General features: G+C 65.5%; 39 protein-coding genes (1 of these 39 running past the window's edge). 18 read left to right on the forward strand and 21 right to left on the reverse strand.

What is annotated here, in order from left to right; translation table 11 throughout:
• Positions 1 to 16: 16 nt before the first annotated feature.
• The 4 genes from rfbG to ABDW57_RS23600 form a co-directional block, all read right to left on the reverse strand.
• The gene (gene rfbG / locus ABDW57_RS23585; protein WP_343732665.1) at positions 17 to 1,093 is read right to left on the reverse strand and encodes a CDP-glucose 4,6-dehydratase; all 1,077 of its coding nucleotides are present in this window, start codon (positions 1,091 to 1,093) and stop codon (positions 17 to 19) included.
• On the reverse strand, positions 1,090 to 1,863 hold the full coding sequence (rfbF, locus tag ABDW57_RS23590) for a glucose-1-phosphate cytidylyltransferase (RefSeq protein ID WP_343732587.1): 774 nt from the start codon (positions 1,861 to 1,863) through the stop codon (positions 1,090 to 1,092). Before rfbF ends, rfbG begins: the two co-directional genes overlap by 4 nt.
• 104 nt (positions 1,864 to 1,967) lie before the next feature.
• Entirely contained in the window at positions 1,968 to 2,942 is a 975-nt protein-coding gene (locus ABDW57_RS23595; RefSeq protein WP_343732588.1) for a hypothetical protein, read from the reverse strand.
• A 45-nt stretch (positions 2,943 to 2,987) separates the two neighbouring features.
• Positions 2,988 to 5,819, reverse strand: a complete 2,832-nt coding sequence (locus ABDW57_RS23600; RefSeq protein ID WP_343732589.1) for a glycosyltransferase — start codon at positions 5,817 to 5,819, stop codon at positions 2,988 to 2,990.
• A 63-nt stretch (positions 5,820 to 5,882) separates the two neighbouring features.
• Here ABDW57_RS23600 and ABDW57_RS23605 point away from each other — a divergent pair, with 63 nt between their 5' ends.
• Positions 5,883 to 6,353 (forward strand): VOC family protein, encoded by a 471-nt coding sequence (locus ABDW57_RS23605; RefSeq protein ID WP_343732590.1) that lies wholly within the window; start codon positions 5,883 to 5,885, stop codon positions 6,351 to 6,353.
• Between the two features lie 76 nt (positions 6,354 to 6,429).
• Here ABDW57_RS23605 and ABDW57_RS23610 read toward each other — a convergent pair whose 3' ends face one another.
• From ABDW57_RS23610 to scpA, 6 genes are all read right to left on the reverse strand, one after another.
• Complete coding sequence (locus ABDW57_RS23610; protein WP_343732591.1) at positions 6,430 to 8,040, reverse strand: DUF3300 domain-containing protein; 1,611 nt, start codon at positions 8,038 to 8,040, stop codon at positions 6,430 to 6,432.
• Positions 8,041 to 8,209: 169 nt separating this feature from the next.
• A complete protein-coding gene (locus tag ABDW57_RS23615) occupies positions 8,210 to 8,863 on the reverse strand; it encodes a hydrolase (protein WP_343732592.1) in 654 nt (217 codons plus the stop codon).
• 145 nt (positions 8,864 to 9,008) lie between these two features.
• Entirely contained in the window at positions 9,009 to 10,103 is a 1,095-nt protein-coding gene (locus tag ABDW57_RS23620; RefSeq protein WP_343732593.1) for an SGNH/GDSL hydrolase family protein, read from the reverse strand.
• A 5-nt stretch (positions 10,104 to 10,108) separates the two neighbouring features.
• A complete protein-coding gene (locus ABDW57_RS23625) occupies positions 10,109 to 13,240 on the reverse strand; it encodes a methyltransferase domain-containing protein (RefSeq protein WP_343732594.1) in 3,132 nt (1,043 codons plus the stop codon).
• Between the two features lie 53 nt (positions 13,241 to 13,293).
• A complete protein-coding gene (meaB, locus tag ABDW57_RS23630) occupies positions 13,294 to 14,274 on the reverse strand; it encodes a methylmalonyl Co-A mutase-associated GTPase MeaB (protein WP_343732595.1) in 981 nt (326 codons plus the stop codon).
• A gap of 4 nt (positions 14,275 to 14,278) precedes the next feature.
• Positions 14,279 to 16,543, reverse strand: a complete 2,265-nt coding sequence (gene scpA / locus ABDW57_RS23635; protein WP_343732596.1) for a methylmalonyl-CoA mutase — start codon at positions 16,541 to 16,543, stop codon at positions 14,279 to 14,281.
• 175 nt (positions 16,544 to 16,718) lie between these two features.
• Here scpA and ABDW57_RS23640 point away from each other — a divergent pair, with 175 nt between their 5' ends.
• The 10 genes from ABDW57_RS23640 to ABDW57_RS23685 are packed head-to-tail and all read left to right on the forward strand — an operon-like array spanning position 16,719 to position 25,632.
• On the forward strand, positions 16,719 to 17,648 hold the full coding sequence (locus tag ABDW57_RS23640) for a class I SAM-dependent methyltransferase (protein ID WP_343732597.1): 930 nt from the start codon (positions 16,719 to 16,721) through the stop codon (positions 17,646 to 17,648).
• Positions 17,649 to 17,656: 8 nt separating this feature from the next.
• Positions 17,657 to 18,259, forward strand: a complete 603-nt coding sequence (locus ABDW57_RS23645; protein WP_343732598.1) for a GNAT family N-acetyltransferase — start codon at positions 17,657 to 17,659, stop codon at positions 18,257 to 18,259.
• A gap of 20 nt (positions 18,260 to 18,279) precedes the next feature.
• Complete coding sequence (locus ABDW57_RS23650; protein WP_343732599.1) at positions 18,280 to 18,582, forward strand: hypothetical protein; 303 nt, start codon at positions 18,280 to 18,282, stop codon at positions 18,580 to 18,582.
• Positions 18,579 to 19,301: an SDR family oxidoreductase gene (locus ABDW57_RS23655; protein ID WP_343732600.1), complete on the forward strand. Its 723-nt coding sequence runs from the start codon at positions 18,579 to 18,581 to the stop codon at positions 19,299 to 19,301. The genes ABDW57_RS23650 and ABDW57_RS23655 overlap by 4 nt, the downstream gene beginning before the upstream one ends.
• A 1-nt stretch (position 19,302) precedes the next feature.
• Entirely contained in the window at positions 19,303 to 19,977 is a 675-nt protein-coding gene (locus tag ABDW57_RS23660; RefSeq protein WP_343732601.1) for an MBL fold metallo-hydrolase, read from the forward strand.
• Entirely contained in the window at positions 19,974 to 21,002 is a 1,029-nt protein-coding gene (locus tag ABDW57_RS23665) for a beta-ketoacyl-ACP synthase 3 (RefSeq protein ID WP_343732602.1), read from the forward strand. Before ABDW57_RS23660 ends, ABDW57_RS23665 begins: the two co-directional genes overlap by 4 nt.
• Positions 20,999 to 22,246 carry an SDR family oxidoreductase gene (locus ABDW57_RS23670; RefSeq protein WP_343732603.1) on the forward strand — a complete coding sequence of 416 codons (1,248 nt, stop codon included), beginning with the start codon at positions 20,999 to 21,001 and terminating at the stop codon, positions 22,244 to 22,246. Before ABDW57_RS23665 ends, ABDW57_RS23670 begins: the two co-directional genes overlap by 4 nt.
• Positions 22,243 to 24,066, forward strand: a complete 1,824-nt coding sequence (locus tag ABDW57_RS23675) for an HAD-IIIC family phosphatase (protein WP_343732604.1) — start codon at positions 22,243 to 22,245, stop codon at positions 24,064 to 24,066. The genes ABDW57_RS23670 and ABDW57_RS23675 overlap by 4 nt, the downstream gene beginning before the upstream one ends.
• Positions 24,056 to 24,289 carry a phosphopantetheine-binding protein gene (locus ABDW57_RS23680; protein WP_176648930.1) on the forward strand — a complete coding sequence of 78 codons (234 nt, stop codon included), beginning with the start codon at positions 24,056 to 24,058 and terminating at the stop codon, positions 24,287 to 24,289. The genes ABDW57_RS23675 and ABDW57_RS23680 overlap by 11 nt, the downstream gene beginning before the upstream one ends.
• Positions 24,290 to 24,291: 2 nt before the next feature.
• Positions 24,292 to 25,632: a long-chain fatty acid--CoA ligase gene (locus ABDW57_RS23685; protein ID WP_343732605.1), complete on the forward strand. Its 1,341-nt coding sequence runs from the start codon at positions 24,292 to 24,294 to the stop codon at positions 25,630 to 25,632.
• Here ABDW57_RS23685 and ABDW57_RS23690 read toward each other — a convergent pair whose 3' ends face one another.
• From ABDW57_RS23690 to ABDW57_RS23720, 7 genes are all read right to left on the reverse strand, one after another.
• The gene (locus ABDW57_RS23690) at positions 25,633 to 26,178 is read right to left on the reverse strand and encodes a GNAT family N-acetyltransferase (protein WP_343732606.1); all 546 of its coding nucleotides are present in this window, start codon (positions 26,176 to 26,178) and stop codon (positions 25,633 to 25,635) included.
• 1 nt (position 26,179) lies between these two features.
• Complete coding sequence (locus ABDW57_RS23695; protein WP_343732607.1) at positions 26,180 to 27,292, reverse strand: DegT/DnrJ/EryC1/StrS family aminotransferase; 1,113 nt, start codon at positions 27,290 to 27,292, stop codon at positions 26,180 to 26,182.
• 17 nt (positions 27,293 to 27,309) lie between these two features.
• Positions 27,310 to 28,617, reverse strand: coding sequence for an MBL fold metallo-hydrolase (locus ABDW57_RS23700; RefSeq protein ID WP_343732608.1), 1,308 nt, complete (start codon positions 28,615 to 28,617; stop codon positions 27,310 to 27,312).
• 8 nt (positions 28,618 to 28,625) lie between these two features.
• Positions 28,626 to 29,048 (reverse strand): FdtA/QdtA family cupin domain-containing protein, encoded by a 423-nt coding sequence (locus tag ABDW57_RS23705; protein WP_343732609.1) that lies wholly within the window; start codon positions 29,046 to 29,048, stop codon positions 28,626 to 28,628.
• Between the two features lie 9 nt (positions 29,049 to 29,057).
• Complete coding sequence (locus ABDW57_RS23710) at positions 29,058 to 29,942, reverse strand: glycosyltransferase family A protein (RefSeq protein WP_343732610.1); 885 nt, start codon at positions 29,940 to 29,942, stop codon at positions 29,058 to 29,060.
• A gap of 30 nt (positions 29,943 to 29,972) precedes the next feature.
• Positions 29,973 to 33,179 (reverse strand): methyltransferase domain-containing protein, encoded by a 3,207-nt coding sequence (locus ABDW57_RS23715; protein ID WP_343732611.1) that lies wholly within the window; start codon positions 33,177 to 33,179, stop codon positions 29,973 to 29,975.
• A gap of 214 nt (positions 33,180 to 33,393) precedes the next feature.
• Entirely contained in the window at positions 33,394 to 47,220 is a 13,827-nt protein-coding gene (locus ABDW57_RS23720) for a hypothetical protein (protein WP_343732612.1), read from the reverse strand.
• Between the two features lie 209 nt (positions 47,221 to 47,429).
• On the opposite strand from ABDW57_RS23720, the gene nudC reads away from it, so the two are divergent.
• Genes nudC through ABDW57_RS23735 form a run of 3 tightly spaced genes read left to right on the forward strand, consistent with a single transcriptional unit; the run spans position 47,430 to position 50,176 of the window.
• Positions 47,430 to 48,248, forward strand: coding sequence for an NAD(+) diphosphatase (gene nudC, locus ABDW57_RS23725; protein WP_343732613.1), 819 nt, complete (start codon positions 47,430 to 47,432; stop codon positions 48,246 to 48,248).
• Between the two features lie 51 nt (positions 48,249 to 48,299).
• A complete protein-coding gene (folE, locus tag ABDW57_RS23730) occupies positions 48,300 to 48,860 on the forward strand; it encodes a GTP cyclohydrolase I FolE (protein ID WP_343732614.1) in 561 nt (186 codons plus the stop codon).
• 5 nt (positions 48,861 to 48,865) lie between these two features.
• Positions 48,866 to 50,176: a thioredoxin family protein gene (locus ABDW57_RS23735; RefSeq protein WP_343732615.1), complete on the forward strand. Its 1,311-nt coding sequence runs from the start codon at positions 48,866 to 48,868 to the stop codon at positions 50,174 to 50,176.
• A gap of 94 nt (positions 50,177 to 50,270) precedes the next feature.
• Here the strand turns inward: ABDW57_RS23735 and ABDW57_RS23740 are convergent, their stop codons facing one another.
• Positions 50,271 to 51,860, reverse strand: a complete 1,590-nt coding sequence (locus tag ABDW57_RS23740; RefSeq protein WP_343732616.1) for a M20/M25/M40 family metallo-hydrolase — start codon at positions 51,858 to 51,860, stop codon at positions 50,271 to 50,273.
• Between the two features lie 179 nt (positions 51,861 to 52,039).
• Here ABDW57_RS23740 and ABDW57_RS23745 point away from each other — a divergent pair, with 179 nt between their 5' ends.
• Entirely contained in the window at positions 52,040 to 52,324 is a 285-nt protein-coding gene (locus tag ABDW57_RS23745; RefSeq protein ID WP_343732617.1) for a DUF4148 domain-containing protein, read from the forward strand.
• A 95-nt stretch (positions 52,325 to 52,419) separates the two neighbouring features.
• The gene (locus tag ABDW57_RS23750) at positions 52,420 to 54,039 is read left to right on the forward strand and encodes a methyl-accepting chemotaxis protein (protein WP_343732618.1); all 1,620 of its coding nucleotides are present in this window, start codon (positions 52,420 to 52,422) and stop codon (positions 54,037 to 54,039) included.
• A gap of 2 nt (positions 54,040 to 54,041) precedes the next feature.
• Here ABDW57_RS23750 and ABDW57_RS23755 read toward each other — a convergent pair whose 3' ends face one another.
• The 3 genes from ABDW57_RS23755 to ABDW57_RS23765 all read right to left on the reverse strand — a co-directional run bounded on the left by ABDW57_RS23755 (position 54,042) and on the right by ABDW57_RS23765 (position 56,770).
• Positions 54,042 to 54,467, reverse strand: coding sequence for a hypothetical protein (locus ABDW57_RS23755; RefSeq protein WP_343732619.1), 426 nt, complete (start codon positions 54,465 to 54,467; stop codon positions 54,042 to 54,044).
• Positions 54,468 to 54,484: 17 nt separating this feature from the next.
• Entirely contained in the window at positions 54,485 to 56,065 is a 1,581-nt protein-coding gene (locus tag ABDW57_RS23760) for a methyl-accepting chemotaxis protein (RefSeq protein ID WP_343732620.1), read from the reverse strand.
• A gap of 96 nt (positions 56,066 to 56,161) precedes the next feature.
• Positions 56,162 to 56,770: an OmpW family outer membrane protein gene (locus tag ABDW57_RS23765; protein ID WP_343732621.1), complete on the reverse strand. Its 609-nt coding sequence runs from the start codon at positions 56,768 to 56,770 to the stop codon at positions 56,162 to 56,164.
• A gap of 152 nt (positions 56,771 to 56,922) precedes the next feature.
• Between ABDW57_RS23765 and ABDW57_RS23770 the strand changes: the two genes are divergently transcribed.
• On the forward strand, positions 56,923 to 57,426 hold the full coding sequence (locus tag ABDW57_RS23770; RefSeq protein ID WP_343732622.1) for a (2Fe-2S)-binding protein: 504 nt from the start codon (positions 56,923 to 56,925) through the stop codon (positions 57,424 to 57,426).
• Positions 57,423 to 57,671: the 5' end (the start) of a molybdopterin cofactor-binding domain-containing protein gene (locus tag ABDW57_RS23775; RefSeq protein ID WP_343732623.1), read on the forward strand. 1,905 nt of this gene lie beyond the right edge of the window; the window shows 249 of its 2,154 coding nt (coding positions 1-249); the start codon lies at positions 57,423 to 57,425; its stop codon lies beyond the right edge, outside the window. Before ABDW57_RS23770 ends, ABDW57_RS23775 begins: the two co-directional genes overlap by 4 nt.

The following is a 57,671-nucleotide window of genomic DNA, read 5'->3' on the forward strand; positions in this document are numbered from 1 at the left end:
GCTCATGATTGCTGCCTTAAAGTGGTGCGGTATTTTGATAGGTGTCGATTTGTGCCAGCGTCAGCGCGCGCATGTCGGCGCCGGCCATCTGCGCCTTGTGCCATGCAACGATCATGTCGATGGTGTGCCCCAGGTGCCAGCGCGGCTGCCATTGCAGGCGGCTGCGGGCCTTGGAGCAGTCCAGCTTGAGATAGTGTGCCTCATGTGGCTGCGGCGCGGAGTCCAGTTCCCACGCGGCGCCGTCGCCCCAGCGCTGGCACAGGCGCTCGATGATCCATTCGACCGGGCGGGCGTCGATGTCGTGTGGGCCGAAGTTGAAGCCTTCGGCAAACGCCGGGCCCTGCTCGTACAGGTGCTCGGCCAGGGTCAGGTAGCCTGACAGCGGCTCCAGCACGTGCTGCCACGGGCGGATCGCGTGCGGGCTGCGGATGCGCACTGGCTTGCGTGCTGCAATCGCGCGCACCATGTCGGGAATCAGCCGGTCTTCGGCCCAGTCGCCGCCGCCGATCACATTGCCGGCGCGGCCCGAGGCCAGCGCCACCCCATGTTCGGCGTATTTTTCCGGGTTGAAGAAGGAGGAGCGGTAGCCGGCCGTGACCAGCTCGGCGCAGGCCTTGCTGTTGCTGTACGGGTCGTAGCCGCCGAAGGCTTCGTTTTCGCGATAGCCCCAGGCCCATTCCTTGTTTTCGTAGCACTTGTCGCTGGTGACATTGACCACCGACTTGATGCCGGGCGTGTTGCGCACCGCTTCAAAGAAGTGGACCAGGCCCATGACGTTGGTGGCGTAGGTCTCCACCGGATGGGCGTAGGAATGGCGCACCAGCGCCTGCGCCGCCATGTGGATGACGATCTCGGGCTGCGCCGCCTGCATGGCCTGCTGCAGGGCGGCGGCGTCGCGGATGTCGCCGATGACGGACGTCATGCCGCTGCCGACGCCCGCCACCTCAAACAGGCTGGGCTGGCTGGGCGCGGCCAGCGCGTAGCCGGTGACGTGCGCGCCCAGTTGCTGCAGCCACAGGCTGAGCCAGCTGCCCTTGAAGCCCGTGTGGCCGGTCAGGAAGACGCGCTTGCCTTGCCAGAACGAGGGCTTCATGGCCATTTCTTCCACGGCGCCTTGCCGCTTTCCCACAGGTCTTCCAGGTGGATCTTGTCGCGCAACGTGTCCATCGGCTGCCAGTAGCCGCTGTGGAAATAGGCATCCATCTGGTTGTCGCGGGCCAGGCCTTCCATCGGTTCCTTTTCCCAGATGGTGGCGTCGCTGTCGATGTAGTCGATCACCTTGGGCGACAGCACGAAGTAGCCGCCGTTGATCCAGGCGCCGTCGCCCTGCGGTTTTTCCTTGAAGCTGACGATGCGCTGGCCTTCGTAGTCGATGGCGCCAAAGCGGCCCGGCGGCTGCACGGCGGACATGGTGGCCAGCTTGCCGTGCGCCTTGTGGAAGGCGATCGAGGCGCTGATGTCGATGTCGGCCACGCCGTCGCCGTAGGTGAAGCAGAACGCTTCCTCGTTTTTCAGGTGCTCGCGCACGCGCTTCAGGCGGCCGCCGGTCATGCTGTCGGCGCCGGTGTCGATCAGGGTCACGCGCCACGGTTCGGCGTGGCGCTCGTGCACCTCCATGCTGTTGGCTTGCAGGTCGAAGGTGACGTCCGAGGTATGCAGGAAGTAGTTGGCGAAGAATTCCTTGATGATGTAGCCGCGATAGCCGCAGCAGATGACGAAGTCATTGATGCCGTGGGCCGAATAGCTCTTCATGATGTGCCACAGGATGGGCTTACCGCCGATCTCGACCATCGGCTTCGGCTTGACGGTGGTTTCCTCGCTGAGCCGTGTGCCCAGGCCGCCTGCCAAAATCACTGCTTTCATGCTGTCTCCAAGTGGGTGGTGAATGCTGTACAGACTGCATTGTCAGCCATTGCTTAAACATTCTAAACGAAAAGAACCGGGGTTTTGGCCGTTCAGCCCGTTGTTTATCGCGCAAACAGTTCGCTGTCCGACAGGGGCAGCGTGCGTGCTCCGCTGAACAATGACTCGCCGCGCCGGGCCGGCACCGACTCGCCGCCGCTGGCTTCCTGTGCGTACTGGACCATCAACGTGCGCGTGCGCCCGGGGTCATGTTCGCTCGACAGCACGGTCTCCATCAGGCGCAGCATGATCCACGGATCGACGTCCTGGCGGCGGCCGGCCGCGTCCTGCGGTTCCACCGTTTTGACGCGAAAATGGAAGTGTCCCTGCTGCAGCAAGTGACGGGCGATGGCGCTCAACTCGGCCGCATCCGCCATCGGCGCGCGCGGGCGCACGAAGTTGAAGGTCGGCAGCGGCGTGCGCATGAAATGGGGCAGCATCAGCGCCGCCCAGATATCGTTGGGATACTGCGTCCATGGATGTTGCGGCTCGTAATGCGCGCGCAGGTGCTGCAGGGCGTCGTGCGACAGGATGGTGCTGGCGCCGCTGGTAAAGGTAAGGCCAGCCATCTCGGGCGGGCCGTTCAGGCGCGCGATGGGGCCGGCGTAGCAGCCGGACTTGGGCAACTGGTCCAGCACGGTGGACAGGGCGCGGAAGTCCACCACCGAGGTCAGCGTGGTGTGATAGAAGTAGAACGGCGCGCTGCGGGTGCGCAGCAAATAGTCCTGCACCAGCATCTGGCGGTAAATCCATTTGGCGTTTTCGCTGCCGGACCAGACGCCGCTGCTGGCGTAGCCGGCGGCGCCCTGCATGCGGTCGCCGATGCCGACCAGCAGGTCGTAGCCGTTGTGGTGCACTTCGCCCGGCCGCAGCTGGTCGCTCCAGCGCACGAACACCAGGTCGATGCCGGGGAAGTGGGCAGCGTAAAACTGCCACAGTGCGCGCGCGTGGCGGAACACGGGCAGTTCGTCGCCGTAGCCGATGACGACCACCAGATCGGGACGTTCAGTGGCGGCAATGCGCGAAAGCAGACTGGACATTGTGGGGCGGCAGGATGGTGGCAGGAGCGGCCATTGTAGCGGGCCTTAAGCGCCCGGTGGGGTCAGCAGCAGGGCATAGCCTTCGCGCAGGGCTTGCTGGACGGCCTCGTTGTGCAGGCGGTCGCCCTCGGCCAGGGCGCCGTAGCGGGCGCCGACCAGCGCCGCCAAGGCCCCCAGCCGTTGCGCCAGCAGAGCCTTGAACTGGGCGCTGTCAGCCAGGAAGTGCAGGCGGGTGTGGGGTTCATACAACAGCTGCAGGCGTTCCAGCGCCAGATCGAGCGCATCGCTGGTGTGCAGCGGGGGCGCTGGCGGGGCGCCGCTGCACAGCGCGGCCGGCAGGTAGGCGCACTCCTGCCCGGCCAGCACCGCCAGCGCGGTGGCCACGCCCGCCAGGTCGCGGTAGCGCTTGCCCTGATAATGACCGAAGGCCGCGCCCAGATGTTCGCGCCGCAGCAGCAGGCAGGCGGGCTGGCACAGCACGTCGCCGGCGCCGCGCTCGCTGGTCAGCAGCACCCCGGCCAGCGAGGCGCCGCTGACAGCGGTTTCCACCGGCAGCAGCGGCGCGCCCGCCAGCGGCTGCCCGTCGGCGTCGACCGGCTGGCGCCAGCAGGCTACCAGGCCGATGCTCGGGTAGGTCTGGTAGAAGTGCATCATGCGGCTGATCTTTTCCGGATGCAGCCAGTCGCCGGCCGGCGCCACGGCAATGTAGGCGCCGACCGCCAGCGTCAGGCAATGGTCGAGGTTGTCCGCGGCGTCCAGCGCGGGCGCGCGGTTGTAGCGCAGTTGCGGATGGGCCAGCAGCAGCCGGGCCAGCTTGCGGCGGCGGACATCGCTGCTGCCGCTGTCGCTGACGATGATCTCGCAGCGGCCGTAGTGCTGGGCCAGCGCGCTGCGCACGGTGCGGTCGAGCTGTTCGGCGGTGTCGAAGTCGCTGGTGGGAATCAGGATGCTGACCAGCGGCAGGCTGATGTCGGGGGCGTGGGTGGCCGCGTGATCGCCGTCCTGCTGCAGGCTGCCGCGCGCAACCTGCAGGTACAGCTGTTCAAGGTGGCGCACCAGCGCCGGCGTGTCGAACAGCGGCGTCTTGTCGCGGTTCCGGGCCAGCCGGCGGCGCAGGCGCGCCAGTTCCTGCGGCTTGCCGGCCAGGCGCACCGCCTTGTCTTCGTAGGTGCGGGCGCTGCGCGTCACCAGTTCCGGCAGGCCGATGGCGTGCAGCAGGCTGCCGCCGAGGCGGGCCGCGTAGCTGCGGCCGGCCAGGGTCAGCAGCGGCACGCCGGCCCACAGCGCATCGGCCGCCGCGGCGCCGCCACTGAACGGCAGGGTGTCGAGGCAGAGGTCGGCCAGTTGCAGACGGGCCAGGTAACCGGCTTGCGGCAGGTGCGGCGCGAACACCAGCCGCTCGCTGGCCACGCCATGGCGCAGGGCGGCAATGCGCAGGTTGTCGCGCACCGGTTCGCTGTCGGCGGCCAGCCACAGCACGCTGCCGGGCACGCGCTTGAGGATGCGCATCCACACGGCAAACTGGGCCGGCGCCAGCTTGCGGCTGCTGTTGAAGCTGCAGAACACGAAGGCTGCGTCCGGCAGGCCGCAGCTGGCGCGGCTGGGGGCCGGGCCGACAGCGCGGCGACGGTCGTGGATCTGCACGCAGTCCGGCAAATAAAGCGGCTGCTCGGTAAAAGAGGCGTGCAGTTGCGGCGGCAGCACGAAGGCATCGGCCAGGATGTAATCGAGGGCCGGCACGGCGCTGCTGCCGGGATGGCCCAGCCAGCCGATCTGCACCGGCGCGGCGCGGTGCGCCAGAATGCCGGGGCGGCCGTCGGCGCCCAGGCCGTGCAGGTCGACCAGGATGTCGATCTCGTGGGCGCGGATGGTTTGCGCCGCCTGCAGGTCGCTCATCACGGTCAGGCGGATGTGGTGGTCCATCTGCGGTGCAACGCGGGCGCGCAGGCCGCTGCGGTCTTCCTCATGCCAGCTGAAGCCGTAGATCTCGAACTGATCGCGCTGGTGCAGGCCGTACAGCTCAGCGGTGAGGCGAGCGGCGGCGTGGCTGCTGAAATCGGAGCACAGGTAGCCGATGCGCAACTTGCGGTGCAGATAGCCTTGCGGGTCGGCCAGCGGCGCCGGCGCGGCCGCGCGGTTGACTGGGTGGCGCCGGGCGGCAGCCAGCTGTTCGGCCGGATCGTCGCTGATGCACAGGGTGGAGGCGGCCGAGGCGCTGTGGCTGAGGTCGGCCTCAGCCAGGCCCGGCAGAGGCGCGCATACCGGCCAGGCGCATTGCAGCTGGCGCAGATTGATCCACTGGGCGGCGATCTCGGGCTGCTTGGGATCGAGCAGCAGGCTGCGCGCGCAGGCGTCTTCGGCTTCCGGATAGTGCTTGCGCAGGGCCGCCACCCGCGCCACGCTGTTCAGCGCCTGGATCTGTTGCGGCCGGCTGGCGGGATGGTCGGGATCGATCTGGGCCAGGGCGGCGCGCCAGGTGGCCAGCGCGGCGTCGTACTGGCGCAGACGTTCCTGCAGCGTGCCCAGCGTCATGCGGGCATCGATGAAATCGGGCTTGATGGCCAGCGCGGCGCGCAACGACTGTTCGGCTTCCTGCTGTTCATCGGCCTGCAACTGCAGCACGCCGAGGTTGTACCAGGCGGCAAACAGCAGCGGCGATTCAGTGCAGCGCAGCCACAGATGGTAAAGCTCGGCAGCGCGTTCGGCCTGGCCGGCGTGGCCCATCAGGCCTGCCAGGCCGATCAGCTGCATGATGGGCAGCACGCCGCGCCTGGCCAGCACAAATGCGAGCTTGGCCGCATGCGTCAGTTCGTTGGCGGCGAGAGCCCGGTTCAGTTCCTGCAGTTGCGATTCATCGCTGGGGAGGCTGGCAGTCATGCTGGTATTGTCGGCTGAATCCGTCTAGGATTCAATCTTCGCATACAAAGTGAGACAGTAGTCATGAGCCGACCGTTTGAAATCCTTGGCCTGCAGCAGATCGCGGTGGGCGCCGCTTCCAAGGAGCCGCTGCGCAAGCTGTGGGTGGACATGCTGGGCCTGGCGCCGTCCGGCCACTTTGTGAGCGCAAAGGAAAACGTCGATGAAGACATCGTGCTGTTGGGCAGCGGGCCGTTCCAGGTGGAAGTTGATCTGATGCAGCCGCTGGACCCGGCGCGCAGCCCGCGGGTGGACCAGCCGGCGCTGAACCACGTCGGCCTGTGGGTGGACAACCTGGCGCTGGCGGTGGAATGGCTGACGGCGCAAGGCGTGCGGTTTGCGCCGGGCGGCATCCGCAAGGGCGCGGCCGGGCACGACATCGCCTTCCTGCACCCGAAAGCCAACGAGGAATTTCCGATCGCCGGCGCCGGCGTGCTGGTCGAACTGGTGCAGGCGCCGCCGGCAGTGATCGCGGCATACCGCAAGGGAGCGTGACATGCTGGCGAAGGACATCATCAGCGCAGCGCGGTGCCCGGCGGCCGCCTGAGCTGACGGCCGGCGGGGGCCGGAGCTAACTGTGGTGCTCGTGGTCGTCGCGCTTGTCGCGGTGCTGGGCGTGTTCCTCGTGTTTCTCGATGTGCGGCTTGGGCGGCGCCGGCTGGGCGGCGTGAGGCCGCTCGTTGTGCATGGCCAGCATTTCCTGATGGGCAGCGTGCGGCTGCGGGCGATCCGCGACATGCGTTTCGTGGACGGGTGCCGGTTTCGGCACCGGCATCGGCGCCGACAGATGCGTCGGGCTGGCCTCCGCGTGCTGCACGGGCGGCATGTGCATCATGGCGGTGTTGTGTTCCTGCGGCGCGCGGTCATGCTCTGCAGTGACATGTTCACGCACGGCAGCGGCAGGTGCGCTGTCCATCCTGGCCTGCACCGGCGGCCGCTCGATCCGGGCGTCCTGGTGCACCGGCTGGGGCCGGGACGCCATCGCGCTGGCGTGCATCGCCGGCGCAGCAGGGTGGGGCAAGGGCGGCGTCACGCTGACATGCATTGCTGGCACAGCGGGTTGTGGCCGGGCGCCCGGCACGGCGTCATGTGCGGTGAAGTGCGGCATGCTCATCGGCGCGGCAGGCCGGGGCGGCTGCGGCTGCGCGGCCAGTGCTGCCGCGCGCGGCGCGAAATTCGGCGCAGGCTGTGGCGCGTTGTTGATCGTCAAGTTCTGGTTGCGGTTGATGACGTTGTTGGTGGTACGGTAGTTATTGTTCGTGACATTGATGTTGTTGATGCGGTTCACCACCGTGACGGATTTCGACACATAGGTGGAGTTGTTGTAGGTCACCGCTGGACGGTGCCAGCCGCCGTCATAGGCATGCACCGGCGCCCCCCAGTTGACGCCCCACGCATTCCATCCCCAGTCATGATGGCTCACGGCCGCACCGACCAGCACACCCACGCCGAAGGAGAGCAGACCGGTGGTCACCACGGTCTCGCTGGTGTAGGTTGGCTGGTGGTAGGTCCAGCCTGGGTACACCGGCACCGGCGCGCCGTACACGACTGCAGGGTTGTAATGTGGAACGTAGACCACGTCCGGCTCAGCCGGCTCGATGATGATGGTCTGCGGCGGTGGCGGTACCACCGCCGGTCCCGCGTAGACCACCGTGTCGGACGGCGGCGGTGCCACCTCGGTTGCCGGCGCCGCGGTACGCACGGTGGTCGATACGCGCAGGTGCGGCGCGTTTTTCAGCGTGCCGGCTTGTTGGGCGCGCAGGCGCATGGCCTGGATGGCGTTCATCACATCGTTCGGATCGTTCACGTAGGCATCGCCCAGCGCCCGGGTCCACTGGACATTGCTGGCCATCTGGTTCAGCACGCTTGGGAAAGTGGTCAGTGATTTCACGCTGACATCCCAGGGCTGGGCGGCTTCGGCATTCTGCAGCGCGTCGCCCTTCAGCGTGGGATTCTGGGTCAGCCACTGGTTGGCGGCAACAATCTGTTCCGGATAGGTGGCGCCGGCCAGTACCTGGCCGACCAGCTTGTCGGGGAACAGCGCGATCGGCGCCACCATTTGCGCCAACTGTTCCGCAGTTGGCGGCGTATAGGGGGCAGGCTGAGGAGTAGCGGGCGCGGCGGCTTGTTGCTGCAGCTCGGCGGGCTTGTTGCAGCCGGCCAAGGCAAGCAGACTGAACATCAGTGTTGAGGAGATCGCGGTCCTGACATTTTTTGCTTGAACGCCCATGATTGGCTTCCTTCTTGCTGAAAAGATGAAAGCAGGTTAACAATCACAGGCCGATAAAGCTGTTACCTGATGTAACGTACGTAACCAGATGGCCGCCCGTGGCTGCGGGCGGCCGTCCGGCTTAGTGGCCTTCTGCGGCGTTGAACATGGTTTTCGCGTAGATCAGGCCCAGACCGTAGCCGCCGCCGTTGGCGATGGCGGTGGCCACGGTTTCGTCGTAGGTTTCGCCGCGGGCCCAGTCGCGCTGCAGTTCCAGCAGGTATTGCAGCGAGGTCATTGGGCGGGCGCCGGCCTGCACCATGCGCTCGATGGCGCGTTCGTGGGCTTCGTCCGAGATGTCGCCGCTGGCGTCGGTGATGACGTAGACTTCAAAGCCCTGATCCAGGGCCGACAGGGCCGGACCAACGATGCACACCGAAGTCCACAGGCCGGCCAGCACGATTTTCTCCTTGCCGATGGCGTTGACGCGTTCCGCGATGCGCGGGTCTTCCCAGGTATTCATGGTGGTGCGGTCGATCGCCACTTCGTTCGGGAACACTTCCTTGATTTCGTTAAAGATCGGGCCGGAGAACGATTTTTCCGCCACGGTGGTCAGGATGGTCGGCACCTTGAATTCCTTGGCTGCTTTCGATACCAGCGCCACGTTGTTGCGCAGCTGGACCGGGTCGATCGACTTGGTGGCAAATGCCATCTGCGATTGGTGATCGATCAGGATCAGGGCGTGGTTGTTAGGGCTCAGCAGGGTTTGACCTGGTTTGGCGATGGCGGTTGGCATGTTCATTCTCCTTAAGATATTCAATAATTTCGATTTGGTGTTTGATGCGTTTGCTGCATCGATGGAGTGAAGTATGAACGGTCAAAACCAAAACAAAAAGCGGAAAAATTTCCGCTTTATTATCGAAATTTTCGAATATGAGAATTTACTGCTGCACCAGCATCAGCAGGCCGACAAAGTCGAGGTGGCGCTCGGGGGCGTTGGGCAGGCCGGGGGCGTAGCAGTCGAAGCCGGTCTGGCCGCCGCCGGCATCCAGCGGCACGGACACCCCCAGTTTGCTGGCGCCGTAATGCATCACCAGCGAATGGCTCCATAGCAGCGGCAGCGGGATGCTGGAGTAGATGAACGGCAGCGTCTCGGTGTCCGCATGGCGCGTAACGACGCGGGTGTTGATGGCAAAGCCCTCCGGTGTGCTCAGCTCCAGCTGCAGCGTGTCGTGCTGCGGGTCCGATTTCAGGAACAAGGCCAGCGGGAACATTTCGCTGTTCAGGTCCAGCCGGCTGCCCGGCAGCATGCGCAGGTAGTCCAGCTGCATCAGGCGATTGCCGATATGGCCCGGCTCCACCGGGCCGCTGGTGAACTGTTGAAGATTGACAGCCGGGATGTACATCACTTCCGTTCTCGCAAACGGCGACACGTTTTGCAGCCGTGCCAGCGTGGTGGCCAGCGGTTCTGCGTTCTGCGCTTTCAATGTCAGCAGGCGCTGCGCCACCAGCGCGCCGATGATGGAGGTGGCGTGCGGCGTGTCGTAGTGGGCGGCGTCGCGGTACATCCATTCTGGCGCACGGCCGAGGAACAGCGCCGACATCCAGGCGCGGATGTCGATCAAGGGCAGGGCCAGTTCCTGATAAGCGCGGATCTGCGCATCGTAGATCGGATTCGGCACGGTCATCGAGAAGTGCTGCTGCTGCGCCAGCACCAGCGGCACGAACACCGCCGATGGATACAGACGCGCCGCGGTTTTCAGCAGCAGGTGGAAGCACATCAGCCACGACTCGGCACCGCCCGGACGCGGCGCAAAGTGGCCGGCGTCGTTGATGCCGTATTCGTACAGGATCACATCGGCAGGCTGGCCGTTGAAGGTTTCATGCAGGCGGCCGATGGCCGACAGCGAGGTGGTGGCGCCCACCGAGATCTGCACGATCTCCGCTTCCACATAGCCTTGCAGCGACTGCGCCAGTCCCTGCACATAACCGCCCTTGAGCAGGGAGTTGGAACCGCCGATGATCAGGATGCGCATGATGCTCAGGCCGGAACGGCGGTGATGATGTAGCGCTGCGCCAGCGCGTCCTGCACCGACAGCTCGGGATCGCTGCCGCTGGCCGCAGCCAGCTGGCGCAGGATCGGCAGGAAGGCGTCGCGACCCGCTTCCTCGCGGATCACCGGGGCACCGCCGGTCAGGCGGAAGCCGGTTTGCGCCAGCAGTTCCAGCAGCGAGCCGCGCGTGAACTGGCGCAGTTCATCTTTTTGCAGCACGCCGTCCGGACGATAGCGATAGTCACCCATGTTGAGGCGCACCTGCACGCTCCAGTGCTGCACGTTGCGCACCGAAAGCACCAGCGTGCCGTCCGGCGCCATGCTGCTGCGGATTTTTTCCAGCACCGCCCACGGATCGCGCACGCGCTCCAGCGCGCCATCCAGCACCCAGCAGTTGGCCTGCGCCAGCTGGCGGTCGCGCTGCTCGTCCGGCGTCTCGAAATCCTGGCTGTAGACGAAGTCGCAGTGCGCGCGTGCCTGTTCGGCCACAATGGCGTCGCGTTCGATGCCGGTGTAGTTGCAGACAGCGTTGATCTGTTTGTAGGCCTTGGCAAAAGCGCCATCGCCGCAGCCCAGCTGCACCACCTTGACCGCGGTGGTCGGCACGAAGGACAGCAGTTCGGAGTTGATCTGCGTGACGCTTGGCTTGTCGTAGTGATAGCCGCCGGTGCGGCGCACGGTGCCCTGCCAGTCGTGACGGATGAAGATGCGCTGCGCCGGGTTGTCGCTGAAGTCGTTGTTGACCCAGGTGACGTTGCGCAGCAAGTCGCTCTTGCCGGCCTTGGCCAGCGCGATCATCGGCGGCAGCATCGGCGCGCCATGCTTGACCGGCAGCGGCCACTGGCGCACCACTTCAATATTCGTCAGCATGCAGGCCGGGTGCAGGTAAGGCATGCTGTTGGGACCATTCGAGAAGCCGTTTTCATCGACCGGGGTGACGTTGCCGACGCCGTACATGTGCGGCTCCAGGTGCTCGTCGAGCGACTCCAGGAAGCCGCGTTTGAGGATCTCGACGTCGGAGTCGAGGAACAGCACGCGGCCTTTCAGATCAAGGTTTTCGATCGCCCACGCCATGCCGGGGCCATGGTGGATGTTATAGCCGAACGGCTTGAAGTCCACGCCGGGATACTGCGCGCAGATCGGCGCGATCTGCGCCGCGATTTCCGGCGCCGAGCCATCGATGATGGTGACCGGATTGTGCGGATAGTGCTGGCGGAAGGTGGACAGCAGCGAGGCAATCAGGTCGGGTGCGTTGTAGGACACCGCGATCATCGGAATCTGGTCGATAGGGTTCATGGCTTTACTCGAAAGTGGGGCAGCGACGCTTTTCATGGCCGCTTCCAGGTTGCGCACCAGGCGCGGCGTGTCGAACAGGGCGCAGCGCATGCGGTTGTCGTTGAGCTGCTGTTTCATGGCGGCGATGCGTGCAGGGTCGTTGGCCAGCGCCACCGCCAGTTCTTCATAGTCGGCAAAGCTGGTGGTGATCAGCTGCGGCAGGTCGACCGCGCGCAGCAGGCTGCCGGCCATGCGCGAGGCGAAGGTCGGGCCGGAGCAGGTCAGCACCGGCAGGCCGGCCCACAGCGCGTCGCTGGCGGTGGTGCCGCCGTTGAAAGGGTAGGTGTCGAGGAACAGGTCGGCCACGCGGTAGCGCGCCAGGTAGTCGGCCGGCAGTGCGCGGGTGGCGAAGATCAGGCGTTCCGGATCGATGCCGGCTTCGCGCGCATGCTGCTTGAGGTTCTCGCCCACCAGCGGGGTATCGGCTACCAGCCACAGGACCGAATTGGGCACGCGGCGCAGGATGTTCATCCAGTGCGCGAACAGTTCCGGCTTGTATTTGTAGCTGTTGCTGAAGGAGCAGAACACAAAGGCGTCCTCCGGCAGGTTGACCGAGGCGCGCGTCGGCGTGTTGCCGATCAGGCGCTGGCGGTCGTTGATCTGGAAGGTGTCCGGCAGGCGCAATGGCTTTTCGGTGAAGTCCTTTTCCATCTCCGGCGTGATGAGGAAGTCGTCCGCGATCACGTAGTCCACGCCAGGCAGGCCGGTGGTGCCGGGGAAGCCCAGCCAGGTCATCTGCACCGGCGCCGGATGGTAGGCCAGGATTTGCGGGCGCGCGCCCGAGGTCAGGCCGTGCAGATCCACCAGGATGTCGATTTCGTGGGCGCGGATCAGCTGCGCGGCCTGCTCGTCGCTCAGCGTATGGATCGGGATGTAGTGGTCCATGCCGGCCACCACGCGCGCGCGCAGCGGCGAGCCGTCGTCGCGGCTCCAGCTGAAGGCAAACACTTCGAACTGGCTGCGGTCGTGCAGGCCATACAGTTCGGCGGTCAGGATCGAGACCGCATGCGAGCACAGGTCGGATGACAGGTAGGCGACGCGCAGGCGTTGGTGGCCGTAGCTCTGGCCGGGCTGCGTCATGGGCGCGACGTCGGCGTTCATCTTGTCGCGCACGAAGCGCAGCGCGGCGGCTTTTTGCAGGTCTGGATTGTCGGTCAGGCTCAGCATGGCCAGTGCCGAGGCGCCGTCCTCCATCTGCTTGCGGCTGATGTGTTCCAGGCCGGACCATGTCGGCCAGTGGCACTGCTTCTGACGCAGGTGCACCCAATGGGTCATGACGTTGACCTGCGACGGATCGACGCGCAGGCTTTGCGCCAGCATCTCTTCCGCTTCCGGATACTGCTTCTGGATTTCCAGCAGACGTCCGAGGTTGTTCAGCGTTTGCAGGTACAGGGCGCGCTGCTGCACTTTGTCGATCTTGACCTGCGGGCCGAGGATGGAACGCCACATGTCCAGTGCTTCCTGCGGTTTGCCGCGCCGTTCCAGCAGCGTACCCAGATTGAGACGGCCTTCAACGAAGCGTGACTGCAGGGCGATGCATTTGCGGTAGGCCGCTTCCGCGTCCTCGTCGTCGTTGACGGCGGCCAGCACGGCACCGAGGTTGAACCAGGCGGCGTAAGCCAGCGGCGAGCGCTTGCTGTGTTCCAGCCAGGTGCGATACAGGTCAATGGCCAGTTGGGATTGGCCTTGTAACGTGAGCGCGGCGGCGGCGTCGAACAATTCCGGGATCGTCATGTTGCCGCGTGCGGCCTGTTTCAGCCATTGCGCGTGATTGGATGCGGTCATTGAGGCAGTGTCAGTTGGTCGATAGGGCTGGACTTCATCATACCTGCTTCGCCTCAGGGGCGAAAGACGTCCAGCAGGAGTGTCGCCAGGGTGGCCGGGTTGGCTTTGCCGTCGGCGGCCTGCCGCAGGGCTTGCGGCAGGGCGGCGCGCACGGCGTCGTGGTTGCGGAAGCGCTCCTGCAGGCCGGCTTCCACCAGGTTCCACATCCAGGTTTGCGCCTGTTGCTTGCGGCGTTCTTCGAAGGCGCCGGTGTGCTGCATGGTCTTGCGGTAGTTCTGCAGGGTGGCCCAGATGTCTTCGATGCCGGCCCCGGTGGCGGCGCTGGCCTGCAGCACCTGCATGTGCCAGTGCGGCGACGCGGGACGCAGCATGTGCAGGGCGGCGCGCATCTGGCCTGCGGCGACGGCGGCGGCGCGCGGGTCGATGTCGGCCTTGTTGTAGACCACGATGTCGGCCAGCTCAAGGATGCCTTTCTTGATGCCCTGCAGTTCATCGCCGGCGTTGGGCAGTTGCAGCAGCAGGAAGACGTCGCACATGCCGGCGACGGCGGTTTCGCTTTGGCCCACGCCCACGGTTTCGACGATGATGACGTCAAAGCCGGCTGCTTCGCAGATCAGCATCGCTTCGCGGCTTTGGTGGCTGACGCCGCCCAAGGCGCCGCGCGCCGGCGAGGGGCGGATGTAGGCATTCTCCTGCTGCGACAGGCGTTCCATGCGGGTCTTGTCGCCCAGGATGGAGCCGCCGGTCAGCGGCGAGGATGGATCGACCGCCAGCACTGCCACGCGCAGCCCCTGCGCCAGCAGGTACATGCCGAAGGCTTCGATGAAGGTGGATTTGCCCACGCCCGGCACGCCGCTGATGCCGATGCGGTAGGCGCCGCCGGTGTGCGGCAGCAGTTTGTCCAGCAGGGCCTGGGCGCGCAGCCGGTGGTCGGGGCGCGAGGACTCGACCAGCGTGATTGCCTTGGCCAGCGCGCGCCGCTGGCGTGCCAGCAGGGCGGCGGCGAGGGCGTCGTCGTCAGGCTCGATTATCATCGGGTCAGGTGGCTGCCGAGGCGCCGGCGGTCGCGCCCAGCGCCATGGCGACCGTGGCCGCAGCCGGGCTGGCGGCTGCGGCGTCGGGCGGGGCCGACGACGGCACCGCGCCCAGCGACTCGCGGATATGCTGCAGCACGTCGGCAGCGCACAACGGGATCGGCGTGCCGGGACCGAAGATGCCTTTGACGCCGGCCTGGTACAGGAAGCCATGATCCTGCGTCGGCACCACGCCGCCCACAAACACGATGATGTCTTGCGCGCCTTCTTCGCGCAGCGCGGCAATCAGTTCCGGCACCAGCGTCTTGTGGCCGGCCGCCAGCGTGGAGACGCCGACTGCGTGCACGTCATTTTCAATCGCCTGGCGCGCGGCCTCCTGCGGCGTCTGGAACAGCGGTCCGAGGTCGACGTCGAATCCCAGGTCCGCAAACGCCGAGCCGACTACGCGCGCGCCGCGGTCATGGCCGTCCTGCCCCAGCTTGGCCACCATGATGCGCGGCCGGCGGCCCTGCTCGACCGCGAAGCGTTCCACCTCCGCGCGCAGCAGCGACCAGTTTTCGTCATCCGCCAGGCCGGCGCCGTAGACGCCGGAGACGTTCTGGTTGGCGGCACGATGCCGGCCCCACGCCTGCTCCAGCGCATCCGAAATCTCGCCCACGGTGGCGCGCAGGCGGGTGGCGCGCACCGCCAGTTCCAGCAGGTTGCCGCGCCCTTCATACGCGGCCGTGCCCAGTTCCGCCAGCGCCGCGCCCACCGCTTCCTGATCGCGCGTGGCGCGGATCTGGGCCAGGCGGGCAATCTGCTGCTCGCGCACGGCGGTGTTGTCAATCTCGCGCGCCTCGACCTGGTCTTCGGCGCCGCTCTGGTATTTGTTGACGCCCACGATGACATCCTTTCCCGAATCGATGCGGGCCTGCTTCTGCGCCGCCGCCGCCTCGATCTTCAACTTGGCCCAGCCCGAGCCCACGGCTTGCGTCATGCCGCCCATCTGCTCCACTTCCTGGATGATGGCCCAGGCCTGGTCCGCCACGTCCTGCGTCAGCTTTTCCATCATATAGGAACCGGCCCATGGATCGATGACGTTGGTGATCTGCGTCTCTTCCTGCAGGATCAGCTGGGTGTTGCGGGCGATGCGCGCGGCAAATTCGGACGGTAGCGCGATGGCCTCGTCCAGCGAATTGGTATGCAGCGACTGGGTGCCGCCAAATACGGCAGCCATGGCTTCCACCGTGGTGCGCACCACGTTGTTGTACGGGTCTTGCACGGTCAGCGACCAGCCGGAGGTCTGGCAATGGGTGCGCAGCATCAGCGATTTCTGCGATCTGGCGCCGAATTCCTGCATGATGCGGCACCACAGCAGGCGCGCCGCGCGCAGCTTGGCCACTTCCATGTAGAAGTTCATGCCGACGCCGAAGAAGAATGACAACCTGCCTGCAAAATCATCAACGTCCATGCCGTTGTTGATGGCGGTGCGGACATATTCCATGCCGTCGGCCAATGTCAGGCCCAGCTCCAGCGCCGGCGTGGCGCCGGCCTCCTGCATGTGGTAGCCGGAAATCGATACCGAATTGAACTTCGGCATGTGCTGTGCCGTGTAGGCAATGATGTCGGCCACGATGCGCATCGACGGTTCGGGCGGATAAATGTAGGTATTCCGCACCATGAATTCTTTGAGAATGTCGTTCTGTATGGTACCGGACAGTTGTTCCTGCGCCACGCCGGCTTCCTCGGCAGCGACGATGTAGCCGGCCAGGACCGGCAGCACGGCGCCGTTCATGGTCATGGAAACCGACACCTTGTCCAGCGCGATGCCGTCAAACAGGATCTTCATGTCCTCCACCGAATCGACCGCCACGCCGGCCTTGCCGACGTCGCCTTTCACGCGCGGATGGTCGGAATCGTAACCGCGGTGGGTGGCCAGGTCGAACGCCACCGACACGCCCTGGCCGCCGCCCGCCAGCGTGCGGCGGTAGAAGGCATTGGACTCGGCGGCGGTCGAAAAGCCAGCGTACTGGCGGATGGTCCACGGGCGCGCCGCGTACATGGTGGCTTGCGGGCCGCGCACAAAGGGCGCGAAGCCGGGCAGGGTGTCGGTGTGTGGCAGGCCCTGGAGGTCGGCCGCCGTGTACAGCGCCTTCATGGTGATGCCGTCGGGCTGCGGGGTGTCGAGGTGGGCGGGATCGCCGCCCGGCGCGGAACGTGCCGCCGCCGCTTGCCAGTCCGCCAAGGTGGCGGCGGGGCGGGGTGGTGCGGGACGTGGTTCGGTCATATCGGGCTTTCGGCGAGCGGACGGTTGTGTCGGGATTGTACCTTGCAGCGGCGGGCTTTCCTACCCGTCGCACAGCAGCTGAGAAGGGACGCTTTTCCGTCGTTGTTTGGCATACCCAAAGGGGGACTGGTATGCTAGAGTGCAGCCTTCTGCCGCTTTGCCAACTGCGATATTCATGCCTGAAAATCACCCTTTCCAGCTGGACCGGACCCGCTACCCTGGCCTGACCCGCATGGCCGATACCTTGCGCGCGAAACACCGCTTCGCGGCGGACATCGTCGACCGTGGCGCCGCGCTGTTCGGCGCCGAGTGGGCCGATGAATTCGAGCCGGTGCTGAACGCCCTGTTCCCGACCGAGGAGGCGGTGACCGCGGCGGCCAAGGGCTACGCAGTCTTCGCCATGCAGTCGATGCGCCTGCAGGCGGTGTTTGAGCGCGAGCGCGAATACAAGGCCAAGACCCACGAGCAGGCATCGAGCGAAGTGTATTTCAACGAAGCGCACATGATGCAGGAATACCTGCCAGGCCTGCTGCTGTCGCACTTCCTGTGGCCGCACCACTACCGCCAGATCCAGTTTTTCAACAGCGCCTTCGTGCAGGCCATGCGCGTGGCCTGCGCCACTTCCTTCATGGAGGTCGGGATCGGCACCGGCCTGTATTCCGGCCTGCTGCTGCGCGCCTTGCCGCAGGTGCGCGGCGTGGGCGTGGACATCAGCCCGTCGTCGCAGCGGTTTACAGAAACACAACTGAAGGCGCTGGGCGTGGCCGACCGCTATCGCACCGAACTGCGCGACATCACCGCCGAACCGCTGGAGCCCAAGGCCGACTGGCTGGTGTGCGTGGAAGTGCTGGAACACCTGGACGATCCGGTGGCCTTCTTGCGCGGCCTGCGCCGCAACATGGCGCCGGGCGCCAAGGCCTTCATCACGGCGGCGCTGAACGCCGCCCATGCCGACCATATCTACCTGTACCGCAACGGCGGCGAGGTGTTGGCCCATCTGATCGAGGCCGGTTTCACGCTGGAGCAATCGTTCATCGGCATGGCCTACAAGCCGTCGGCGCCGGGCGTGCCGGTGCCGGAGGCGGCCGCCTTCATCGTCTACTAGGAAGCCTTATGTCCCAAGCCGTCGTACCGAACACCGAAGTGCTGAGTGGTGAATTCGTCAACCTGCGCCCGCTGCGGCCGGAAGACGCCGCGCTGACGCTGGGCTGGCGCAATGCCCAGCGCGCCCGCTTCCTCAACCCTGGCGCTGCCAGCGTGGAGCAGCAGGCCGCGTGGATCGCCAGCCGTCCGGCCTCGGAATACAACTACATCATCGAACTGAAAAACGGCCATCCGGTCGGCATGCTGTCGCTGGTCGGCATCGACCGCGCCAACCGCCACGGCGAGCCGGGACGCTTCCTGATCGGCGACGAGGCGGCCACGCAGGGCGTGCCGGCGGCCGTCGAGGCCATGAAGCTGCTGTACGAACTGGCGTTCGACCGTCTGGGTCTGCTGCGCGTGTGCGGCATCATCGCCGCCAACAACACGCTGATGATCAAGTGGCAGAAGTACCTGGGCATGAAGGAAGAGGGCCGCCTGCGCCAGCACCTGTGCCAGAAGGACGGTTCGTTCGAGGACGCCGTCTACCTCGGCATGCTGGCCGACGAATACCGCAAGAGCGCGCTGCCGCGCATGAAAGTGCTGATCGCGGCCGCCCGCCGCGCCGCCGAATAATTCATTACAAGGACTACCCCATGCTGAACCAAGATGCCATCCACGCCATCATCCTGCAGGCCCTGAACAACATCAACGACGAGCGCGGCCCGGACGAGCAGCTGGCCGTCGGCCTGGACACCCGCCTGTTCGGCGCCGACGCAGTGCTCGATTCGCTGTCGCTGGTGTCGGTGATCGTCGACGTTGAAGGCGCCGTGTCCGAGCAGGCCGGCCGCGACATCAGCCTGACCGACGACCGCGCCATGAGCCAGGCGGTGTCGCCGTTCACCGACGTGCGCTCGCTGACCGCCTACATCGAGCTGCTGCTGTCGGAAAAGGCATGAACTCAACCGGCTCCACCTACGCTGGCAAGCTGGCGCTGATCACCGGCAGCCGGCGTGGTGTGGGCCGCCTGCTGGCCGAGCATATCCTGCGCAATGGCGGCCGCGTGGCCGGCTTTGCGCGCGGCGAGGCCACCATCGATCATCCGGACTACCACCACTTCCAGGTCGACATCGGCGACCCGGCGTCGGTGCAGCAAGGCTTTGCGGCGCTGAAGAAGGTGTCGGACGCGGTGCACATCGTGATCAACAACGCCGCCGTGCTGACCTCGCAGTACGCGATGATCATGCCGCCGGCGCAGGCGCAGGCCATGATCAACACCAACCTGATGGGCGCCTTCATGGTGTCGCGCGAGGCCTCGAAGCTGATGCGCAAGGGGAAGTGGGGCCGCATCATCAACATCGGTTCGATGGCGGTGAGCCTGGAGCCGATCGGCGATTCCATCTACGCCGCTTGCAAGGCCGGCCTGGCCACGCTGTCCAACGTCATGGCCAAGGAACTGGCGCCGCTCAACATCACGTGCAACACGCTGTCCATCACCGCCATCAAGACCGACATGCTGGCGCAGCTCCCGGGCGACAAGATCGACGCCGTGATCGCCGGCCTGCCGATCCCGCGCTACGCGGAGCCGGACGACATTTTCAACATCGTCGATTTCCTGGCGTCCGAGCGCAGCTCCTACATCACCGCGCAGACCATCTACATGGGTGGAGTTAACTGACATGGCGAGCGTGGTCGGCAACTGGGGCGGCGGCAATGTCTGGCGCGTGACCAGCGGCGAGTTCTCTTCCAACGCCTATTTTTGCGAAGCGCAGGTGGAAGGCGGCGGCATCCTGATCGACGCCGGGCTTGATGGCGAAACCATCGACGCCGAATTGAGCGAGCATGGCCTGCGGCCGCACGCGGTGTACTGCACCCACGGCCATTTCGACCACACCGGCAGCGCCTCGCACTTCCAGAAAAAATACGGCTGCGCGGTGTTCGTGCCGAAAGCCGACGCCAAGTTGATGAAGGCGTCCAACTTTCTGCTGATGGCGATGAAGATCCAGCGCAAGGTGGTGCTGCCGGAGGCCACGCTGGTGGAACCCGGCCATGTGGCCGACATCGCTGGCACCCCGCTGCGCTACTTGCCGGCGCCCGGGCATACGCCGGGTTCCTGCATCATCGAATTCGGCAGCGCGTGGTTCACCGGTGATACGCTGTATGCGCGCGGCGTCGGCCTGTCGCATTTGCCGGGCGAGGACCATGCGGTGCTGAAGCAGACTATCCTCGGCTACTGGCAGGACCTGACGCCGGAGCGCACCATTTATCCCGGCCACGGTAACGCGGCCGACGGCTTGTCGGTCCGTACCGGCAACGCCGCATTGTTAAACTTTTTAGGGCTGGCAGCATCGTGAGCACTACTCCATTCCCCTTCCCGGGCATCACCATCACCGGCGTCGGCCACCATTTGCCGGAACACGCGGAGGACAACGCGACGCTGTGCCGCAACCTGGACGTCACTCCCGAATGGATCGTCGAGAAAACCGGCATCGAGCAGCGCTACATCGCCGGCCCGGACGAATCGGCGTCGCAGTATGCGGTGCTGGCGGCGCAGCGCGCTATCGAGATGGCCGGCATCAGCATGGACGAGGTGGACCTGATTATCGCCTGCACCTTCTCGGGCGACTACATCTACCCGCCGCTGTCGGCCAAGGTGCAGATGGAGCTGAAGGCGCCGAACGCACAGATCTTCGACCTTCAGGCTAACTGCACCGGCTTCGTCACCGGCCTGACGGTGGCCTCGGACCGCATGCGCGTGGACTCGTCGGTGCGCAACGCGGTGGTGATCGGCGTTGAATTCCTGTCGCGCTACATCGACCGGTCGGACGTTAATACCGCCATCTACCTGAGCGACGGCGCCGGCGCGGCGGTGCTGAGCCGCAGCGGCGACCCGGCCGACGGCATCATCTCCTCGGCCTTCCATACCGACAGCTCGAACTACGAGTCGGTGCGCATGCGCGGCGGCGGCTCCAGTCATCCGATCATCGGCCGCGCCTTCGATGGCGCAGTGGACTACATGGAAATGAATGGCATCGCCACCTGGAAGCAGGCTATCACCCACCTGCCGCGCGTGATCCGCAAAGCTTGCGAGAAGAGCGGCGTGGCGCCGGCCGATGTCGACTTCATGCTGTTCCACCAGGCGAACTTGCGCATGATCGAGTACATCGTGCGCAAGATGGGCTACAAGCTGGAACAGACCTACACCAACGTGGCGCGCGTGGGCAATACCGGTGCGGCGTCGCTGGCGATCGCCATGAGCGAGGCGGTGGAGAAGAAGCTGGTGAAGGATGGCGATACCGTGGTGCTGGCCGCCGTGGGCGCCGGTTTCAACTTCGGCGCCTCGGTGTGGCGCTGGAAGATGGCCAGGAAGGAAGCATGAGCATGTTTAAAGATTTCGATTCGATCCAGGTTGGCGAAACGCAGACGCTGACCAAACACATTACCGAAGCGGACGTGCGCAAGTTCGTCGAGATGACCGGCGACGACAATCCGCTGCACGTGGACCGTGCCTACGCGGAGACCACGGCGTTCAAGGACATTGTGGTGCATGGCATGCTGGGCGCCTCCTTCATCTCGACCGTGATCGGTACCAAGCTGCCGGGCACCGGCGCGCTGTGGGTGTCGCAGAACATGGAGTTCCTGCTGCCGGTGCGGCTGGGCGATGTGCTGACCATCAGCGCCACGGTGCTGAAGAAGCACGAACGCGAGCGCCTGCTGGAGCTGGATACCAAAATCGTCAATCAGAACCAGCAGCTTATCTTGACCGGTGTCGGCAAGGTAAAGGTGCTGGTGGCGGCGGAGCCCGAGGCCAAGCCGGCAGCGGATGCGCGTCCGCGCGTGGCGATTGTCACCGGCGGCGCCGGCGGCATCGGCAAGGCGATCTGCCAGCGTCTGGCGGCGGACGGCTTCAGCGTAGTGGTGAACTACCGCGGCCAGGCAGACCGTGCGGCGCAGATCGTGGCCGAGATCAACGCGGCTGCGGATGCGGCCAAGGCGGCGGGCGGCGGCGGTGTGGGCGGGGTCCATGCGCTGGGCCGCGCGCTGGCGGTGCAGGCGGACATCGCCACCGAGGCCGGCGCGCAGGCGCTGTACCAGGCGGCGGTGAAGGCGTTCGGTGCGGTCAGCGTGTTGGTGAACAACGCGTCGCCGCGCATCAATCCGAAACCGTTCAGCGCCACCGCCTGGGACGACGTGCAGCAGCAGATGGATGTGCAGGTCAAGGGCGCGTTCCTGATGACCAGCGCCGTGGTGCCGGAGATGGCGGCCCGCAAGTGGGGGCGCATCGTCAACATCACCTCGCAGGTGCTGGACGGTCCGCCGTCCGTCACCTGGACCGGCTACGCCATGGCCAAGGGCGCGCTGCAGGTGTTCTCCAATTACATGGCGGCTGAACTGGGGCCGCAGGGCATCACGGTGAATTGCGTGTCGCCGGGCATGTGCGAGACCACGCTGATCGGGGACATTCCCGAGAAGGCACAACTGATGATCGCGCGCCAGACGCCGTTGCGCCGCCTGGCCAAGCCGTCCGACGTGGCGGCCGCCGTCGCCTATCTGGTGTCCGAGGACGCCGGCTTCGTCACCGGCGACACCATTGCCGTCAACGGCGGGATGGCGATGCGATGAGCGGGCAGCAGAACACCGCAGCTGCCGCGCCGGTGGTGTCGCCGCGTGACGCCGCACTCGCTGTGCTGGGCAAGGCCGACAGCACCATGATGCAGCTGACGCAGGCTGTCACCACGCTGGAAAAGGAGGCACAGCCGCGCACCGTCAAGATTGGCGTCTCATCCTCCGCCACGGTGGATCTGCTGAACATCTACCTGCGCAAGCACGGGCTGCTGAACGGCGCGCGCATCGAGCTGGTGGCCGGTAACTACGACGACCCGATCGGAGACATCGATTTGTTCGCGCAAGCCGGCGTGGAGCAGATCGTTCTGCTGCCATTTTTCGACAACCTGCTGCCATCGTTTGAAGCGCAGCTGGAAAGCCTGGACCCGGCCATCATCGATGCCAAGGAAGCGGAGCTGCGCCAGCGCTACCGCATGGTGTTCGACAAGGCGCGCGCGATGCCGGCGATTTATCTCGGCACCTTCCACCGCATGGGCATGGCCGCCGACGCGGGCGGACAGGATGCGGTGGCGATTGTGCTGGCGCGCTTCAACGCCGCCCTGCGCGAGGAGGCTGCGGCGTTCGCCAACATCCGCATGATCGATACGGAAGACATCGTGCGCGCGGTCGGCCAGCAAGCCGCCTTCGATGCGCGCTTCTACTTCCGCAGCAAGGCGCCGTACACGGGCGCCTACATGAACGAACTGGCGCGCCGCATCGCCGCCGCCGCGCGCGGCTTCGGCGCGCACTTCTACAAGGTGCTGGCGCTGGACTGCGACAACACGCTGTGGGGCGGCGTGATCGGCGAGGATCTGCTGAACGGCATCAAGCTCGGTCCCTACGATTATCCCGGCAATATCTTCTGGCGCATGCAGCAGGAGTTCGCCGCGCTGGAGCGGCAGGGCATCCTGCTGGCGCTGGTCACCAAGAACAACCCGGCCGATGTTGACGAAGTGCTGCACAAGCATCCGGACATGGTGCTCAAAGAATCCCAGCTGGTGTCCAAGAAGGTCAACTGGGAAGACAAGCCATCCAACCTGCGCGCCCTGGCCCAGGAGCTGAACGTGGGCCTGGACAGCATCGTGTTCCTCGACGATTCCTCGTTTGAATGCGAAGCCGTGCGCCAGCAGCTGCCGATGGTGAAAACAGTGCAGGTGCCGACCACGCTGTCCGACTACCCGCGCGTGGTGGCCGAGATCAAGTCGCTGTTCCTGGCCGGCGGCATCGCGGCCGACAGCAAGGGCAAGACCGAACAATACCGCCAGCGCGCCGGCGCGGAAGAACTGAAAGCGCAATTCGGCTCGCAGGAAGAGTACCTGGCGTCGCTGGAACTGAAGGTGGAGCTGACGCGCAATGCACGCGCCAGCGCGGCCCGCATCAGCGAGTTGTCGCAGAAGTCCAACCAGTTCAACCTCACCACCACCCGCTACAGCGTTGCCGAGATCGAGCAGATGATGGAGGGCGATAGCCACGCCGTCTACTCGCTGGTGGTGAGCGACAAATTCGGCAATGCCGGCCTGACCGGCGTGGCCGTGATGCGTTACGAAGGCCGGACGGCCATCGTCGAGAACTTCCTCATGAGCTGCCGCGTGATCGGCCGCGGTGTCGAAACGGGCATCTGGACCCGTATCGCCGCCGACGCCATGCAGCGCGGCTGCACCGAACTGCGCGCGGAATACATCCCGAGCGCCAAGAACGCGCAAGTGGCTGATTTCTACGCCCGCCTGGGCATGCCCTTGCAAGAAGAAACCAGCGAAGGTGTGCGAAGATACGCCATCGCCGCGGCCGATTTTGCCGCCCCCGCCAACCCATGGATAGAGATGACTTATGTTGAATGAAGACGCCCTGAAACAAGTAATGGCCACCATGCTGAACGTGGACGCCGCCACCATCAATGAAGACTCCAGCATGGACAACGTGCCGAACTGGGACTCGCTGCGCCATATGAACCTGGTGCTGGCGCTGGAAGAGGAATTCAAGGTGACCATCCCCGACGAAGACGCGGGCAATATCACCTCCTACAAACTGATCAAGCTGGTGCTGAACGATCTGGGAGTGTAATCATGGAATGGCTGATCGAGCGGTTCCAGAGCGCGCCCGAGCGCATCGCTTTCATCCACGAAGGCCGTGAGGTCAGCTATGGCGGCGTGGTCGCGCTGATTGGCGACTTCTATCAGCGCGTGCAGGCGGCCGGCATCCAGCGCGGCGAGACCGTGGTAGTGCTGGGCGACTATTCGCCGGAAGTGTTCTGCATGATCATGGCGCTGTGCCGCAACGGCAGTATTGTGATTCCGTTGACGCGCACCTCGGTGGTGGAAGAGTCGGTGGCGCTGGGCGTTTCGGGTTGCGAGTGGTACGTGGAGTTCGATGCGGCCGGCCGCGACGCCACCATCACCCATCGCGGTCTCAAAACCGACAATGCCCTGCTCAACGAATTCCGCCAGCGCGGCACGCCTGGGATGGTGCTGTTCTCGTCCGGCTCGACCGGCAAGCCGAAAGGCATCCTGCATGACTTCCACCAGGTGGCCGAGAAGTTCCGCAAGCAGCGCGCGCCGGTGGTGGCGATTCCGTTCCTGATGATCGACCACTTCGGCGGCATCAACACCATCCTGGCGATCACGTCGAGCCTCGGCACGGTGGTGACGGTGGCCGACCGCTCGGTGCCGAACATCTGCGCGGCGATCGAGAAGTACAAGGTGGAGCTGCTGCCGGCCACGCCGTCGTTCCTGACGCTGATGATGGCGTCCAACCTGCAGCACCAGTACGACCTGTCGTCGCTCAAGCGCATCACCTACGGTACCGAAGTGATGCCGCAATCGACGTTGGACCGCGTGCGTGCGCAGTTCCCGGGCGTGGACCTGCTGCAGACTTACGGCCTGTCCGAGGTGGGTGTGCTGCGCTCGCAGTCGCGCGAGGACGGTTCGCTGTGGGTGCGCGTGGGCGGCGAAGGCTTCCAGACCAAGGTGGTGGATGGTGTGCTGTGGATCAAATCCCAGTACGCCATGGTGGGCTACCTGAATGCGCCGTCGGAGTTCGATGCGGACGGCTGGTTCAATACGCAGGATCAGGTGGAGGTCGATGGCGACTACTTCCGCATCCTCGGCCGCGTGACGGACCTGATCAACGTGGCGGGACAGAAGGTGTATCCGTCGGAAGTCGAGAGCGTGATCCTGGAGATGGACAACGTGCAGGACGTGGCGGTGTTCGGCGAGAAGCACGCCATGCTGGGCAACATCGTGGTGGCCAAGGTGGTGGTGGACAGTCCGGAAAGCGTGGACAGCCTGAAGAAGCGCATCCGTCAGGAATGCCTGGCGCATCTGGCGCCGTTCAAGGTGCCCGCCAAGGTGGTGCTGGCGGAAGGCCCGCTGCACAGCGTCCGCCAGAAAAAGATCCGGCGCGAGTAATCAGAACGCGACGGCCGCGCCGTCGGGCAGGTACTTGCGATACTGCTGCAGCGCCGCCTTGATGGCGGCGTTGCTCATTTCGTAGAGGTTGTCCTCGTCGGTCTCGCCCACCTTGACCGCGCCGAAGCGCTCGTGGAACTGGATCACGGACGCATTCCCCTTGCGCACATCAAAGTGCGCGCGCTGGAAGCCGATCTGCAGCGCGAAGTCGTACACCATCAAGGCCGATTCCACACCAAAGCCGCTCGGTGCGCCGTCGCTCTTGATCCACGAGCCCCAGCAGAAGGAATCGCCGCGCTGGTCGTACAGGCGCACGGTTCCGACCGGCGTGCCATCGAGCTTGCAGATGATGAAGTAGACCTGCGTGTCGTCGCCCGCATAGCGCGTCAGCCAGTCGCGCTGCTGCTGCACGTCCGGCGCGGTGGCGGACAGGAATTCTCCCTTCTTTTCATCCGTGCGCAAGGCCAGGATGAACTCCGCATCGGCGACGGCGGCGTCGCGGAACAGCAACTGCCGTCCGCGTACTGAACGCGGCTTGCGGAACATTTCAGCCCAATTCAGCCAGGACGGCTTTGACGCCGGCGACCACTTCGGCGGCATCTTCCAGCGTCATGGTTGGCGACACCGGCAGGCTCAGAACTTCGCGGTGGATTGCTTCCGCAATCGGGAAGTCGCCTTCCTTGTAGCCCATCTCCGCATAGGCTGGCTGCAGGTGCGGCGGCACCGGATAGTGCACGATGGTGCCGATCTGCTTTTCCGCCAGCTTTTTGGCTAGCAGGTCGCGTTGCGCGTGGCGCACCACGTACAGGTGCCACACCGGCTCGGCCCACGATGGGATTTCCGGCAGCGTCAGGCCGGCGATGCCGGCCAGGTGCTGCTGATAGTAGGCGGCGATGGCGCGGCGCTGGGCATTGCCTTCGTCCAGCGTGGTGAGCTTGACCGCCAGCAGGGCCGCCTGCAATTCGTCCAGGCGCGAGTTGTAGCCGGGGACGTCGTTGTAGTACTTGATCTTGGAGCCGTAGTTGCGGTAGGTGCGGATGCGGTCCGCCAGCGCGTCGTCGCTGGTGGTGACGGCGCCGCCGTCGCCCAGCGCGCCGAGGTTTTTACCGGGGTAGAAGCTGAACGCCGCCGCATCGCCCAACTGGCCGGTGACGCCGCCGTGGTAGCGCGCGCCGTGCGCCTGCGCCGCGTCTTCGATCAGCTTCAGGCCGCGCCGCTTGGCGATGTCCTTCAGCGGCCCCATGTCGGCCGGCTGGCCGTACAGGTGCACCGCGATGATGGCCTTGGTCTTGTCGGTGACGGCTGCTTCCACTTTCGACGGGTCGATATTGTAGGTGCCTTCCACCGGTTCCACCGGCACCGGTTTGGCGCCGCAGTGGCTGACCGCCAGCCAGGTGGCGATGAAAGTGTTGGACGGCACGATCACTTCGTCGCCGGGACCGATGCCGTAGCCTTTCAGGATCAGGAAGATGGCATCGAGGCCGTTGGCCACGCCGATGCCGTGCGCGCTGTTGCAGTATTCCGCGAAGCTGGCTTCAAAGGCCGCTGTTTCGGAGCCGAGGATGTACCAGCCGGAGTTGAGCACGCGCTTGAAGGCGGCTTCCAGCTCGGCGGCTTGCGTCAGGTTGATGGCTTTCAGGTCGAGGAAGGGGACGCTCATGATAGTTCCAATCTGTTTTAAAACACCGTGTTCACAAGACGCAGCAGGTCCGGCAGGTACAGGTCCGGCACGCGCTTGAGCGTGAAGCGGCGGGTGCCGAGGATTTCCAGGAAGGCGTCGCCGTTCAGCCAGTCGGAGGAGGCCACTGGGTCCAGCTTGAAGTGGTGGAACGGGCGGCCCTCGGTAAAGTGGTCCACCGCGCGCGCCTTGTAGGTCAGGCAGTCGATCTCGATCAGCACCTTGCCGCTGCGGTAGTTCAGGTCCATGCGCACGATGTTGTCGATCGGTGCGCCGCAGCCTTCCAGGCGCTTGTTCAGCGTTTGCAGGAACTGCTCCAGGTCGACGGGCGGGCCGTCGACACTTGGGGTTTTCTGCGGACGCGAAGCCAGGAAGGCCTGGGCGTCGTCGCGGTAGCTCTCAGCTTCGTAGTTGTTGGCGATGGTCAGTTCAGGGCCGTCCGGGCCGATGCCGTAGTAGTCGCCGGCCAGCATCGGTTGCACGCGCTTGGCTGTTTCAGGGCGCACCTTGCGTGCGTAGTCGGTCAGCTCGACCGGTGTCTGCACCGCCATGTTGATGTCCGAGCGCATATTGCCGTCGTCGATCAGCAGGTTGGCGCCGAACGGAATGGCGACGTCCGGCTTCAGGATGTCGACGTTGTTGAGGAAGTCGTCCATGTAGTGGTTGACCAGGCGGGCGCGCTCGCGCTCCTTGTGCAGCTTGCCCTCCTGGTCATCGTCGTACTCCATCAGGAAGGGATACCAGTGGATGTAAGCGTACGGCACACAGGCGACGTTGATGTGCGGATTGATCTCGGTGAACTTGCGCATCGACGCCGGCTGCAGGTAGTTGTCGTTGCCGTGGTAGACGCAGAAGTTGTCGTTGTAGACGATAGCCGAGGAGTCGATGCCGTTGGTCTCGTGGTTGATCGCGTACAGCTTCACGCCGGGGAAGATCTCATTGACGGTTTCCGGCGGCACCACGGTGACTTCGCGGCCGACCTTTTCCTTGATGTCGCTCTCGAAGCCAGGACGGTCGCCGACGACGAGCAGCTTGACCTGCGGCGGCAGCTTGCGCAGGAACGGCAGGTCGTAGTGATCCTGGTGGATGTGCGACACCACCACGGCATCGACCTCGTACCAGCGCGGGTCGACGATCTGCGGCGGGTAGAACACCCACGCGTTGTCATAGGGCTGCGACAGCACGATCGGGTCGAACAAAATCTTCTTGCCGCCCAGGACCACCAGCGCCGAGGCGTGGCCGGGGTAGAACAGGCCGTCGCCGGCGCCAAAGCGTTCGTAGAAGCTGGTCAGTTGAGGATTCATCATGATGCTGTTCAGGTGGGGTGATGATTGCGCGCGGCGACCACGAATTCGTCGTAGTCGAAGTAGTAGTCGGACGGATCGTAGTGGGTCGAGGCCAGTACCAGGCATACGCCGCCCGAGGAGAAGTTTTCCACCTCGCGCCACATCATCCCCGGCACGTACAAACCGTAGTAGGAGCGGTTCAGGTGGATCTTTTTGCGGCTGTAGCCGTCGTCCACGATGATGTCGAAACTGCCCGACATGGCGATGAAGAACTGCTGCAGATGCAGGTGACCGTGGCCGGCGCGCGAGGAGCCGCCAGGCACGTCGTACAGATAGTACACGCGCTTGATGTCGAAGGGGACGTGCTGCCCGCCCTCGATCACCGACAGGTTGCCACGCGGGTCGTGGAACTTGGGCAGGTCGATCAGCCGGGCTTCGTCAAGGTGGGACATCGCTTCTCCTTACTGGTCCAGTTTGGCCATACGGGCCAGGTAGCGCTCACGGGCTTCCCCGACTTGCGGGAACAGGTTATTCAGGCGCAGGAACACCGCGTCCACCTGCGGGTGCATCGAGCGGTACTCGTCGGAGCTGATGATCTGCGCGTCGAGCGACACCCGCAGCAGGTCAATGTAATCCGAGAAGCAGTTGCCGAAGAACGGGTTGGAGGTCGGATTGGAGTTCGACTGCAGGCGCGGGTCCTTGCGGAAGTAAGTCAGTTCCTCGTCGATATAGAACATGCTGCCGTCTTTGGTCAGGTTCAGGTAGGCGATCAGGTCGGCCAGACCGGTGAGGAAATCGTGGTCGCCCATCTTGTACAGCTGGTGCAGCCCGACGTCCCACATGGTCTGGCGACGGAACATCACGGTGGTGAATTCGCCGATGAAGTTCTCCATTCCCAGCGTGACGCGGCGGTGCACGTCCAGGCCGGACAGGGTGCCGCTGGCTTCATACGGACGGCGCGTTTCGATGCGCTCGTTGTCGGAGTTGATCACCTGCGAGGCCGAGAACACCATCTGCACCTCCGGGCGCGGCTGCATGGCGGCGACCATGCGCTCGATGCAGAACGGGTGCAGCAGGTCGTCGTCAAACAGCGGCTTGATGAATTCCCCCTTGGCTCCGGCCAGCGCGGCGTTGACATTCTGCTCGCGGTAGACGCTGGAGCGCTGATAGATCACGCCATTGTGTGCATAGCGCGCGCAGATGTCGCGGATTTCCTCGGTCGGGCAGTTATCGCTGACGAGGATCTCGATATTCAGATACGACTGGCCGACGGCCGAGCGCAGACACATCTCAAAATGCTGCGGCTTGTAGGACGGGATGACGATGCTGACTTTGGGGTAGCTCATGTAAAAGTCCGTGTATTTCGGTAACAGGCGTCAGGCGGCGACGGCGATCATGATGTACTGCCACGGCAGCGCATCTTCCACCGCCACCACCGGATCGACGCCGCTGGCGCCGGCCATCATGCGGATGGCCGGCAGATATTTTTCACGCGCCGGCTCGTCAACGACGCGCGCGCTGCCGCCGCTGATCTGGAAGCCGCTCTGCTGCAGCATCTCCAGCATCACGCCGCGCGTGAAGATGCGCTTGCGCGCCTTCTCGATGCCGCCAGGGCCGTAGCGCAGGTCGCCGGCGTTCAGGCGCGCCTGCATGCTCCAGTGCTGGAAGTTGCGCAGGGCGATGACGATCTTGCCGCCCGGTGCCATGTTGGTGCGGATTTTTTGCAGCAGGGTCCAAGGATCGTCGAGCTTTTCGAGCGCTTCGTCCAGCACCCAGCAATCGGCGCCGCGCACATGGTCCCACAGGTCGGCGCCGGCTTGTTCGATATGCTCGTTGAACACGAAGTCGCAGTGCGGCCGCGCGGCCTGGGCCGGCGCCGGATCGGCCTCGATGCCGGTGTAGTTGGCCAGCGGGTTGCGGGCGCGGTAAGCCTTGGCGAACGAGCCGTCGCGGCAGCCCAGTTCCACCACCTTGCGCGCATTGGCCGGCACAAGGCTGAGCAGGTCGGCGTTGAATTCGCCGCCGCTGCTGGGCAGGTCGTAGTGATAGCCGCCGGTGCGGATCACGGTGCCCTGCCAGTCATGCTTGATGTAGTGGCGCTTCGGCTCGCGGCTGAAGTCATCGCGCACCCAGTCCACGCCCAGCAGCAGATTGGCGGCGCCGGCCTGGTGCAGCGCCAGCATGGCCGGCAGCAGGGGCGCGCCGTGCTTGATCGGCAGCGGCCATTGGCGCATCACTTCCACGTTCACCAGCATGCAGGCCGGGTGCAGGTAAGGGATGGCGTCCGGCGTGCCGGCCTCGCGGCTGTGGCCCGATTCGTTGACCCACTGGACGTTGCCGACGCCGTACATGCCCGGCTTCAGGTGGCTGTGCAGCGATTCCAGGAAGCCGGCTTTCAGGATCTCGACGTCGGAATCCAGGAACAGCACCTCGCCCGACAGGCCCAGGTGGTTGATGGCCCACGACATGCCGGGACCATGGTGGATGTTGTAGCCGAACGGGATGAACTCGACGTTCTCGTGACCGTCGGTGATGGCGCGGATCTGCTCCGCCACATCGGGATTCGAACCGTCGATGATGTAGACGCGGTTGGTGTAGAACTGGCGCAGTGTGCGCAGCAGCGCTTCGATCAGGTCCGGCGCGTTGTAGGACACGGCCACGATCGGGATCTGGTCGATGCGCACTGGCGCGGCCGGCATCTCTTCCGACGGATGCACAGCATGCGCCGGCGCGGCCAGGCGCGGCGCGGCCGGCTTGGCCACCTTCAGCAGCGCCGCTTCCATATTGCGCACGAAGCGCGGGCTGTCGAACAGCGCACAGGTCAGGCGGTTGGCTTGCAGCTGGCGCTTCATGGCGGCGATGCGCTGCGGGTTGTTGGCCAGTTCCACCGCCTTCTCTTCGTAGTCGGCGAAATTATAGGTAATCAGCTGCGGCAGGTCGACCGCGCGCAGCAGGCTGCCCGCCATGCGCGAGGAGAAGGTCTGGCCGGCGCAGGTCAGCAGCGGCAGCCCGGCCCACAGGGCATCGCTGGCGGTGGTGCCGGCGTTGAACGGGAAGGTGTCCAGGAACAGGTCGGCCAACTGGTAGCGCGCCAGGTATTCGGCCGGCACCGCGCGGGTGTTGAAGATCAGGCGGTTGCGGTCGATGCCGGCCTGCTCGGCGTAGCGGAACAGGTTCTCGCGCACTTCCGGATAATCGGCCACCAGCCACAGGACCGAATTCGGCACGCGGCGCAGGATGTTCATCCAGACTTCGAACAGGTCGGGCGTGAACTTGAAGTTGTTGTTGAACGAGCAGAAGACAAATGCGTCTTCCGGCAGGTTGACCGAGGCGCGGGTCGGCTTGGGCGCGATGGCGCGCTGGCGGTCGTTGATCTGGAAGCAGTCCGGCAGGTACAGCGGCTTCTCGGTGAAGTGCTCGGTCATCTCGGGCGTGATCAGGAATGCGTCGGCGATCACGTAATCGATGCCGGGCAGGCCGGTGCTGCCGGGGAAGCCGAGGTAGGTCAGCTGCACCGGCGCCGGGCGGTAGGCCAGGATCTGCGGGCGCGCGCCCAGGGTCAGGCCGTGCAGGTCGACCAGGATGTCGATTTCATGGGCGCGGATGGTGCGCGCGGCCTGCTCGTCGCTCAGCTTATCGATGCGGATGTAGTGGTCCATGGCCTTGACCACGCGGGCGCGGATCGGCGAACCGTCCTCGCGGCTCCAGCTGAAGGCGTACACCTCGAACTTGTTACGGTCGTGCAGTTCATACAGCTCGGCGGTCAGGATCGAGACCGCGTGCGAGCAGAAGTCCGAGGACAGGTAGCCGATGCGCAGGCGGTTGTGGCCATAGCCGTGGGCGCCGGTCAGCGGCGCCACGGCGGCGTTGATCTTCTCGTTGACGAAGCGCTTGGCGGCGGCCAGCTGCATGGCCGGATCGGCCGAGGCGCTGAGCATGGCCAATGCCGAGGTGCCTTCCATCATGGTGGCGACCGAGATGTGTTCCAGGCCGGCGTACACCGGCCATTCGCACTGCTTCTGACGCAGGTGCACCCAATGCGTCATCACATTGGCCTGTTGCGGATCGACGCGCAGACTCAGGGCCAGCATGGCTTCCGCTTCCGGGTAGCGCTTCTGAATTTCCAGCAGGCGGCCGAGGTTGTTCAGGGTCTGGATATAGAGCGTGGTGTTGGTCTTGATATCCGGTTCGATCGGGTCGGACAGAATGGACTTCCACATGGCCAGCGCGTCTTCCGGGCGGCCGGTGCGCTCCAGCAGGGTGCCGAGGTTGAGACGCGCTTCGACGAAATGCGGGTTTTGCGCCATGGCCTTGCGTAGCACCGCCTCGGCGCCGACGTCGTCGCCGGCATTGGACAGCACCACGGCCAGGTTGAAGCAGGCGGCGTAAGCCAGCGGCGAGGGCGTGTGCTCGATCCAGGTGCGGTACAGGGCGATGGCGGCCGGCAGCTGCCCACTTTCCTGCAGGACAGCCGCTGCGCCGAACAGGTCGCCGATGGAAAGAACGCCCTGGGCGGCCATGCCCATGACGGTACCCAGCGGGCTGTTATCGGGAACGGGTGCGGCAGAGGCTTGTACGGTCATAGCTGAGCTTGGGATCGAACCAAAAAAGGTAGGCCCTATCATACCTTTTTGTCGCTGGGTAAGGGCAACTTTTGGCTCTGGAGCAAGACTGTAAAATCCCCGCTGCTCAACCCTTCACCACTCCGGGGTCAGGTCCGCCATTTCTACACGAGCTGAACCGTAGCGTGCGCTACGGTTCAGCTCGTGTAGAAATGGCGGACCTGACCCCGGATTTTTAGCGGTTGGGGACGGTGAACCAGCTGGTGCTGTGCTCCGGCGGCTGGGGCTTGCCGCTGACGGCGGCGGTGAAGCTCTGCAGACCTTGGGCGGCGCGGTAGTGCTTGAGCGCGTCGCTCAGGGCTTGCGTGCTGCCGCCGGCCAGCGTGGCATCGGCCGCCGGCTGCCGCATTTCCAGCTGTTGCGTTTGCGCCGCAGGGGCCGCGCCCGCAGCAGCGTAGCTGCCGATCGCATTGCTCAGGCCCGTCACCTGCTGTTGCAAGGTGGCAGTGCTTGTTGCTGCCTGTTTTTGCGCCAGGAACCAGACGTCGGCGCTGGCGTGCACGCTGCCGTCGGTGCTGGTGTAGCTCGACGTCAGGCCCACGATGTTGCCGTTTTGCTGGCTCAGCGCATTGCTGGCCTGGGTGCTGATGGCGGCAATGTTGAGCTGCGCCAGGGTTTTCAGTTCGCCGGCCTGGCTGACGCCGTCCGAGTCGCTGTCCACCCACACCCGCAGGGCGGCGTAGGCGCTGTCGGCGCTGGTAATCTGGCCGTCGCCGTTGCTGTCCAGCGCGCGCAGGGCGCTGTAGCCGTCGGCTGCCTTGTTGCCGTCCGCCAGCGTGGTGGCGCTGCCGAACAGTTCGCCGCCGTCGTTGATGATGCCGTCGCCATTGCGGTCCAGGGCCAGCAGGCCGTCGCGGGCGTCGACCCAGCCGGTCCGCACCGGCTTGCCTTCGGCACGGATGTCGAACTGCACGCCGGCCGCGATGCTGAGGGTTTGCACGCCGTTGCCGTCCAGGTCGAGGATCAGCGGGGTGGCGTAGTTCACCGAGCCCGACGGCAGTGCCATGGTTTGCGTGACCGACATCGCCGCCACCTGCGAGGCGGTGAAGGCGTCGGCCTGCGCCACGCTCAGCGAGGTCAGGCCGGCCGTGGCCAGTGCCGGCACCTGGGTGGCGGTGAAGGCTTGCAGCTGGGCGTTGCTGAATACGATCAGCTGGCTGGTCTTGATGCCGGCCACTTGCGTCGTGGTCAGGCCGGCAATCTGGTCGGTCGACAGGTAGCCGATCTGGGCGTTGGTGAGCGCGCCAAACTGGGTGGTGCTCCAGGCGCCCAGCTGGTCGGTGCTGAAGCCGTTGATCTGGGTCGCGTCCAGGCTGCTGATCTGCGCCACTTTCAGCGCGCCCATCTGCGCCGTGGTCAGGGCGCCGGCCTGGGCGCTGCTCAGGGCGGTCAGCTGCGAGGCCGACAGCGTCTGGATCTGGCCGGTGGTCAGCGCCTGCAATTGGTCGCTCAGCAGCACGCCCATCTGGTCGAGGCTCAGCGCCGGGATCTGGGTCAGCTTGATCGAGGCGATCTGGTCGGTGGTCAGCGCCTGCACCTGGGTGTTGGTCAGCGCGCCCAGCTGGATGGTGCTCAGGTAGCCGATCTGCGCGGTGCGCAGGGCGGCGATCTGCCCGGTGCTGAAGGCGATCAGCTGGTCGTTGCTGAGGGCGCCCAACTGGGTGCTGGTCAGGGCCTGGATCTGGCTGGTGTTCAGGCCGACCAGCTTGGCGGTGTCGATGCTGGAAATCTGCAGCGTGCCGAGCGCGGCCACGTCGGCCGTGGTCAACACGTTGAGTTGCGCAGTCGACAGGCCGGTGACGGCGTCCACGCTCAGCGCGGCGGCCTGCTGGGTGCTCAGCGCCTGCAGCTGGTCGCTGGTGAAGACGCCGATCTGGGTGGCGCCAATCGCGTTGATCTGCAGGGTTTTCAGGCCGCGTACCTGGGCCGTGGTCAGGGCCACGGTCTGGTCGCTGCTGAGGCCGGTGAACTGGCCGGCACTCAGGGCCGCCATGTCCTGGGTGTCGATGGCGGCGATCTGCGCGGTGCTGAAGGCGGCAAGCTGGTCGGCCGTCAGCGCCTGCATTTGGGCGGTGTTGAGGCCGGTCATCTGGCCGGCGCTCAGGGCCGTCAGCTGGTCGGTGCTCAGGCTGCTGGCCTGCAATGTGGTCAGGCCGGCGATCTGTGCCGTGCGCAGCGACTGGATCTGGTCGCTGGTCAGGGCGTTCAGGTTGTCGACGCTGAAGCCATAGGCCAGTTGTTGCGTGCTGAGGGCATAGAGATGATCGGTGTTCAGCGCCTGCGCCTGCGCGGTGGTGAGGCCGTTGAGCAGCTGGCTGGTGGTCAGCGCCCCCAGCTGGGTGGTGCTCAGGGCATTCAACTGGTCGCTGGTCAGCACCGCCACTTGGGTGGCTTGCAGGGCCACCACCTGGCGCGTGGTAAAGGCGTTGAGGTCGGCCGTTTCCAGCGCCGCCAGCTGGTCGTTGCTCAGGGACGCGACTTGCTGGGTGGTCAGGGCCGAGGCCTGGGCCGTGCTCAGCGCGACGATCTGGTCGGTGGTCAGCGCCTGCACCTGCAGCGTGGTCAGGGTCGCCGCTTGCGCAGTGCGCAGGGCCGCGATCTGGTCGGTGGTGAGGGCCGCAATCGCCGCCACGCCGACGCCGTAGGCCAGCTGGTTGGTGGTCAGCGCGCTGATTTGGTCACTGCCCAGCGTGACCAGCTGGTCGGTGGTGAGGCCGTAGCTGAGCTGGCTGGTGGTCAGGGCGGCCAGCTCGGTGGTGGTCAGGCTGTTGAGCTGGTCGCTGGTGAGCGCGGCCACCTGGTCGGTGTTCAGCGCCACCATCTGGCGCGTGCTGAACGACGACAGGTCCTGCGTTTCCAGCGCCACGATCTGGTCGGTGGTCAGCGCGGTCACTTGCTGGGTGGTCAGGGCCGCCACCTGCAGGGTGCTCAGGGACACGATCTGGTCGGTGCTCAGCGCGGCCACCTGCGCCGTGGCCAGGTAAGCCGTTTGCGCGGTGCGCAGGGCGCCGATCTGGTCGGTGGTCAGGGCGGCAATGGCGTCGCTGCCGATGCCGTAGGTCAGCTGATTGGTGGTCAGCGCGGTGATGTGGGCGCTGTCCAGGGCCACCAGCTGGTCGGTGGTGAGACCGTAGCGCAGCTGGCTGGTGGTCAGGGCAACGAACTCGGCGGTGGTCAGGCCGTTCAGCTGGTCGGTGCTCAGCGCCGTGATCTGGTCGCTGGTCAGCGCCACCATCTGGCGGGTGCTGAACGAGGACAGGTCTTGCGTTTCCAGCGCCACGATCTGGTCGGTGGTCAGGGCGGCGACCTGCCTGGTGGCCAGGGCGGCCGCCTGCTGGGTGGTCAGGGCCACGATCTGGTCGGTGTTGAGGCCGGCGCTGATCTGGTCGGTGCTCAGGGTGCTGATCTGCGCGGTCGACAGCGCGGCCAGCTGGTCGGTCAGCAGCGCCTGCAACTGGTCGGTGTTCAGCAGATTCAGCTGCGCGGTGGTCAGCACGGCCAGGTCGCGCGTTTCCAGCGCCGCCACCTGGTCGGTGCTCAAACCGCCCAGCTGCACGCTGTTGAGGGCGCGCACCTGCTGGGTCGCCAGCGCCACGATCTGGTCGGTGCTCAGGGCGCCGAACTGGTCGGACTGCAGGCTGCGCACGGCATTGGTGCTCAGCACGCCGAACTGGTCGGTGGTCAGCGCGGTCAGCTGGTCGGTGGCCAGCGAGGTCGCCTGCGCCGTGGTCAGGGCGCCGATCTGCGCCGTGCTCAGCTGGCTGAACTGGCTGGCGGTCAGCTGGCTCAGCATGGCCGTGGTCAGCGCGGTGAAGGCGCTGGTCGACAGGGCGTTCAGCTGGTCGCTGGTCAGCGCCGCAAACTGCGCGGTGTTGAAGGCGGCCAACTGGCTGCTGCGCAGCGAGACGAAGTCTTCGGTCGCCAGCGCGCTCACCTGGTCGGGGCTGAGGGCACCGATCTGCGCCGAGCTCAGCGTGGTGACCTGGGCACTGGTCAGCGCCACGATCTGGTCGGTCTGCAGAGCGGCGATCTGGTCGGTGCTCAGGCCGGCAAACTGGGCGGTGGTCAGCACGCTGACGATGTCGGTGGTCAGCGCCGCCACATTGGCCACGCTGATGGCGGCGATCTGAGCGGTTTTCAGCACCAGGAAGTCGCGCGTTTCCAGCGCATCCAGCTGGTTGCTGCTGAAAGCGGCAATTTGCGCGGTGGTCAGCGCCACCGCTTGTTCGCTGCTCAGGGCCACCATCTGATCGGTGGTGATGGCGCCGAACTGGGCCGCGTTGAGGGCGCCGATCTGCACGCTGGACAGGGTGGCAAAGTTGTCGGTGCTGATGGCGGCAATCTGCGCGCTGGTCAGCGCGTTCAGCTGGCGCGTGCCGAGGTTGTCGACCTGGGTCGAGGTCAGGGCGGCGATCTGGTCGGTGGTCAGCGACGCGGCCTGGGCCGAGGTCAGGGCATCGATCTGGTCGGTGGTCAGGTTTTGCAGCTGGTCTTGCGTCAGCGTGATCAGCTGGCTGGTGGTCAGGGCGGCAATCTGCGCGGTTTTCAGCGCGGCCAGGTTGTCGGTGCTGAGCGCCTGGAACTGGCTGGTGGACAGCGCCGCCAGCTGCGCCGTGGTCAGGGCGATGGCTTGCGCCGTGGTCAGCGCGCCGACGTGGGCCAGGTCGAGCTGGCTGACCTGGCGCGTGGTCAGGGCGGCGATCTGGTTGCTGGCCAGGGCTGCCAGGTCTTCCAGTTCCAGTGCCGCCAGTTGGTCCGAGCTCAGCACGATTAACTGCGCGCTGGCCAGCTGGCCGGCCTGCGTGGTGCTGAGTGCGATGATCTGGTCGCTGCCCAAGGCGCCGAATTGCGCGCTGGTCAGGGCGTTCAACTGGGCGCTGGCCAGGTTCTGCACCTGGCTGAAGCTCAGCGCGTTGAGCTGGGTGCTGCTCAGCGATTGCAGCTGGCTGGATTTCAGCGCGACCAGGTCGTCGGTTTCCAACGCCTGAATTTGCGCCGTGGTCAGCACCGCCAGTTGCTGGGTGGCCAGCGACTGTGCCTGCAGCGTGGTGAGGGCGGCAATCCGGTCCACCGTCAGCGACTGGATCTGATCGCTGCCTAGGGCCAGCAGTTGCGCGGTTTTCAGCGCGGCCAGGTCTTCCAGCTCGATGGCGCCCAGTTGGGCGGTGGTCAGCAAGGCGATCTGGGCGGTGCTCAGGTAGCCGTATTGGGCGGTGGTCAGCTGGATGATCTGGTCGCTGCCCAGCGCCTGCAGCTGGGTGCTGCTGAGCGCGCCCAGTTGCACGCTGCCGAAGCTTTGCAGCTGGTAGTCCAGCAACGCGTTCAGCTGGTTGGTGTTGAGGGCGGCGATCTGCGACGACTTCAGCGCGAACAGGTCGGCGGTGCTCAGCGCCTGGATCTGCGCCGAGACCAGCGCCTGCAGCTGGGTGCTGCTCAGCGCCTGAGCCTGGGCGGTGGTCAGCACCGCAATGCGGTCCGGCGCCAGCGCCTGGATCTGGTCGGTACCGAGGACGGCCACTTGCGCGGTTTTCAGCGCGGCCAGGTCTTCCTGCTCGATCACGCTCAGTTGTCTGGTGCTGAGGGCGGCCACTTGCGCGCTGCCCAGCACAGCGTATTGCTGCGTGGTCAGGGCAATGATCTGGTCGCTGCTCAGGGCCTGGATTTGCGCGCTGCCCAGGGCGTTCAGATTGGCGCCGGACAGGGCTTGCAGCTGGGTGGCGGACAGCGTGCCGATCTGGTCGCTGCTGAGGGTCGCTACTTGTGCGGTTTTCAGCGCCGCCATGTCGTCCGCCGACAGGGCACTGACCTGCGCCGTGCTGAGCGCGGCCACCTGCTGCGTCAACAGATTGCCAAACTGCAGGGTGGTCAGGGCGGCGATCTGGTCGGTACTGAGTTGCGTCACCTGGGTGGTGCTGAGGGCGTTGATCTGCGAGGTCTTCATCGCGGCCAGGTCTTCCAGCTCCAGCGCTTTCAGCTGGTCGCTGCTCAGCACGCCGACGTTGGTGCTGCTCAGGGCGCCGATCTGACGCGTGGTCAGGGCGACGATTTGCGCGGTGTTCAGCGCCGCCACCTGGCTGCTGGTCAGGCCGCCAATCTGGGCGGTGGTCAGGGCCTGGATCTGGTCGGTGGTGAGGTTGGCCAGCGAGCCGAGCGCGGCCAGCTGGGCCGCGCTCAGGGCGGCCAGGTCTTCCGTGCCAAAGGCGGCCACCTGATCGGAACTCAGGGCGGACAGCTGGCCGGTGGTCAGGGCTGCGACCTGGTTGCTGGTCAGGGCAAATACCTGGCTGGTTGTCAGGCGCGCCACTTGCGCGGTCAGCAGCGCGGCCACCTGCGCGGCTTTCAGCGCGGCGATTTCATCGGTGCTGAAGGCGGCCAGCTGGCTGGTGCTCAGGCTGACGATCTGGCCGGTGGCCAGGCCGCCCACCTGCAGCGTGGTCAGCGCGGCGATCTGCGCGGTCAGCAAGGCCTGGAATTGCGCCGTGCTCAGCGACGACAGCTGGGCCGTGGTCATGGCTTGCAGCTGGCTGGTGCTGATGGCCGCCAGCTGGTCGCTGCCCAGCACTTGCAGTTGCGCGCTCTTCAGCGCGGCCAGGTCTTGTGTTTCCAGCGCCTGCACCTGCGCCGTGCCCAGCGCGGCCACTTGCTGGGTGGCCAGGGTCGACACTTGCAGCGTGCTCAGGCCGGCGATCTGGTCGCTGTTGAGCAGGGCGATCTGGCTGGTCTTGAAGGCGTTGACCTGCGCGGTGCGGAGTGCGGCCAGGTCTTCGGTTTCCAGCGCCGCCAGCTGGCTGGCGCTGAGCGACTGTACTTGCGCGGTGTTGAGGTTGGCGGCCTGCAGGGTGGTCAGGGCCACGATCTGTTCACTGGCCAGCGACTGGAACTGCGCCGTGCCGAGGGCATTGATCTGCGCGGTGTTGAGGGCGCGGAACTGATCGCTCAGCAGGGCGTCCAGCTGGCCGGTGCTCAGTGCCGCCACCTGCGCCGTCTTCAGCGCCACGATATCGGTGGTGGAGAAGGCCTGCAACTGCGCGCTGCCGAGCGCCACCAGTTGCGCGGTGCTCAGGTTGCTGATCTGCAGGGTGCTGAGGGCTGCGGCCTGTTCAGTGCTCAGGCCGGCGATCTGGCTGCTGCCAAGGGCGGCGATCTGCGCCGTGCGCAGCGCCTGCAAGTCTTGCGTTTCCAGCGCGTTCAACTGGTCGGTGCCGAGCGCGGCCACTTGCTGCGTGCCGAGGTTGCTGACCTGCAGCGTGGTGAGGGCGGCAAGCTGCGCGCTGTTGAGGCCGGCGACCTGGCTGGTCTTCAGGGCGGCGATCTGCTGGGTTTTCAGCACGGCCAGGGTATCGGTGCCGAGCGCCACCAGCTGGTCGCTGCCCAGCAATTGCACTTGCGTAGTGTTGAGGTTAGTCGCCTGGGCGCTGGTCAGCACCGCCACCTGGGCGGTGGCCAGGGCTTGCAGTTGCGCGCTGTTGAGGGCGTTCAGCTGGGCGCTGTTCAGCGCGCGCACCTGGTCGCTGCCGAGGGCGTTCAGGCTCTCGCTGCCCAGACCGCTCATCTGCGCGGTGGTCAGAGCGGCCAGGTCGCGCGTTTCCATCGCGACCACCTGGCTGGTTTCCAGCGCGGCCAGCTGGCGTGTGCTCAGGCTGGCGATCTGCAGGGTGGTCAGGGCCACGATCTGGTCGCTGCTCAGCAGGCTGATCTGGCTGGTGGACAGGGCCGCCAGTTGCGCGGTCTTCAGCGCGGCAAAGTCGGCGGCCTCCAGCGCCTGCAACTGATTGCTGGTCAGCGCGGCGATCTGCTGGGTGGTCAGGCTGGATGCCTGCAGCGTGCTCAGGGCAATGACCTGGGCGGTGTCCAGGGCGCGCAGCTGATTGCTGCTCAGGGCCGCGATCTGGGCCGTGTTGAGCGCCTGCAGCTGGGTGGTGGTGAGGGCGCTCAGGTTATCGGTGCTGAGGCCGGTAATCTGCTGCGTGCTCAGCGCAGCCAGGTCGCGCGTTTCGATGGCGGCGATCTGGTCGCTGCTCAGGGCGGCCAGCTGGCGGCTGCTGAGGGCGGCCACCTGCTGCGAATTCAGGGCAACGATCTGGTCGGTGCTCAGCAGGCTGATTTGCGCGCTGCCCAGTGCGGCGATCTGCGCGGTTTTCAGCACGCTCAGGTCCTGCGTTTCCAGCGCCTGCAACTGGTCGCTGGTCAATGCGGCAATGTGGGCGGTGCTCAGATTGGCTGCTTGCAGCGTGCTCAGGGCAACGATCTGGGCCGTGTCCAGCGCGCGCAGCTGGCTGGTGCTGAGGGCGGCGATCTGTGCCGTGTTCAGTGCCTGCAGCTGGCTGGTGGTCAGGGCGTTCAGGCTGTCGGTGTTCAGGCTGGTCATTTGCGTCGTGGTCAGCGCGACCAGATCGCGCGTTTCCATGGCCACGATCTGGTCGGTGCTCAGCGCGTTCAGCTGGCGGCTGCTCAGGGCCGCCACTTGCTGCGAGTTCAGGGCGGCGACCTGGTCGGTGCTCAGTTCGCTGATCTGGCCAGTGGTCAGGGCGGCGATTTGCACGGTTTTCAGCGCGGCCAAATCGTGGGTGCCGAAGGCGGCCAACTGGTCGGTGCCCAAGGCGGCAATCTGCGCGGTCAGCAGGTTGCTGATCTGCGCGGTGCTCAAGGCGGCGATCTGGTCGGTGGTCAGGCTGCGCAGCTGGCTGGTGCCCAGCGCGGCGATCTGGGCCGTGCTCAAGGCCTGCACCTGGGTGCTGGTCAGCGCGTTCAGCTTGTCGGTGCCGAGGCTGGCGATCTGCGCCGTCTGCAGCGCGACCAGGTCACGCGTTTCCAGCGCAGCGATCTGGTCGCTGTCCAGCGCGGCCAGCTGGCGCGTGGCCAGCGCCGCCACTTGCTGCGAATTCAGCGCGACGACCTGGTCGGTGGTCAGCTGGGCGATCTGGTCGCTGCCCAGGGCCGCGATCTGCGTGCTCTTCAGGGCGTTGAGGTCGGCGGTTTCCAGCGCCTGCACCTGGTCGCTGCCGAGGGCGGCGATTTGCGCGGTGGTCAGATTGGACGCCTGCAGCGTGCTCAGGGCTGCAATCTGCGCCGTGCCCAGCGCCTGGATCTGCGCGGTGGTCAGGGCGGCGGTCTGCTGGGTCTTCAGCGCGGCCAGCAGGGCCAATTCCAGCGCGGCGATGCTGGTGGTGCTCAGGCTGGCGATCTGGGCCGACGTCAGCGCGCCGAGGTCGGCGCTTTCCATGGCGTTCAGCTGATCGGTCGAGAAGGCGGCCAGCTGGCGCGTGGCCAGCGCAGCTGCTTGTTGCGAGCTCAGCGCCACGATCTGGTCGGTGGTGACGGCGGCGATCTGGCTGGTGCTCAGGACGTTGAGCTGGCTGGTTTTCAGCGCAGCCCAATCGGCGGTGGTCAGCAGCGCCACTTGCTGGGTCAACAGGTAGCCGACCTGGGCGGTGGTGAACGCGCCGACCTGCGCCGTGGTCAGGGCGGCCAGCTGGGCGCTGCTCAGCACTTGCACTTGATCCGAGCTCAGTTGCACGATCTGCGCGGTGCTCAGCGCGGCCACTTGCGCCGGGGTCAGGGTGGCGATGCCCTTGGTGCCCAGGCCCAGCAGCTGGCTGGTCTTGAGCGCGGCAAAGTCCTGGGTTTCCATTGCGGCCAACTGGTCGGTGGACAGGGCGTTCAGTTGCGTCAGCGTCAGCGCGGCAGCCTGGCTGGTGGTCAGGGCCACGATCAGGCTGCTGTTCAGCGCGCCGATCTGGTCCGAGGTCAGGGCCACGATCTGGCTGGTTTTCAGGGCGGCAAAGTCGCGCGTTTCCAGCGCGTTGATCTGGTCGGTGGACAGCGCGGCCAGGTCAGCCGTGCTCAGCACACCTACCTGGCCGGTGGTCAGGGCCACGATCTGGTCGGTGGTGAGGGCCGCGGCTTGCGCGGTGTTCAGGGCGGCCAGCACAGTGGAGGTCAGCGCCGCCACCTGGGCGGTGCTCAGGGCGGCCACGGTGTCGGTTACCAGCGCGCCGACCTGCTTCGATTGCAGGGCGGCCAGGTCGGCACTGGACATGACCACGATCTGGTCGCTGTTCAGCACGGCGATTTGTTGCGAGCTCAGCGCGGCGACTTGCTGCGAGCTCAGTGCGGCGGCCTGGTCGCTGCTCAGGGCGGCGATCTGCGCGCTGCCGAGGGCGACGATCTGGCTGGTCTTAAAGGCGGCCAGGTCTTGCGTTTCCAGCGCTGCCAATTGCGTGGTGGACAGTGCAGCCACCTGGCGCGAGGTCAGCACGCCGGCTTGCGCGGTGCTCAGGGCGACGATCTGGTCGCTGGTCAGGGCGCCGATCTGCACGCTGTTCAGGGCGGCCAGCACAGTCGAGGTCAGGGTGGCCACCTGGGCGGTGGTCAGCGCTGCCACGGCATTGCTGCCCAGGGCCAGCGCCTGTTGCGAATTGAGGGCGGCCAGGTCTTGCGTTTCCAGCGCGGCCACCTGGTCGGTCGACAGCACGGCCAACTGGCGGGTGGCCAGCGCGGCCACCTGCTGCGAGCGCAGGCCGGCGATTTGCGCGGTGCTCAGGGCACCGATCTGGTTGCTGCTCAGAACCACAATCTGGGCCGTGTTGAAAGCGCCCAGATCCTGCGTTTCCAGCGCATTGACCTGGTCGGTAGTCAGCGCGGCCACCTGGCGCGTGGTCAGGGCGGCGCTTTGCAGCGTGCTCAGAGCAACGATCTGGTCGGTGCTCAGCAGGGCGATCTGGCCGGTGGTGAAGGAGCTCAGCACGGCGGTGCTCAGCGCGGCGATCTGCGCTGTGGTCAGGGCGGCCACCGAGTTGCTGCTCAGCGCGGCCACCTGCTGCGATTGCAGTGCGGCCAGCGCCGAGGCTTGCATGGCGAGGATCTGGTCGGTCGACAGCGCCGCCACCTGACGGGTGCTCAGCGCCGCCACCTGTTGCGAGCTCAGGCCGACGATTTGTTCGGTACCCAGCGCCACCAACTGGGCGGTGGTCAGGGCGACGATTTGCGCCGTTCTCAGCGCGGCCAGGTCGGCGGTTTCCAGCGCGGCGATCTGGGCGGTGCTCAGGCTGGCGATCTGCTGCGTGGTCAGCGCTGCCGCTTGCGCGGTGGTCAGGCTGATGATCTGGTCGCTGGCAAGCGCCGCCAGCTGACGCGTGGTCAGGCTGGACAGCAGCGCCGTGCCCAGCGCGGCCACTTGCGTGGTGCTGAGGGCGGCGATGCCGGTGGTGCTCAAGCCGTTCAGCTGGTTGGTGCGCAGGGCCGCCAGGTCGCGGGTTTCCATCGCGGCCAGTTGGTCGGTCGACAGCGCCGCCAGTTGCTGCGAGCTCAGCGCATTGGCTTGCAGCGTGCTGAGGGCAACCATCTGGTCGGTGGTCAGCGCCGCCACGGCGCTGGTGCTCAGTGCGGCGATCTGCTGGGTCTTCAGGCTGGCCAGGGTATCGGTGCTGAGCGCGGCCGTTTGCAGCGTCGACAGCGCGGCGATCTGCTGGGTGCCGAGGCCGGCGGCTTGCGCCGTGCTCAGCACGGCCACCTGGTCGGTATCCAGGGCCGCCAGCTGGCGGCTTTGCAGCGCGCCGATCTGGGCCGAGGTCAGTGCAGCCACCTGGCCGCTGCTCAGCGCGGCAATGCCTGCGGTGCTGATGGCGGCAATCTGCTGGCTGCGCAGGGCGGCCAGGTCTTGCGTTTCCAGCGCCGCCAGCTGGGTGGTGCTCAGTGTGGCGATCTGCTGGGTGCCGAGATTCGATGCCTGCGCCGTGGTCAGGGCGGCGATCTGGTCGCTGCCGAGCGCGGCCAGCTGCGCGCTGCTTAGCACAGCCAGTTGTGCGGTGCGCATGGCGGCCAGGTCGCGGGTTTCCATCGCGGCGATCTGGCTGCTGCTGAGCGCCTGTAGCTGCGCGCTTTGCAGGGCGGCGATCTGCGCCGTGTTGAGGGCCGCGATCTGATCGGTGCTCAAGGTGCGGATCTGCGCGCTTGGCATGGCGGCGATTTGCGCGGTGCTCAGGGCGGCCAGCTGGTCGGTGCTCAGCACCGCGGTGGTGGCGGTGCCGAGCGCGGCCACCTGCTGGCTCTTGAGTGCGGCAAAGTCCTGGGTTTCCAGCGCGGCCAGCTGGCTGCTGGTCATCTGGCTCAGCTGCTGGGTGGTCAGCGCCACCATGTGCTGGGTGCTCAGGGCCACGATCTGGTCGGTGCTCAGGGTGACGAACTGGCGCGTAGTGAGGGCGGCGATCTGCTGCGTGCTCAGGCCGGCGATCTGGTCGGTGCCCAGGGCGGCGATCTGCGCTGTGGTCAGGGCCACGATCTGGCCGGTCTTCAGGGCGCGCAGGTCGCGGGTTTCCAGCGCTGCCATTTGCATGCTGCTCAGACCGGCAATTTGCGCGGTGGTCAGGGCGCCCGCCTGCAGGGTGGTCAGGGCGATGATCTGGTCGCTGTCCAGCGCGGCCAGCTGGCTGTTGCCGAGGTTGGCGATTTGCGCGCTGGTCAGCGCGGCCACCTGATCGGTGCCCAGGGCAGCGATGTTGGCGCTGCTCAGGCCGTTCAGCTGGCTGGTGCGGATGGCGGCCAGGTCTTGCGTTTCCAGCGCGCGTACCTGGTTGCTGCTGAGGGCAGCCAGTTGCTGCGAGCCCAGCGCATTGGTTTGTGCGGTCTTCAGGGCCACGATCTGATCGGTGGTCAGGGCGGCGATGCCGGCCGTGGTGAAGGCGGCGATCTGCTGCGTCTTCAGCGCGCCCAGGTCAGCCAGTTCCAGCGCCGCCACTTGGGCGGTACCAAGCGTGGCGATCAGCTGAGTGGCCAGGCTGGATGCCTGCAGGGTGGTCAGCGCCACCAGCTGGTCGCTGCCGAGCGCATGCAGTTGGGCGCTGCCCAGGGCGTTCAACTGCGAAGTCTTCATCGCGGCAATGTCCACCGTGTCAATCGCGGCGATTTGCTGGCTGCTGAGGGCCTGCACCTGCGCGGTGGTCAGCGCTGCCGTTTGCGCCGAGCTGAGGGCGACGATCTGGTCGGTGCCCAGGCTGCGCAGCTGCGCGCTGGTCAGCGTGGCGATCTGCGCGGTGGTCAGCGCGACGATCTGGTCGGTGGTCAGGGCCGCGATGGCGGTGGTGCTGAGCGCGCCCAGTTGCTGGCTCTTCAGCGCACGCAGGTCTTGCGCTTCCATGGCCGACAGCTGGGCGCTGGACATCTGCGCCAGTTGCAGCGTGGTCAGTGCGCCCGATTGCGCGGTGGTCAGCGACACGATCTGGTCGCTGTTCAGCGCGGCGATTTGCTGCGTGCTGAGCGCGGCGATCTGCTGGGTCTTGAGGGTGGACAGGCCGTCGGTGCCGATGGCCGCCAGCTGCGCCGTGCTCAGCGAGTTGATCTGCAGCGTGCCGAGGTTGGCGATCTGTTTGGTGCTGAGCGCCGCCATCTGGGCGGTGCTCAGGGCGTCCAGTTGGGTAATGGCCAGCACGTTGAGCTGCCTGGTGCCGAGCGCGCTGATGTCGTCGGTTTCCATCGCGGCCAGCTGCGCGGTGGTGAGGTTGGCGATCTGGCTGGTCTGCAGCGCGGCAAACTGGTCGGAGGTCAGGGCGACGATTTGCTTGCTGGTCAGGGTGCTGAACAGGGTGGTGTTGATGGCGGCCACTTGCGCGGTGCGCAGGGCGGCAATGTCATCGGTGGCGATGATGGCAAACTGGCTGGCCGTCAGGGCATTCAGTTGGGCGGTGGTCAGGGCGGCGAACTGGTCGGTATTGAGGCCGGCCGTCAGCTGATTGGTGGTCAGGCCGGTCAGCTGGTTGCTGGCCAGCGCCTGCACCTGGCGCGTGGTGAATCCATAGCTGAGCTGCTCTGTGCTCAGCGTTTGCAGGTTCTGCACCGACAATGCCCGGATCTGATTGCTGCTGAAGTAGGCGAGCTGCTCCGTGCCCCAGGCGGTCATTTGCAGGGTCGAGAGCAAGCCGAAGTCCGCAGTCGTCAATAAGGCGATCTGGTTACTTTGCAGGCTGGCGATTTGTTCGGTGGTTAAACCCGGGATTAAAGATGGCATGTTGAGTATTCTCCTGACGGAAGAATATAGTACCGCCAAACGAGCTTATCCAGAGAGAAAAGGCCCAAAAATCCCTCAAATCTTGGTCTGAAAACAATGACTTAGCGTCGCTTGAGGGAGCGGTTTCGAGGCGGATTTCTGATCCCGAAATAAGTATTCTGGAAACACTGTAAGATGCGGTTTCGCGTCTATCCTTTATTTTCACGGCTATGCTGCACACTCCCGCCACATTTACCCCGCTGATCCGCCCGCAAAACCATGCCGATACGGCCACATTCGTGTTCCATCGCGGAGAGTTGCTTTTGCGCAACAGTAATCTGGGCTTGCCGGATGCAAGCGAGCTGGCCGCGCTGCAGCTGCCGCCGCAACGCATCCACGCGCTGGGGCTGTGGGAGGGGCGGTACTACCAGGCCGCGTGGCTGGATCAGCCGGCATTGCCGGCGGCGGATTTCGGCTACCACGGCCTGCGCTCCCTGTTTGGGGTGCTGGACGACAGCTTCCTCGGCCTGGCCGGGCGGGCCTATCAGCTGGCCGAATGGGCGCGCACCCATCGCTTTTGCGGCGTCTGCGCGACGCCGCTGCACCTGCTCGAAGGCGAGCGCTGCTACAAATGCCCGCAATGCGGGCACAGCGCCTACCCGCGCATCTCGCCGGCCATGATGGTGCTGGTGCGCAAGGGCGATCAGGTGCTGCTGGCCATGCACACCAACTCGCCGTACAAGCGCTACACCGCGCTGGCCGGTTTCCTGGAAGCTGGCGAATCGGTGGAAGAAGCCATCCACCGCGAGGTGTTCGAAGAAGTCGGCCTGCGCGTGCACAACCTGCAGTACTTCGGCAGCCAGTCGTGGCCGTTCCCGCATTCGCTGATGATAGCCTACACCGCCGACTATCTGGACGGCGACATCCGCCTCGATCCCAACGAAATTGCCGACGCCCGTTGGTTCGGCGCAGACGACGACTGGCCGGATTTGCCGGTCAAGGTCTCGATCGCCGCGCGCCTGATCGATGCGCACCGGCCCAAGCGGTAGGGCCGCAGGTCCGATATACTGTCGGGCAATTTCAAACAAAGGTGTTTCAACATGTCTCAAGAATTTACGGAAAACGACTGGCGCCGCCTGATTGCCAGCATCGGCGAAGACCCGGACCGTCCCGGCCTGCTGGAAACGCCGGCCCGCGTTGCCAAGGCGTGGAAGCACTGGACCTCGGGCTACCAGCAAGACCCGGCCACCCTGCTGAAAGCGTTTGAAGACGGCGCCGAGCAGTACAACGAATTCATCATCGTGCGCAACATCCCGGTGTACAGCCACTGCGAGCACCATCTGGCGCCGTTCTTCGGCAAGGCCACCATTGGCTACATCCCCAACGGCAAGATCGTCGGCCTGTCCAAACTGACCCGCCTGGTCGACTGCTTCGCCAAGCGCCTGCAAGTGCAGGAACGCATGACCATGCAGATCGCCAATGCGCTGATGGAAGTACTGGAGCCGAAAGCGGTGGGCGTGGTGGTGAAATGCCGTCACCTGTGCATGGAAAGCCGCGGCATCCGCACCCCGGGCGAAGAGACCGTGACCTCGGCCATGCTGGGCGAACTGCAGCCCAACCTGGCGATGCGCACCGAATTCCTGGCGCTGGCCAAGGACTGAGGCGCATGGCGGCAATGGCATGGCTGGGCGGCACGCTGGCGGCAGCGCAGGCACTGGCGCGGGCGCAGCAGCGTCCGTTGTTCCTGTACTGGGGCGCGGTATGGTGCCCGCCGTGCAACCGCGTGAAAGCCGACATCTTTGGGCGCGACGAGTTCGTGGCGCGCACGGCCGACGTGCTGTGCTACCACCTCGATGGCGACCGTGCCGGCGCGCAGGCGCTGGCGGCGCAGTATCAGCTGCGCAGCTATCCGACGCTGGTGCTGTTCGCCCCGGACGGCAGCGAAATCACGCGCCTGCCGTGCGAGCTGGACGGCGAACTGTTCGTTGCCGCGTTCGACACCGCGCTGGCGGTGCACCGGGCCGGCGCGTCGGCGGCGGCCGCGCTCGATGCCGCCCTGTCCGGCAACCGCGCGCTGAGCGACGACGAATGGTCGCTGCTCAGCCACTACTCCTGGGATACCGACGAAGGCAAGCTGCTGGGCACGCGTCAACTGGCGCCGACCCTGTCCGCGCTGGCGGCCGCCAGCACCCAGGCCGACGCCGCCGCGCGTCTGAGCTTGCACGCGCAACTGGCCGCCGGCGCTGGCGATGCCGCCGCCGTGCTGGCCATCCTGGCCGATGCGCGCGTGGCGCGCGCCAACCTGGACATCTTCAACAACAACGGCCTGGGCCTGGTGAAAATCGCCAGCCGGCGCGAAGAACTGGCGGCAGCGCTGGGCGGCGTGGCGGCGCAATGGGCGGACGATTTCTGGCTCAGCGCGCCGGACCGCCTGATGGCTGCGCGCCTGCAAATGCGCATGGCGCGCCTGCTGGCGCCGTCGCACAGCTTGCAGGAGCAGGTGCGCGCCCGCGTGGACGACGTCCTGGCCGCATCCACCGATCCCTACGAGCGCCACACCCTGGTCAACACCGCCGTGAGCGCCCTGAACGACGCCGGCCTGGCCGCGCAGGCCGAGCAAGTGCTGCTGGCCGAACTGCCGCGTTCGCATTCACCGTACTACTTCATGCTGAGCCTGGCGGCCAGCGCCAAGCGCCGCAACGATGCCGCCGGCGTGCTGGAATGGTACGAGCGCGCCTGGCAAGCATCGGTTGGCCCGGTGACGCGCATCCAGTGGGGCGTCACCTACCTGAACAGCCTGCTCGATCTGGCGCCGCAGGACGCCGCGCGCATCGGGCCAGCCGGCGACGGCCTGCTGGCCGACATCCAGGGCGCCGGCGACGATGCCTGGCAGCAGCGCAACCTCAGCCAGCTGCAGAAGCTGACGCCGAAACAGGCCAGCCTTCCCGCCACCCTGCGCACCGTCCTCCCAGCCTAAACTCCGGGGTCAGGTCCGCCATTTCTACACGGCCTCTGCTGTAGCGGGACGCTACAGCAGAGGCCGTGTAGAAATGGCGGACCTGACCCCGGAGTTAGCGTTGGAACTCGGCGCCGGCTTTCCACTTCGGCGCGTCTTTGGCTTGTGCGGCCTGGTAGCCGGCCTGGAATAACAGGTTGATGTCTTCCACCGCGCCGGCGGTGTTCCAGTTGGCTTGCACTACATCGTTCACGGTGTGGTATTGGTGCGCGGTGTAGTACAGCGTCTTGCTGGCGCTGCTGCGCAGGTAGATGGTCGGCACGCCGGCCCGCGCGAATTCCAGCTGGTCGCCGCGGTAGTAGCTGCCATAGCTGACGTTGCTGTCCGGCTTGACCACCCGCCCCTGTTTGGCCGCGATGGCCGCGACGATATTGTCGGCGCTGGACTTGCCCATGCCGCTCAGCTCGACCTCGCGCGTGCGGCCCCACATGTTCAGGCCATCGATATTGATGTTCAGCACTGTCTTGTTGATCGGGTATAGCGGATGCCGCACGTAGTATTGCGCGCCCAGCAGGCCGCGTTCTTCCGCCGTGGTGGCCACGAACAAGATGGTGCGCTTGGGCGCCGCCGGCAGCGCTTTGTAGGCCTTGGCGATCTGCAGCAGGGCCGCTACGCCGCTGGCATTGTCCACCGCGCCGTGGAAGATTTGCTGCGTGCGCGGCCCCGGCAGCGTTTCGTCGATGCCGAAGTGGTCCCAGTGCGCGGTGTAGACCACCACTTCATTTTTCAACTGCGGGTCGGAACCCGGTATGCGCGCCACCACGTTGTGCGATGCCACCTCGCGCGTGGCGTTCACGCTCGTGAGGTTGATCTTGATGCCCAGCGGCAGCGGCTTGAAGTCGCGCGCTGCGGCACGCTGCTTGAGTTCCTGGAAATCCAGCCCCGCGGCCTTGAACAGGTCGCACGCGCGCTCGTGCTGCAGCCAGCCCGCCATGGCCGGCAGATAGGGTTCCGGCGTCTTGTCCTTGAGCGCGAAGTTTTCACGGCCCCAGCCGTTGACCACCACGTCATACGGATAGCCGGCCGCCTTGGTCTCGTGCACGATCAGCGCGGCCGCGGCGCCCAGTCTGGCGGCCATTTCGTACTTGTAGTTCCAGCGCCCGTACCAGGTCACCGCATGGCCGCCGAAGACGTTGCCGTCCAGCTGCCGGGGATGCTTGGGGTCGGGCACCGGCGGGTCGTTGATCAGCATGACCAGGGTCTTGCCCTTGAGGTCGGCTCCCTTGTAGTCGTCCCACGTGAACTCGGGCGCCTGCACGCCGTAGCCGACGAATACCAGCTCGGATTCGTTGACGTCCAGATTGGGCTCGGGACGCGCGGTCCAGGCGATGTAGTCGTCGCCAAATTTCAACTGCTTGCCGCCGTAGCTCAGGGTGGGATGGCTGGAGATGCCGACCAGCGGCACGCTCTGCAGATAAGTGCCGTCCGGGTTGCCCGGTTCCAGCCCCAGTTTCTTGAATTGCTGCTGCAGGTACTCAATGGTCAGCTTTTCGCCCTGGGTGCCGGGCGCGCGGCCTTCGAACTCATCCGAGGCCAGCGTGCTGATCTGCTCGACCAGCTGCGCGCCGTCGATCGGCGACACCGCCGCAGCGCGCGCTGCGCATGCGCAAAACGCCAATAACGCTGTCGACAGGGGCAGTTTCATGTGGGCGAAGAATTGTTAATACGAGATCACTATTCTGACACATTTCGTTGCTTAAGAACACTACCAACTGCACAGGATAGATCGGATAAATGAATGTGTTTGACCCAATAATTGCGCTTTTTTATCAGAATTTTTAATACTAAGATGACTCCATCGCATTCCTCTTCAGGAGCATTACCATGAACACCAAAGCCATCCTCGCTTCCGTCGCCCTGTTCGTTGCCGCTGGCAGCACGTTCGCCGCCGACACCAACGAAGCCGCCTTCGACCAGGCCTTCCGCAGCAACACCAGCACCCTGACCCGTGAACAGGTGAAGGCCGAAGTCATCGCCGCCCGCAAGGCCGGCCTGCTGGACATCAATGACGCTTACCAGGACCCCGCCTTCATGGCGCCGCGTCCGAAAAACGCCGAGGTGAAAGCCCAGCTGGCCGCCAAGCAGAACAAGGACAGCAGCACCCGCTAATCTGCGGCTGAGTTTCAAATAAACCACAGCGAGTTCCACGCGGGCTCGCTTTGGGGGTATGCTGGTTTCTATAAGACAATAGGGAGACCAGCACCATGAATAAATTGTCCTTTCAGCAGAAGCTGTGGGTGCCGTTGATTTGCAGCCTGCTGTGTATCACCGCGATCTTTGTGTTTGAAACCATTCAGACCCGCGACATACGGGTGGAGGAGCGCAAGAACGATTTGCGCAACCTCGACGACATGGCCCTCAACATCGTCAAGCAATTTGGCGACAAGGCCGCCGCCGGTACCCTGAGCAAGGAAGAAGCGCAAAAGCAGGCCATGGACGTGATCCGCGCCCTGCGCTACGCCAAGGACGGCTATTTCACCATCAGCAGCGGCACGCTGTCGGTGATGCATCCCATCAAACCCGAAAACAATGGCAAGGACCTGGCCGACCTGAAGGACCCCAAGGGCACCTACGTCTACCGCGCCATTGCCGCCACCGCCGCCTTGCCCGAGGGCGGCGGCTTCGTCAGCTACTACTGGTCGCGCCCAGGCTCGACCGAGCCGGTGCCCAAGCTGAGCCGCGTGGTGCGCTACGAGCCATGGAACTGGGCCTTGACCACCGGCGTCTACACGGACGATATCGATGATGCCTTCCGCGCCGCGCTGCTGAAATCGGCCGCCTGGCTGGCGGCGGTGTGCGCGCTGCTGTGGGTGATCGTCAGCTTCGTCAACAAGAGCCTGCGTCACACCATCGGCGGCGATCCGGAATACGTGGGCCAGATCACCCAGAAGATTGCCGACGGCGATCTCAGTGTCGAGGTCAAGACCCATGAGGCCGACATGAGCAGCATTTTGCGCTCGGTGAAGACCATGCAGCAGCGGCTGGCCGAGACCATCAGTGAAATCCGCAACAGCGCCGATACCATCGCCACCGCATCCAGCGAGATCGCCTCCGGCAATATGGACTTGTCGGCGCGCACCGAGTCGCAGGCCAGTTCGCTGGAAGAGACCGCCGCGTCGATGGAAGAGCTGACGTCGACCGTGACCCAGAACGCCGCCAACGCGCAGCAGGCCAACCAGCTGGTGCAGTCGGCCTCGGAAGTGGCCGAACGCGGCGGCAAGGTGGTGTCGCAGGTGGTGCAGACCATGGAAACCATCAATGCCTCGGCCACGCGCATTGTCGACATCATCAGCGTGATTGACGGCATCGCTTTCCAGACCAATATCCTGGCGCTGAATGCGGCGGTGGAAGCGGCGCGCGCCGGCGAGCAGGGCCGCGGTTTCGCGGTGGTGGCGTCCGAGGTGCGCAATCTGGCGCAGCGCTCGGCGGCGGCGGCCAAGGAAATCAAGGAACTGATCAACACTTCGGTGGACAGCATCAACGCCGGCAGCGCGCTGGTGGCGGAAGCCGGCACCACCATGGACCAGGTGGTGGCCAGCGTGTCGCGCGTGACGCAGATCATGTCGTCGATTACCGATGCGTCGAGCGAGCAGAGCACCGGCATCGGCCACGTCAACACGGCGATCACGGAGATGGATTCGGTGACGCAGCAAAATGCGGCGCTGGTGGAGCAGGCGGCGGCTGCGGCCGGCAGCATGCAGGAACAGGCAGCCACGCTGGCCACGCTGGTGGCGCGCTTCAAGCTGGGCAATGAGCAGCCGGCGATGCCGCAGGCACGTGCGGCCGCGCGGCCGGCATCGCGCCAGGTGGCGCTGGTGCGCTAGGCTTATTTGGCGTCGGCGGGCACGGTTTCGACCACGGCGGCTTCGTAGACGAACTTGTTGCCGTCCGGGCGGAACACGCCCATCAGCTCGCCGCCATCGCCTTTCACATCCGGATACTGGGTGCAGGTCTGGGTTTCGACCTGCCACATTTCCTGGCCCGCGCGCAGGGTCCAGACGTTGTCGCCGCCCGACAGCAGTTCGATTTCCACATCCTCAGCCGGCATTTCGGTCAGCTCAATGCGGCGGACGCAGTCCGGCAGGCGCTGCATGATCAGCTCGACCCGGCTCTCGCTGCTCCAGAAATACTTTTGCGCCCGGTGGATGGTCAGCGCATGGTTGCCGACCGGGCCGTCCGCATAGTAGGACGCGGAGTCGTCGACACAGGCGGCCAATAGCAGGGGCATCAAAAGAATCAGGGTCTTGCGCATGGGCTTTCCAGGGTGGGCTATCGATTTGGTAACATTATAGCGGTGCCGCGCGCCACGCCGGTTTTGAAGAAGCCCACCACCTCGGCCAGCGCCGCCGCCTGATCCTGCATGCTTTGCGACGCGGCTGCCGCCTGCTCCACCAGCGCCGCGTTCTGCTGCGTCACTTCGTCCATCTCGGTGATGGCCAGATTGATCTGCTCGATGCCGCTGGTCTGCTCGCTGCTGGCGGAGGTGATCTCGCCCATGATGTCGGTCACGCGCTGGATGCTGGCCACGATGTCGTCCATGGTCTTGCCGGCTTCGTTGACCAGGCGCGAGCCGTCTTCCACATTCGCCACCGAAGCGTCGATCAGTTCCTTGATCTCGCGCGCGGCGGCCGAGCTGCGCTGGGCCAGGTTGCGCACTTCCGACGCCACCACGGCAAAGCCGCGGCCCTGTTCGCCGGCGCGCGCCGCTTCCACCGCCGCGTTCAACGCCAGGATATTGGTCTGGAAGGCGATGCCGTCGATCACGCCGATGATGTCGACAATCCGCCGCGACGATTCGTTGATGCTGCCCATGGTCTGCACCGCCTGTGAGACGATCACGCCGCCCTTGCTGGCCACGTCCGAGGCGGCGCGCGCCAGCGTGTCGGCCTGGCGCGCGTTGTCGGCGTTCTGCTTGACGGTGGAGGTCAGTTCCTCCATTGACGATGCGGTCTCTTCCAGCGAGCTGGCCTGATGCTCGGTGCGCGAGGACAGGTCCAGATTGCCGGCCGCGATTTCGCTCGAAGCGGTGGTGATGGTGTCGGTCCCTTGCAATACCCGGCCGACGACCTGCAGCAGGCTGTCGTTCATGGTTTTGAGCGCGCTCAGCAGGCGCCCGGTTTCATCCGTCGAGCGCACTTCGATGTGCGACGACAGATCGCCGGCCGCCACCGTTTCCGCCACCCGTACCGCTTCATTCAACGGCACCGTGATCGAGCGCGTGATGAACCACGCCACGCCGCCGCCCAGCAACAGCGCCAACAGGCCCAGCACTGTCATCAGCAGTTGCGCGTTGCCCAGCGTGGCTTCGGCGTCGGCGCCGGCCTGGCGCGCCTGTGCGGTTTCGTAAGCGAGGATTTCGTCCAGCACGCCCAGCACGCCGGTCAGGCTGGGGGCGGCGACTTGCGTCAGGTGCGTGGTGGCGTCCTGGATCTCGCCATCCTTGCGCAGTTCGATCACCTTGTTGTTTTCGACCGCGCCTTTCTTGAGCAGGTCATCCAGCTTGGCCAGCAGGGATTTTTCCTTGTCCTCGGTGGCCATCTCGACCAGGATCTTGCGCGCGTCGCCATAGCGCTTGCGGGCTTCCGCGATGCGTGCCAGTTCGGCATTCATCTGCGGCGTGCCGGGCACCACCACGATGTTGGTCAGCGAGAGGGTAATGCTGCGGACGTTGTCGACCATTTTGTTGGCCGCTTCCATCTTGACGTTTTTATCGGCAATGATGTCGTGCGTGCGGTTGCCGATGTGGCGCATGGCGCTGAGCCCCAGCACCACCGTGGCCACCAGCAGTACCAGCACGATGCCGAAGCCTACGCCAAGACGGGTTCCGATTTTGAGATGAGCGAGCGACATGGCAGCCTTTCTGTGGAACGACGAGCGGATCTTGATTGTTCCCGAATCCGCTCATCCGTGCCACTCCGGCGCTGCCAGTGTAGCGGTGGAGCAACGTCAGAAGCGATAGCCCACGCCCACGCCCAGCATCAGCGGATCGATCTTCACGCGGCTGGCCTTGGCGCCGCCGATCAGCACGTCGCTGCGGATCTGGGCTTTCTTGACGTCGAAGTTGAGCGACCAGTGCTTGTCGATCGCCACATCGGCGCCGGCTTGCAGCGCCAGGCCAACGCTGTCGTGCTCCAGGCTGGCGGCGCCGTTCAGCAGCTTGTTCTTGGAGAAGGTGGTGTAGTTGATGCCGGCGCCGACGTAAGGACGGAACTGCGCATCCGGCAGGAAGTGGTACTGCAGCAGCAGCGTTGGCGGCAGGTGCTTGACGGTGCCGATCTTGGCGCCATCCAGCGAGACGTCATGCTTTTGCGGATAGGTCAGCACCAGTTCGGCCGCGATGTTCTTGCTGAAGAAGTAGGAGATGTCCACTTCCGGAATGGTCTTGTTGCTGACGCCGATGCGGTCCGACGCGCCCGAGCCGCCCACCGGGTCGGACTTGTCCGCCGGGTCCAGGTGCACGGCGCGTGCGCGCACCAGCCATGGGCTTTCTTGCGCCGAGGCGGCGCCGGTCATCAGGGTCAGGGCGGTCATTACTGCTGCAAGGGTCTTGCTCATTTCACTTCCTCTTTGTCGTCGTTAAGTAACGTGAAAAAGTGTATTGATGCAGCGCAGTAAAAACATTGATCCAAGTCAAAAATTTCGAAATGCTAAATAGTGGTAGTATGACCAGCGGTCGTTTTTGGGAAACTACAAACAGGAGATCGCGCATGGGCAAGCTGAATGTCAACGGCGTCGTAAGAGAATATGAGGCGGAGGACGATACGCCGCTGCTGTGGGTGATCCGGGAGCAGCTCGGACTCACCGGCACCAAATACGGTTGCGGCATAGCCCAGTGCGGCGCCTGCACCGTGCATATCGATGGTCAGCCTGTGCGCAGCTGCGTGTATCCGGCCGCCGCGGTGACCAACGCGCAGAAGATCACCACCATCGAGGGCTTGTCAAAAGACGGTTCGCATCCCATTCAGAAAGCCTGGGCCGCGCTGGACGTGCCGCAGTGCGGCTTCTGCCAGTCCGGCATGATCATGGCCGCCGCTGCGCTGATCCGCGAGAAGCCCAAATGCACCGATGCCGACATTGATGCTGCCATGACCAATATCTGTCGATGCGGCACCTACAACCGCGTGCGCAAGGCCATCCACGTGGCGGTGCGCGGCGGCGATCCGGCAACGGCCGGCCTGGCGATTGAACGCATTGAAGGGAGCAAAGCATGACCTCACGCCGGAGCTTCCTGAAAATCGCCGGCGGCCTGGTGGTCGCCTTCCACATTCCATTCGACGCCGCAGCCGCAGCCGCCGAGGTCGCGCCGGAAGTCAACGCCTGGGTGGTGGTGAAGCCGGATGACACCATCGTGATCCGCATCGCCCGTTCCGAGATGGGGCAGGGCACGCTGACCGGCCTGGCGCAGCTGGTGGCGGAAGAACTGGACGCCGACTGGAGCAAGGTCACCACCGAATAT

This window comes from Duganella sp. (genome assembly GCF_039595735.1).
Classification (GTDB): domain Bacteria; phylum Pseudomonadota; class Gammaproteobacteria; order Burkholderiales; family Burkholderiaceae_D; genus Rugamonas.

Coding starts and splice junctions, on each gene's coding strand:
- rfbG (WP_343732665.1), bottom strand. CDS start 1,093: ATGAAGCCCTCGTTCTGGCAAGGCAAGCGCGTCTTCCTGACCGGCCAC.
- rfbF (WP_343732587.1), bottom strand. CDS start 1,863: ATGAAAGCAGTGATTTTGGCAGGCGGCCTGGGCACACGGCTCAGCGAG.
- ABDW57_RS23595 (WP_343732588.1), bottom strand. CDS start 2,942: ATGTCCAGTCTGCTTTCGCGCATTGCCGCCACTGAACGTCCCGATCTG.
- ABDW57_RS23600 (WP_343732589.1), bottom strand. CDS start 5,819: ATGACTGCCAGCCTCCCCAGCGATGAATCGCAACTGCAGGAACTGAAC.
- ABDW57_RS23605 (WP_343732590.1), top strand. CDS start 5,883: ATGAGCCGACCGTTTGAAATCCTTGGCCTGCAGCAGATCGCGGTGGGC.
- ABDW57_RS23610 (WP_343732591.1), bottom strand. CDS start 8,040: ATGTTCAGTCTGCTTGCCTTGGCCGGCTGCAACAAGCCCGCCGAGCTG.
- ABDW57_RS23615 (WP_343732592.1), bottom strand. CDS start 8,863: ATGCCAACCGCCATCGCCAAACCAGGTCAAACCCTGCTGAGCCCTAAC.
- ABDW57_RS23620 (WP_343732593.1), bottom strand. CDS start 10,103: ATGCGCATCCTGATCATCGGCGGTTCCAACTCCCTGCTCAAGGGCGGT.
- ABDW57_RS23625 (WP_343732594.1), bottom strand. CDS start 13,240: ATGACCGCATCCAATCACGCGCAATGGCTGAAACAGGCCGCACGCGGC.
- meaB (WP_343732595.1), bottom strand. CDS start 14,274: ATGATAATCGAGCCTGACGACGACGCCCTCGCCGCCGCCCTGCTGGCA.
- scpA (WP_343732596.1), bottom strand. CDS start 16,543: ATGACCGAACCACGTCCCGCACCACCCCGCCCCGCCGCCACCTTGGCG.
- ABDW57_RS23640 (WP_343732597.1), top strand. CDS start 16,719: ATGCCTGAAAATCACCCTTTCCAGCTGGACCGGACCCGCTACCCTGGC.
- ABDW57_RS23645 (WP_343732598.1), top strand. CDS start 17,657: ATGTCCCAAGCCGTCGTACCGAACACCGAAGTGCTGAGTGGTGAATTC.
- ABDW57_RS23650 (WP_343732599.1), top strand. CDS start 18,280: ATGCTGAACCAAGATGCCATCCACGCCATCATCCTGCAGGCCCTGAAC.
- ABDW57_RS23655 (WP_343732600.1), top strand. CDS start 18,579: ATGAACTCAACCGGCTCCACCTACGCTGGCAAGCTGGCGCTGATCACC.
- ABDW57_RS23660 (WP_343732601.1), top strand. CDS start 19,303: ATGGCGAGCGTGGTCGGCAACTGGGGCGGCGGCAATGTCTGGCGCGTG.
- ABDW57_RS23670 (WP_343732603.1), top strand. CDS start 20,999: ATGAGCATGTTTAAAGATTTCGATTCGATCCAGGTTGGCGAAACGCAG.
- ABDW57_RS23675 (WP_343732604.1), top strand. CDS start 22,243: ATGAGCGGGCAGCAGAACACCGCAGCTGCCGCGCCGGTGGTGTCGCCG.
- ABDW57_RS23680 (WP_176648930.1), top strand. CDS start 24,056: ATGTTGAATGAAGACGCCCTGAAACAAGTAATGGCCACCATGCTGAAC.
- ABDW57_RS23685 (WP_343732605.1), top strand. CDS start 24,292: ATGGAATGGCTGATCGAGCGGTTCCAGAGCGCGCCCGAGCGCATCGCT.
- ABDW57_RS23690 (WP_343732606.1), bottom strand. CDS start 26,178: ATGTTCCGCAAGCCGCGTTCAGTACGCGGACGGCAGTTGCTGTTCCGC.
- ABDW57_RS23695 (WP_343732607.1), bottom strand. CDS start 27,292: ATGAGCGTCCCCTTCCTCGACCTGAAAGCCATCAACCTGACGCAAGCC.
- ABDW57_RS23700 (WP_343732608.1), bottom strand. CDS start 28,617: ATGATGAATCCTCAACTGACCAGCTTCTACGAACGCTTTGGCGCCGGC.
- ABDW57_RS23705 (WP_343732609.1), bottom strand. CDS start 29,048: ATGTCCCACCTTGACGAAGCCCGGCTGATCGACCTGCCCAAGTTCCAC.
- ABDW57_RS23710 (WP_343732610.1), bottom strand. CDS start 29,942: ATGAGCTACCCCAAAGTCAGCATCGTCATCCCGTCCTACAAGCCGCAG.
- ABDW57_RS23715 (WP_343732611.1), bottom strand. CDS start 33,179: ATGACCGTACAAGCCTCTGCCGCACCCGTTCCCGATAACAGCCCGCTG.
- ABDW57_RS23720 (WP_343732612.1), bottom strand. CDS start 47,220: ATGCCATCTTTAATCCCGGGTTTAACCACCGAACAAATCGCCAGCCTG.
- nudC (WP_343732613.1), top strand. CDS start 47,430: ATGCTGCACACTCCCGCCACATTTACCCCGCTGATCCGCCCGCAAAAC.
- folE (WP_343732614.1), top strand. CDS start 48,300: ATGTCTCAAGAATTTACGGAAAACGACTGGCGCCGCCTGATTGCCAGC.
- ABDW57_RS23735 (WP_343732615.1), top strand. CDS start 48,866: ATGGCGGCAATGGCATGGCTGGGCGGCACGCTGGCGGCAGCGCAGGCA.
- ABDW57_RS23740 (WP_343732616.1), bottom strand. CDS start 51,860: ATGAAACTGCCCCTGTCGACAGCGTTATTGGCGTTTTGCGCATGCGCA.
- ABDW57_RS23745 (WP_343732617.1), top strand. CDS start 52,040: ATGAACACCAAAGCCATCCTCGCTTCCGTCGCCCTGTTCGTTGCCGCT.
- ABDW57_RS23750 (WP_343732618.1), top strand. CDS start 52,420: ATGAATAAATTGTCCTTTCAGCAGAAGCTGTGGGTGCCGTTGATTTGC.
- ABDW57_RS23755 (WP_343732619.1), bottom strand. CDS start 54,467: ATGCGCAAGACCCTGATTCTTTTGATGCCCCTGCTATTGGCCGCCTGT.
- ABDW57_RS23760 (WP_343732620.1), bottom strand. CDS start 56,065: ATGTCGCTCGCTCATCTCAAAATCGGAACCCGTCTTGGCGTAGGCTTC.
- ABDW57_RS23765 (WP_343732621.1), bottom strand. CDS start 56,770: ATGAGCAAGACCCTTGCAGCAGTAATGACCGCCCTGACCCTGATGACC.
- ABDW57_RS23770 (WP_343732622.1), top strand. CDS start 56,923: ATGGGCAAGCTGAATGTCAACGGCGTCGTAAGAGAATATGAGGCGGAG.